Raw genomic sequence first — 41,044 nt, 5'->3', positions numbered from 1 at the left:
TTCAATTGGTAGAGCGTCGGTCTCCAAAACCGAATGTTGGGGGTTCGAGTCCCTCATCGCCTGCCACATTTTAGTTAGGTTAGCGTGTACGCTGTATTCTAATAATAAAATACGTTTTAATGATAGACAGGGCAGCCTTATGAAACAAATGCTAGAGAACAAACTAGCAGAGCTCAATGGCAAAAGGATGTCTGGTGAAAAAGTGGTTGTCCACGAACCTGCTGCTATTGAGATTGCCAAACGACACTCCCCTAAAGATTTTGCCCTGTGGATTTTTGCTTTTGTCGCATTAATCAGCGCAACTTTAGTCAATCAATATTTACCCGCATATTGGCAACCCGCTAGCAGTTTATGGACGCGCGTGGCTGTTATTGCTGGACTAATCATTGCTGCATTATTGGCACTGGCATTGACCAACCAAGGCAGTGCTTTTAAGACACTTTTGCAAGATTCCCGCGTTGAATTACGCCGTGTGACTTGGCCGACCAAACAAGAAACCCTTGAATATACTTGGCAAGTTGCGGTAGTGGCTGGGATATTAGCCTTTATCGTGTGGTTATTAGATACCGTATTTAGCCAGTTGATTCAATACGTCATTGGTCAATAGCAAAAATTTAGCCAAACCCTTTTATTTGACCCACATCTGTGGGTTTTTATCTATCTAGCAATATCAATATTTTACCTGCATTGCTCATATTTGGTATAGTAGGCGATGTGTTTAGCAATGAATTAGAGGAAGATTATCCATGCGTTGGTATATCGTACAAGCATTTTCAGGCTTTGAAAAACAAGTGCAGCGTTCATTGATTGAACGTATCAATCGCAGCGAATACAAAGAATCGTTTGGTCAAGTACTCGTCCCAACCGAAGAAGTTATCGAAATGCGGGATGGCAAAAAACGCAAATCTGAGCGTAAATTCTTCCCAGGTTACGTATTGATTGAAATGGATATGAACGACAACACATGGCACTTAGTTAAAGACTGTCCACGTGTGATGGGTTTTATTGGCGGTACGCCAGAAAATCCTGCGCCGATTACCCCAAAAGAAGCCGATACCATTTTGAATCGTTTAAATACCAACGAAAATAAACCGCGTCCAAAAACCTTATTTGAGCCAGGTGAAGAAGTATTGGTTATCGATGGTCCGTTTACCGAGTTTAGAGGCTTGGTGGAAAAAGTGGATTACGAAAAATCACGCTTACAGTTGACTGTCAATGTCTTTAACCGTCCAACACCGGTTGAGTTAGAATTTAAGCAAGTAGAAAAAATTAACTAATTTTTAATTTGAATCTACTAATAAAATTGTAACTAAGTGCCAAATTTAGCAATTTTTGCTTTACCTAAGTAAAAATTCGCTTATAATATGGCACTTTATTTTTTCTGTTGTCTGCAAGATTGACAATATCACCCGGGGAGCCAGATAGCCATTCGATGAGTGGGAGTCTAGCGCTATTACCCATAACAGGAGTCTATCATGGCTAAAAAGATTGATGGTTACATCAAACTACAAGTGCCAGCTGGTAAAGCTAATCCATCACCACCTATCGGTCCAGCATTGGGTCAAAAAGGTGTGAACATCATGGCATTCTGTAAAGAGTTCAACGCAGCTACTTCTAGCATGGAACCAGGTCTACCTGTTCCCGTTGAAATCACGGTTTACAACGACAAATCGTTCACCTTCATCATGAAGTCACCACCAGCGGCGTTCTTAATTCGCAAAGCTGCAGGTGCTGCTAAAGGTTCAGGCGTACCGAACAAAACTAAAGTAGGTAAAGTTGACCGTGCACAGTTAGAAGAAATTGCTAACACTAAAAATGCTGACTTAACTGCTGCTGACTTAGAAGCTGCGGTTCGCACATTGGCGGGTACTGCTCGCTCAATGGGTATTGACGTGGAGGGCGTGTAAATGGCTAAATTAACTAAACGTCAAAAAGCAATCGCTGAAAGCTATGATGCGAACAAACAATACACATTGACTGAAGCGGTGGAAATCCTAAATAAATTACCACCTGCAAAATTCAAAGAGTCAATCGATATTGCTATCAATCTAGGCGTTGACCCACGTAAATCTGACCAAGTGGTTCGTGGTGCTACTAACCTACCTGCAGGTACCGGTAAAACCAAACGTGTTGCCGTGTTTGCACAAGGTGCAGCAGCTGATGCAGCAAAAGAAGCGGGTGCTGATATCGTAGGTTTTGAAGACCTAGCAGAAAGCATCAAAGCAGGTAACATGGACTTTGATGTTGTGATTGCGTCGCCTGATGCAATGCGCGTTGTTGGTCAATTAGGTACAATTTTAGGTCCACGTGGTTTAATGCCAAACCCTAAAGTAGGTACAGTTACCCCTAACGTTGCTGAAGCGGTTAAAAACACCAAAGCGGGTCAGGCAACTTACCGTGTTGATAAAGCGGGTATTATCCATACTACAATTGGTCAAGTAGGCTTTAGCGCTGAACAAATCGAGCAAAATGCGTCTGCATTAATCGCTGATTTGAAAAAAGCAAAACCTGCGACCTCAAAAGGTATTTATATCAAAAAAATCACCCTATCAAGCACGATGGGTCCTGGCATCAACTTAGATGCAGTTCCTTATCGTAATGCCTAAGCTTTAAAGCTTAATGGTGAATTTTTAACATATTATAAATTTAGTTCAGCACAAACGGGTTGTGCTGTCTAAGACCGTAGGTTCTATTGGTTTAATCATAATTCTATTGGTTTAATCGTAAATAGTTTAATTGTGAAAGTTTTTCACAGCCTACGCAGACGGGATGGCAGTTTAATTTACCATTGACTGCCACCGTATCGGAGTGATAATAAGTTGTACTTTAACTTATTATATTAACTAGGTTTATTGGTGCCCTAAGTTAATCATAACTAGGAAACTGATAATATGGAGACAACCCATGGCATTAAATCTTCAAGACAAACAAGCGATTGTTGCTGAAGTAAGTGAATCTGCCAAAGGTGCCCTTTCTGCTGTTGTTGCCGATGCTCGTGGTGTAACAGTAGGTAAAATGACCCAACTGCGTAAAGAAGCTCGTGCAGCGGGTGTTGATATGCGTATCGTGCGTAATACTTTATTACGTCGTGCGTTAGAAGACACTAACTACTCTGTGTTAAATGACGTATTTGTAGGTCCAACACTTATCGCATTCTCAACTGAACATCCAGGTGCTGCGGCACGTTTGTTCAAAGAATTTGCTAAAACAAACGATAAGTTTGAAATTAAAGGCGCAGCTTTTGAAGGCGAGTTTATCGCTGCTAAAGATATCGATCGTTTAGCAAGCTTACCAACTTACGACGAAGCGATTGCGCGCTTAATGGGTACGATGAAAGAAGCCGCTGCAGGCAAATTTGTTCGTACTTTGGCAGCATTACGCGACAAAATGCAAGGCGAAGCCGCTTAATTTATTTAAGCAAACTTAGCTACGCTTAGGATTTTTTAAACCAAATTCACTTATTTAGGAATACACATCATGGCATTAACTAACCAAGAAATTCTTGATGCAATCGCTGAAAAATCAGTAATGGAAATTGTAGATCTTATCTCTGCAATGGAAGAAAAATTTGGCGTATCAGCCGCTGCACTAGCAGCAGCACCTGCAGCAGCCGGTGATGCACCTGCAGCAGAAGAAAAAGACGACTTCACCGTTGTATTAACTGGCGCTGGCGACAAGAAAGTAGCTGTTATTAAAGCAGTTCGCGAAATCACTGGCTTGGGCTTAAAAGAAGCTAAAGACCTAGTTGAAGGCGCACCACAAACTGTTAAAGAAGGCGTAGCGAAAGCTGAAGCTGAAGAATTGAAGAAAAAATTAGAAGAAGCAGGCGCATCAGTAGAATTGAAATAATTCTCGCACTTAAGTTCTCTAAACTTCAAAAAGCCATTATTGCACTTGCAATAATGGCTTTTTTTTATTATAATCATTCTCTTGACCTTTCGTGTCTGATTGAACATAAGATGGCACACGCACCAAGGACAGAATTGTTCCATGCAAGTTAGAAAGTCTGGTAATGCGTAAAAAAACTTGAGCTAAATACCCCAAAGGTGTTTGGCTTTTTGTCGTCTCTACAGTTTTTGTTTGTATCGATTTTATATTATATCGCCGATTAGGTTATCCATCCTGTGATGATTAACTTATCCGCTGATTGAGCAAGGTTTTAAGATTTCCGTTAGGAAATTGGATTTAAGTTGGTGACTTAAGACTGTAAGAATTGGGTCATCAAATCTTTTAAAAATAGATTCCATCGTTAATAAGTTCGCAAAAAACTTAATTTCCTAACCGGAAATGTGGTGATTTGTGGCTTTATCAGTGCACAGCAGTATCAGTGCACTGAAGTATTAATAGATGGGTAGGCATTAACGCTTTGAATGTTTAAGGACTTTTAATGGCATACTCGTATACTGAAAAAAAACGCATTCGTAAAAGTTTTGCAAAGTTGCCCACCGTCATGGACGTGCCATACTTATTGGCCATCCAAGTTGACTCGTATGAGCAATTTTTGCAAGAAAATAAAAAGCCAAAAGGTCGGGAAAACATTGGTTTACAAGCCGCTTTTAATTCTATTTTCCCTATTGAAAGCCATACTGGCAATGCGGAGCTACAATTTGTTGAATACTATCTAGGTACACCAGAGTTTGATGTGCGCGAATGTATTTTACGTGGTTCAACCTATGCAGCGCCATTACGTGTCAAAATCCGTTTGGTCATCAAAGACAAAGATGTTAAAGACAAAGATGCTAAAGCGGCAATTAAAGATATCCGTGAACAAAGCGTCTATATGGGTGAAATCCCATTGATGACTGAAAATGGTACTTTTGTGATTAATGGTACTGAGCGTGTCATCGTATCGCAATTACACCGTTCACCAGGCGTATTCTTTGACCATGACAAAGGCAAATCACATTCAAGTGGTAAAGTGCTATATAACGCCCGTATTATTCCTTACCGTGGTTCATGGTTAGACTTTGAATTTGATGCCAAAGACTTGGTGTTTGCTCGTATTGACCGTCGTCGTAAATTATTGGCAACAGTGATTTTGCATGCCATTGGGATGAATACACAGCAAATTTTAGATGCGTTTTATGAAAAAACCCACGTCTATAAAGGTGATGAGCAATTTGAAATCGATCTTGTCACTGACCGTTTACGCGGTGAAATGGCGCAGTTTGAAATCGTTTCACCTGATGGCGAAGTGATTGTCGAACAGGGCAAACGTATCAACGCGCGCGCGATTCGTAAAATCGAACAAGCCGGTATGACTAAATTGCCTGTGCCTGATGAATACCTGTATGAACGTATTTTGGCACAAGATATCGTTGTGGATGATGAAGTCATTGCACGCGCTAACCAATTGCTTGACCACGAGACTTTGGTCAAAATCAGCAATAACGGTATTAAAGAATTTGATATCTTATTCACTAACGATATCGATCATGGTTCATACATCGCCGATACACTGCGCGCGGATACTGCGATGAGCCGTGAAGAAGCGTTGATTGAAATATACAAAGTGATGCGTCCAGGTGAACCACCAACACTCGATACGGCTGAAAAACTGTTTGAATCGATGTTTTTTAACGCAGACCGCTATGATTTATCAAATGTCGGTCGCATGAAGTTCAACCGTCGTTTGGGCCGTGCCTATGAGCCAACCAATGACCCTGATGTGCAGCGTGAACGCAGTGTGTTGACCAACGAAGACATTATCGACGTATTAAAAATGTTGATTGAAATTCGTGATGGTCGTGGGGTAGTGGACGATATTGACCATTTAGGTAACCGCCGTGTCCGTTCAGTCGGTGAGATGACAGAAAATCAATTTCGCGTGGGTCTAGTCCGTGTTGAGCGTGCGGTTAAAGAGCGTTTAAGCTCAGCTGAAACAGATAACTTATCGCCACAAGATTTGATCAACTCAAAACCTGTGGCAGCCGCCATTAAAGAGTTCTTTGGTTCATCACAATTGTCACAGTTCATGGACCAAAACAACCCGTTGTCAGAAATCACCCATAAGCGTCGTGTTTCTGCATTAGGTCCAGGTGGTTTAACACGTGAACGTGCAGGCTTTGAAGTCCGTGACGTACACCAAACCCATTATGGTCGTGTATGTCCGATTGAAACCCCTGAGGGTCCAAACATCGGTCTGATCAACTCACTAGCCGTCTATGCTAAAACCAATGAATTTGGTTTCTTAGAAACCCCGTATCGTAAAGTAGTTGACGGTAAAGTAACGGATGAAATCGAATATCTATCAGCGATTGAAGAAGTGGGTACTGTAATCGCCCAAGCGGATTCGCCAATTGATGAAAGCGGTCAGTTGACAGAAGATTATGTCTCTGTGCGTAACTATGGTGAATTTGTCCGTATGGCACCAGAGAAAGTGACCCATATGGACGTATCACCACGTCAGGTTGTGTCTGTGGCAGCCAGCTTGATTCCATTCTTAGAACATGACGATGCCAACCGTGCCTTGATGGGTTCAAACATGCAGCGCCAAGCGGTACCAACGTTACGTTCTGACAAACCACTGGTTGGTACGGGTATGGAACGTCACGTTGCCCGTGACTCAGGTGTGTGTGTGACTGCCAAACGTGGCGGCGTCATTATGGACGTGGATGCGAGCCGTGTCGTTGTAAAAGTGAATGAAGATGAAATGCAGGCGGGTGAAGCGGGCATTGATATCTACAACTTAATCAAATACACCCGTTCAAACCAAAACACCTGTATCAACCAACGCATTATCGTCAACCAAGGTGATGTAATCGCGCGCGGGGATATCTTGGCAGATGGTCCATCAACCGATTTGGGTGAGTTGGCATTGGGTCAAAACATGCGTGTGGCGTTTATGCCTTGGAACGGTTACAACTTCGAAGACTCGATTTTGTTATCTGAGCGTGTGGTTAAAGAAGATCGTTTTACCACCATTCATATCCAAGAATTGACCTGTGTGGCGCGTGATACCAAATTGGGTACGGAAGAAATCACTGCCGATATTCCAAACGTGGGTGAGGCAGCCCTAGCTAATCTAGATGAAGCAGGTATTGTCTATATTGGTGCGGAAGTGCAAGGTGGCGATATCTTAGTGGGTAAAGTGACACCAAAAGGTGAAACCCAGCTCACCCCTGAAGAAAAACTACTTCGTGCAATTTTCGGCGAAAAAGCCGCAGATGTTAAAGATACGTCATTGAGGGTGCCTTCTTCTACCAAAGGTACGGTTATTGACGTCCAAGTCTTTACCCGTGATGGCGTAGAAAAAGACAGCCGTGCGCAAGCTATCGAAAAAGCCCAGCTTGATAGCTATCGTAAAGACTTAAAAGAAGAATTGCGTATCTTTGAAAACGCGGCACGCGGTCGCATTATCTCATTGCTTGACGGTCAAACTGTCAGCGGTGGCGCGGGCTTAAAATCAGGTACGGTGTTGAGTGAAGACTCAATGCAAGACATGTCACTTGAAACATTGCTGGATATTCAGCCAACCCAAGAAGATACCGCAGAGCGTTTATCACAAATTGGTGACTTTTTAACCGATAAACAAAAAGAAATCGATGAAAAATTCACTGAGAAAAAACGCAAATTAACGGCAGGTGATGATTTAACGCATGGCGTGCAAAAAATCGTCAAAGTGTACTTGGCAGTAAAACGTCGTATTCAACCCGGTGACAAAATGGCAGGTCGTCATGGTAACAAAGGGGTGGTATCACGTATCATGCCGATTGAAGACATGCCATATGATGAAAACGGCAACCCAGTGGATGTAGTACTAAACCCACTAGGTGTACCATCGCGTATGAACGTCGGTCAGATTCTAGAAACTCACTTAGGCGGTGCAGCACGTGGTTTGGGCATCAAGATTGATGAGATGATCAAACAACAAGCGGCAGTTGCTGAGTTACGTGATTTCTTAGACAAAATCTATAACCAAATTGGCGGCGAGCAAGTGGATTTAGGCAGCATCAGTGATGAAGAAATCATTGCGATGTCAAAAAATCTACGTGCAGGCGTACCAATGGGTACCGCAGTATTTGATGGCGCTAAAGAACAGCAAATCAAAGGCTTGCTAGAATTAGCGGGTATGCCAACCTCAGGTCAGCAAGTATTGTTTGATGGTCGTACCGGTCAACAGTTTGATCGTCCTGTGACCGTGGGTTATATGTACATGCTCAAACTCAACCACTTGGTTGACGACAAAATGCACGCACGTTCAACGGGTTCTTACTCACTGGTCACCCAACAGCCATTGGGTGGTAAAGCCCAGTTTGGTGGTCAGCGCTTCGGTGAGATGGAAGTGTGGGCACTTGAAGCTTACGGTGCTGCTTATACATTGCAAGAGATGTTGACGGTGAAATCCGATGACGTGGAAGGTCGTACCCGCATGTACAAAAACATCGTCGATGGTGAACAGAACATGTCAGCCGGTATGCCAGAATCGTTCAACGTATTGACCAAAGAGATTAAGTCATTGGGTATCAATATTGAGTTAAAAGATCATAGCAAAAGTAAAAACTAAGTCATGATTGTAAGTATGGCGGCTTTAAAAGTCGCCATACTCAAACTTAATAGTTTACCTTGTTAATGACAAACGAATAAAAATTAACCTTAAATTGAAAGTCAATCTGTAGCGACCTTCAATTTAATCGATGGAGAAGCAGTTTGAAAGACTTATTAGACATCATGAAAAGCCCTGCCGACTCTGGTAACCAAGAGTTCGACAGCATTCAAATTTCTCTTGCCTCACCTGACACCATCAAATCTTGGTCGCATGGGGAAGTTAAAAAGCCTGAAACCATCAACTATCGTACTTTCAAACCAGAACGTGATGGTCTTTTTTGTGCCAAAATTTTTGGACCTGTTAAAGACTACGAATGCTTGTGTGGTAAATACAAACGCCGTAAATTCCAAGGCGTGATCTGTGAAAAATGTGGTGTTGAAGTGACCGCCGCCAAAGTACGCCGCGAGCGTATGGGTCACATTGAGCTGGCAAGCCCAGTTGCGCATATTTGGTTCTTAAAATCATTACCAAGCCGTATCGGTCTATTACTTGATATGACTTTGCGTGATATCGAGCGCGTATTGTATTTTGAAAGCTATGTCGTCACTGACCCAGGTTTAACTAGCCTTGAAAAATATCAGTTGCTCGATGATGAAGATTACTTCAAAGCACTTGAAGAGTTTGGTGATGAATTCACTGCGAAAATGGGTGCTGAAGCGGTGCAAGACTTGCTGCGCGATATTGATGTAGATTTGGAAATCGACCAGTTACGTGAAGAAATTCCTAACACGGGTTCAGAAACCAAACTTAAAAAAATGTCAAAACGCCTAAAATTGCTTGAGTCATTCCGTGATTCAAACAACAAACCTGAGTGGATGGTAATGACGGTATTGCCTGTATTGCCACCTGATTTGCGTCCATTGGTACCGCTTGAAGGGGGTCGTTTTGCCACTTCAGACTTAAATGATTTATATCGCCGCGTCATTAACCGTAACAACCGTTTAAAACGCTTGTTAGAGCTCAATGCGCCTGACATCATCGTGCGTAATGAAAAACGTATGTTACAAGAGTCAGTGGATGCGCTGCTTGACAACGGTCGCCGCGGTCGTGCGATTACAGGTAGCAACAAACGTCCATTAAAATCTTTAGCCGATATGATTAAAGGTAAACAAGGCCGTTTCCGTCAAAACTTACTCGGTAAACGTGTTGACTATTCAGGTCGTTCGGTCATTACCGTGGGTCCATACCTGCGTCTACACCAATGTGGCTTGCCTAAAAAAATGGCACTTGAACTGTTCAAGCCCTTTACTTATGCCAAGCTTTTGCAAAATGGCATTGCGACCACTATCAAAGCTGCTAAGAAAATGGTTGAGCGTGAAGAACCGGCAGTGTGGGATATGCTTGCCAGCGTGATTCGTGAGCACCCAGTGCTACTAAACCGTGCACCGACCCTCCATCGTTTGGGTTTACAAGCATTTGAGCCTGTACTGATTGAAGGTAAAGCGATTCAGCTACATCCGCTAGTTTGTAGCGCGTTCAACGCCGACTTTGATGGTGACCAAATGGCGGTACATGTACCGTTAACCCTAGAAGCCCAGCTTGAAGCCCGTGCCTTGATGATGTCAACCAACAACATCTTGTCACCTGCCAATGGTGAGCCAATCATCACGCCATCACAAGACGTTGTATTGGGTTTGTATTACATCAGCCGTTCGCACATCAATGCCAAAGGCGAAAACATGACTTTCTCCAACGTGAAAGAAGTGTATCGTGCGCTAGGTACTGGTGATTTAAGCGTCAATGCCAAAATTAAAGTACGCATTGAAGAAATCACGTATGACGATGAAGGTAATGCCAATAGCGTTACTAAAATGGTTGACACCGTTGCCGGCCGCTGTTTGATTTGGAATATCACCCCAAAAGGTATGAGCTTTGACGAAGTCAACAAAGAGATGACCAAGAAAAACATCGCTCGCCTTATCAATTCTTGCTACCGCAAAATGGGCGTGAAAGACAGCGTCATGTTTGCTGACCAATTGATGTATTTGGGTTTTGCCCAAGCAACGTTGTCAGGTGTATCCATTGGTATGGAAGATATGCTCATTCCACCTACCAAAAACAAAATCATCGAAGCGGCGGATGCGGAAGTTCGTGAGATTGAAAGCCAGTTTGAACAAGGTTTCGTGACCGCGGGTGAACGTTATAACAAAGTCATTGATATTTGGTCACGTACCAATGACCAAATCGCCAAAGCGATGATGGATAACCTATCACAAGATACCGTTATCAATAGCCAAGGTGAAGCGGAAAAAGAAAAATCGTTTAACTCGATTTATATCATGTCGGATTCAGGTGCGCGTGGTAGTGCCGCACAGATTCGTCAGTTGGCAGGTATGCGTGGTCTGATGGCAAAACCAGACGGCTCGATTATTGAAACCCCCATTAAAGCTAACTTCCGTGAAGGCTTAAGCGTTTTACAGTACTTTATCTCGACGCACGGTGCCCGTAAAGGTCTAGCCGATACCGCACTCAAAACAGCAAACTCAGGTTACTTAACCCGTCGCTTGGTTGACGTTGCGCAAGATTTGGTTATCACCCAGCCTGATTGTGGTACCGATAAAGGTATCTTGATGAAGCCACACATTGAGGGTGGTGAAATCATTGAACAATTGGCTGACCGCGTGCTGGGCCGGGTCACCGCCAAAGATGTGATGTCAAATAAAACAGGCGAACTAGCCATCCCATCAGGTACCTTGCTGGATGAGCATTGGGTAAAAGTACTTGATGAACATGGTATTGACGAAGTTTGGGTACGTTCTGTGATTACTTGTGAAGTGCCACATGGTGTCTGTTCACAATGTTATGGTCGCGACTTAGCACGTGGTCACCGCGTCAATATTGGTGAGTCTGTGGGTGTCATGGCAGCGCAATCAATCGGTGAGCCGGGTACCCAGCTTACCATGCGTACCTTCCACGTGGGTGGTGCCGCGAGTGCCGCAGCTGTGGAAAACAGCATTCAGGTTAATAAAGGCGGTACTGTTCGCTTCCAAAACTTGAAATCTGTTAGCCATGCCGATGGTCATTTGGTGGTAGTTTCTCGCTCTGCAGAAATTAGTATTACCGATGAATTAGGCCGTGAGCGTGAGCGCTATAAAGCACCGTATGGTTCGTCAATTTTAGTGGCGGATGGCACTGAGGTTACCCCAGGTCAGACCATTGGTAAATGGGATCCGCATACCCATCCAATCATTACCGAGGTATCAGGTACCGCACGCTTTAGCGAAATCACCGATGGTTTAACAGCCACCATGAAAATCGATGAAGCAACGGGCATGAGCTCATACGAAATCTTGGCGACCAAAGACCGCCCAAGCTCGGGTAAAGATTTACGTCCTGCGATTATCCTTGATACCAAAGAGGGTAAAGAAGTGGTGTATTTCTTACCACAGCAAACGATCATTCGTGTGCGTGAAGGCGATGAGGTAACAACAGGTTCGATTTTAGGTCGTGTACCACAAGAATCATCAGGTACCAAAGATATTACCGGTGGTCTACCACGTGTTGCTGACTTATTTGAAGCGCGTCGTCCAAAAGATCATGCGATTATGGCAGAAATGAGTGGTACAGTAAGCTTTGGTAAAGACACCAAAGGTAAAAACCGCTTTATCATTACCAATGATGATGGCGAAGTGCATGAAGAGTTGATTCCAAAATGGCGTCAAATCAACGTGTTTGAGGGTGAACGTGTTGAGCGTGGCGAGGTGATTGCCGATGGTCCGCAAAACCCACACGATATTTTACGCTTAAAAGGTGAAACTGAGCTTGCCAACTACATCGTCAATGAAGTACAAGACGTTTACCGCTTACAAGGGGTAAAAATCAACGACAAGCATATTGAAGTGATTATTCGTCAGATGCTACGTAAAGTTGAAGTTACCGATGGCGGTGACTCAAGCTACTTCAAAGGTGACCAAGCTGAATACGCTGATATCGTCGCCATGAACAAAAAACTCGACGAAGAAAACAAATTCCCAGTCAAGTTTGACCGTTTATTGCTCGGTATCACCAAGGCGTCATTGGCAACTGAAAGCTTTATTTCTGCGGCGTCATTCCAAGAGACAACGCGCGTATTGACGGCGGCAGCAGTTACTGGCAAGATTGATGACTTACGTGGTCTAAAAGAAAACGTGGTTGTCGGTCGCTTGGTACCATCAGGTACTGGTTTAGCTTACCATGCCCAGCGTCTAGAGAGCGGTAAAACCACCGCCACAGAAGCTACTGAAAATCAGCAGCTAGAAGCACTAGACACCTTGTTTGCCGAAAACATGGAGCCTGCGTCAATGTCATTTGAAGACAAATTTGCTGAAGAGTTTAATAGCCAAGATGCAAAATAATCGTTAACCAGTCATAAAAAGGCCGGTGCTTGCAACTGGCCTTTTTTTTCATCAAAATATCCGTATCAAATGTCTAAGGAAACAATATGGCAGGTCGTGTTGCACGTTATCAAGCAGATAGAACCAATCAAAAAATGTATTTTTGCCGAATTTATTGTCAGCAAGCTGAACAGACGCCAAAAGGGCAATTACAGGAAGCACATATTGAAAGCGCACTCATGCATTTGTACGGCGGGTATTTGGCATTTTTACAAGAAGTAGCGCGCTATTATAATTTAACTATGCCAAACCCGAGTCTGCAATCAATTAGTGATGCCTTGGAAACCAAAACCCAAGTATCACCTGAAGTCATGCGGTTAAAGCAACTATTAGCTAATGATTATTTGGGCGACATCGAAAAAGCATGGCAGCAAATTATCTATAAACCTGTGCCACAGAATCTTGGAAATGAGAGTGATGAAAGCAATAAAAATGCCAAATTACCGGTGATTGATGTTATGGCAAGTCCATCAAGTACCAATATTTCAGTCGATATGATTCGCCAATGGCGTGGCGATTTGGTGGATACGATCGATAGTTTGCGAGAAGGGATGATTGAGTTTTAATCGTTTAATCAATTTTGGTATTTATCACCTTGTTACTTATCCCATTAATACTTATCAAAGACCATAAAAAAGCTCGATAATTAATCGAGCTTTTTTATTAACTACTCATTCATTCAGTGGTTTATTGCTATTTAACTGAGTGTAGTTGATATTGTTACCCGTCGTGGGCATCGGCACGGATGCTTGTTCCTCAGGGCGTTTTTGGGTAACCGCTTGCGGGGGTTTACTGTCATCACGGGTGATTTCATTGCCCTTGCTATCGACGCGTCTAGTCCCATTGTCAGTGAGCTCAATGGTTTCCTGCTCTTGTTTTTTGGATTTGGCGCGATTATTCACTGATACCCATTCCACAGGTTGACCTTTGAGCATTTTAGAGGTGAAATCCATCCAAATAGGTAGCGCCGCCACGCCACCAAATTCTTTTTTACCCATACCGATCGGTTGGTCAAAACCGACCCAAACTGTCGTCACCATTCTGGGGTTGATACCGGCAAACCACGCATCTTTGGCATCATTGGTAGTACCTGTCTTGCCACCCAAATCTGAGCGACCTAACGCCCGTGCCTTAACCGCGGTACCGCGCTGGATGACATCACGTAAGATATTGGCCATTTGGAATGCCACATTAGAAGAAAGAATACGGGGCGCTTGCTGCGCTGGAATATACTGAATAGGCATGGGTTTTAGCTTATCAGTGTCGGGGCCGGCATCATATAGTTGCGCTTCAAGGGACGCTTGGCGTGCTAGCATTTGCTGAGTGCTGGCTTCTAATGCCGCTTCTTCTTTGCTAAGTTTTTTCTTATCTTGTTTGTTTAAACTGTCTTTTTCGTTGGTTTTAGCCAGTGGGTTTGCGTTGAATAAATCAGATTTTTCAGTCGCTTTATCGCCTGCTTGCGTGTCTTTACTTTGGCCACTTAACAAAGCAGTTTGTTGTTCTTGGAAGGCGGTTAAGTTATCTTCATTGGTTTGCTGTAAATCATTGTTAAAACATACTGCACAGGCTTGTTTTGGATTGGCTTGGTATTGCAGCTTACCGTTGTAGTCAAAAATTTGCTGAATAAAATAAGGTTGAATACGGTGACCGCCGTTGGCAAAGGTCGCATAGCCCGTAGCCATCTGTAATGGGGTCGCTTCACCAGAACCGAGTGCCAATGACAACGTGTTTGGCATGCGTTCTTTTTCCAACCCAAATTCATTGAGTAGCTCACGCGTATCAGAGATACCCGCTGAACGTAGTACCCGAATTGATACTAGGTTACGTGATAGGTATAAACCTTTACGCAGTGGAATCATCCCCAAATTGCGCCCATCTGAGTTCTTGGGTTTCCAAGAACCGACGGTTAATGGATCATCAGATATCATGGTATCTGGGCTAAAGCCTTTTTCTAGGGCAGCGGTGTAGATTAATGGCTTGATGGTTGAGCCTGGTTGGCGATAGCCTTGAATGGCGCGGTTAAATTTACTTTTATTAAAATCAAAGCCACCAACGACCGCAAGTAACGCGCCAGTTTCTGGATTGACCGATACTAGGCTGCCTTCAACGGCTGGAATTTGCACCAAGCTCCAGCTGGTGTTGTCAGCATTTGATGTGACATACACAATATCATGCAGATTGACGATGTTGTTGGAGATAAATGCTGAGTTGGGATTGCGATAGTGCAGTGTCGCCCAGCGCATGTTTGACCAAGGCACTTTAATCTGAGTACCGTCTTTCATGACCGCATCAAAGCCATTGCCAGGATAGACTTTGGTGACTTCAACCGGATAAAAAGAATGGATAACTGGGAAGTTGGCAAGCTTGCCAGGTTTTTCTTTATCTTTTGTATTAGCAGGAGCGCCACGCCAACCGTGGCGGCGATCATACGCAAATAAACCGCGTTTAATGGCGTTTTCTGCAATTTCTTGTGCTTCACTATTAATGGTAAGCTTTACGCGCCAGCCCGAATTGATGACAGCTTCGCCATATTTTTCTACCAATGAGGCACGGGTCATTTCCGCCAAATACGGTAAGTTTTTATCAAGTTTTGCTTGGTATAGGCGCAGTCCAATGGGTGCGGCAACCGCTTCGTCGTGTTGCGCTTGGCTAATTGCGCCATTTTTAAGCATCTGACCCAAAATCCAGTTGCGCCGCTCTAACGCGCGCTCAGGGTTGGCAACAGGATTGTATTTGGATGGCGCTTTTGGCAGACCGGCAATCATTGCCATTTCAGCAATGGTTAGGTTATTTAATGATTTACTATAATATTGCTTAGCGGCGGCTTTAATCCCATACGCACCTTGACCCAAATAGATTTTATTCACATATAAGGTCATGATGTCTTGTTTGGACAGCTTTTCTTCAATTTTACGGGCTAAAAATAACTCCGTTAATTTACGATTAAGGGTACGTTCGGAGGATAAAAAATAATTTTTGGCAACTTGCTGGGTAATCGTTGACCCCCCTGTCTGGCTATCGTCGTCGCTCACCGCTTCGGTCAGTGCCCGCCCAATGCCCTTAATACTGATACCACTGTGCTGAAAAAATGACGAATCTTCGGCCGCTAAAAAAGCATTCACCATATTTTTGGGGATTTGCTCATAAGTCACTGGCAGAGACATATCATTACCGTATTGACCAATTAATTGGTTGTCCTCGGTATAGATTTGTAGTGGCATTGACAGCTTGGCTTTTTTAAGGTCATCTAAGCTTGGCAGGCTAGGTGATATATACATCGCCATACCATAAAAACCGATGGGAAAAGCTAATACCAAAATAAAAAGAAACGCTAAAATTGCAACCAAGAGATTGAGTAAAAATTTCATCCAAGTAAAGGTAGCAGCAGTCGACTGGGTCATAAAGTCATTAGCTCAAAGCAAAATAAAGCCCCATTATACCTAAAAAAATTTGAGTTCTGTGAAAAATCTATTTTGCTTTTATATTGTTTTTAAACTAGCTAATAAATTAGTCCTAACTAAAGCTAACTAAAGGTTGAATCTCTAAAGTTTCTAAAGTATTGTAGCGTAGTAAAAATCACGTTACCGAACTTAGTATACAAGGAACAAACTTGTGAGGTTATTTACAAAAAACAACAAGCAAGTCGTTGGGGTAGATATCACCACCACTGCGATAAAAATGGTTGAAATAACACGGCAGCAAGGTCTATTTCATTTAAGAAATTATGGCATTGAACCGTTACCCCGCGGTGCAGTTGTGGATAAAAATATTGTAGATATTGACGCGGTCAGTGACGCCCTCGCAAGATTATCCCGCGGTAGAGGTTTTTCTAGTAAACATATCGCGACAGCCGTATCTGGGTCTTCGGTCATTAGCAAAATTATTGAGATGGAAGCGGATCTCACAGAGCTTGAAAGAGAATCTCGTATCCGTCTGGATGCTGACCAATATATTCCCTATCCTTTATCAGAAGTTAATTTAGATTTTGAAGTGATAGGTCCTGCAGCCACGCCTGATATGTGTAAGGTATTGTTAGTTGCCTCTCGCACTGAAAACGTCGACCAGCGTGTCGATGCGGGTGCTTTGGCGGGACTGGAAACTAAAATTGTGGATGTAGAGGCTTACGCAGTTGAACGCGCCTTTCAATTAATGGTCGATAGCTTGCCAGGTCAACCTCAGCATGTAGCCCTCATTGATATCGGGCACAGCCAAACCACGCTTTATATTGCAAAAGACGGGGAGTTTGTGTACAGCCGTGAACAGCTTTTTGGTGGCGCCCAGTTAACTGAAAGTATTCAAAGCCGTTATGGTTTGACGTTCGAGGAGGCGATGATTAATAAGCGCACCCTGTCATTGCCAGATGATTACTATACGGATGTATTAATGCCATTTTTAGATGCCATTGTGCAGCAAATCACCCGCTCGCTGCAGTTTTATTTTTCATCCAGCCAAAATAGCCAAGTAGATTATATTTTGTTGGGTGGGGGCAGTGCCAGCATTGCGGGTCTAGCAAGCATGGTTGAACAAAAACTTGGTACCCGCACAGGTATTGCCAATGCATTTTCAAATATGACGATTAATAACCATATCAACACTGAATTACTGATTATGGACGCGCCAAGCTTAATAGCGGCTTGTGGCTTGGCGTTACGGAGTTTTGATTAATGGCAAAGATTAATTTACTTCCTTGGCGTCAAGAACTTCGAGAACGTAGAAACCGTGAGTTTATGACTTTAGTGGTTGCGGTATTGTTTTTATCGCTACTCGGTGCCTTTGCAGCATGGAGTTACTATAAAAATACCCTAGAAAACCAGCAGCTTGCTAATGAACGTATCAAACAAGAAAACGCTAATTTAGACAAGGCATTAAAAGAAATCGAAACCCTTGAGCAGCAGCGTGATGATATCATTGCGCGTATGAAAGTGATTCAAGACTTGCAAGGTCGTCGCCCTGTACCTGTTCGTATTTGGGACGATATTGCCAGAATTATCCCGGCACAAATGTATTTGACCAGTATGAAGCGTGAAGCTGATACCATCACCTTTACCGGTCAAGCCGACAATCCAAATGTGATTTCAACATTTATGCGCAGTCTTGATGGGACGCAGTGGTTAGAAAAATCGGCTGTGGTCAGTATACAGCAGCCCAATGCAGTGGCTTATCAAGCCGCCACACCCGCACCTGCTGCCGGTAACATCAGCGCTAGCAGTACCAGCGCAACATTACCAGAAGCCAATTACGTGACTTTTGTGGTAACAACCATGGTTAAGCAAACCGACGTTGCCAGTGCCACCGCTGCCAGTGGCGTTGCGGCAAGTGCGAGTAAGGAGAAATAACGGTGAAATTAACCAATCCGCTAAAAAGACCGAAGCTCGTCAAAAAACCCGTTCACATTACCGCAAGAAAATCGTTTGATGTTAAAGCCTTCGCCGAGAGCTTTAAATCACTAGACCAAAATAATTATGGTAGCTGGCCTGTGCCTGTTAAGGTTACCGTCTTGCTATTTATGGTCGCTGTTATCGCCTTTTTAACTTGGTTTTTACCGATTAGTACCAAACGTGAGGAGATTGCCGCTGCCGAAGCCGAGCAGCAAACCTTGCTCGATCAATATCGCCAAAAAGAATCCAAAGCACGTCATTTAAAAGAATATCAAGCGCAAGTATTAAAAATGCAGTCTGATTTTAAAGAACTGCTCAATCAATTACCCAAAGACACCCGTATTTCTGACCTAGTGGATGGGATAAATATGGTTGGTGTGGGCAGTAATGTCAAATTTCAGGATATCAAAGTTGAACCTGAAGTGTCTCAAGAGTTCTTTATTGAGCAGCCAATTCGTATTGCCGCTTTAGGAGATTATCACCAATTTGGCTCATTCATTAGTGGGCTTGCTAAATTACCTCGCATTATTACACTGCATGACTTTGAAGTTGCCAACCCTAGTCCTAGCCTAGACAAGCTACCAGAAACCAATCTTGTTTTGAACGTTAAAACTTATCGTTCAAAAGAGCTAAATGAAGAAGAATTGAAAAAGGCACAAAAAGATAATCAAAAAAATCCAGCTGGGTCTGACAATAAGGAAGCAAATAATGGCGATAAATAAAAAACAGCTTACTATTTGCTTAGCCCTATTAGCCCTCTTATCTGGCTGTACCGACCGTGTCGGTTTGGCAGAGCAACAAATGCAGGACATCCGTAACCAGCCTGCGCAACCGGTAAAGCCACCACCGACACCTGAAGTGGTACAAGAGTTTAATTACAGCGCTTCACAGCTGCGTAGCCCATTTATGCCGCCCAGTTTAATGCTGCAAGCCAATCAAGTACAGCAAATGCAAGGGGTCAGACCCGATGTGACCCGACTCAAAGAGCCGCTTGAACAATTTGAGTTGAATGAGCTTACCTATAAAGGTACGATGGTGTCATCATCTGGCGAGGTATATGGTCTTGTTCAACGCCCAGATGGGGGCATTGCCAGTGTCAAAGTGGGTAATTATATGGGTAAAAATGATGGGCGTATTGCAGAGATTACGCCAACCCAAATTAACTTAATTGAAATCATACCAGACAGTCGTGTCGGCTATGTCGAAAAACCAAACTCAATTGTTGCCGCAGTTAGTCAATAAAACAAAGGGATAACTCAATGAATTTTAATGCCTATCCATTTCGAACTTCAACATCTAAGCTAGCGGTAGCGATGAGTGCGATGTTAGTATCTAGCAGCGTGTTTGCAGCTGATACGATTAGAAATATCTCGGTTACCACGCCGAGCGCTATGTTAACAGAACTCAATGTCGACTTTGCTAATATTGCTGTGACGCCGACAGCTTATGAGCTTGCTTCACCCACACGACTGGTGTTGGATTTTCCCAATGTGAATAATCAAATTTCATCACGGATGCAAACTTATAACAAAGGCTATGTCAACAATGTCACAACGCTGACCAATGACAGTATGACACGTATGATTATTGAGTTGTCAAATCAAGCGACCTTTAGTACACGTGTGATTAATAATCGCCTTGTTGTCTCCATGCAGCCGAAGGGAAGCACCCCTGCAGTAACCACTGTAGCTACCAATCCCGCAATCGTTACACCTGTGGTGACTACCCCCGTCGTTGTGAGTCAGCCCGCAGTAGTAGCGCCTGCTGTCGTCGTGACTGAACCTGTTCCTGCCCCTGTGATTGTCACGCCGCCACCTGTGGTCGTGCAAACGCCGCCACCTGTTGCCGTCGTGACCCAAACACCAAAAGTCGCGCCACCCGCCAATACCATGGTAGTCAAAGTCAATCCTTTATTAAATCCTGCTGCCGCGGTTGTTCAACAATATAACTATGATGGTCTAGCGGCGATTAATTTTAATGGCACCTCGAACGGCGGCGGTAATATTAGCATCAATTTGGTAAATGACAGTATCCCTGTGGATGTGCAGCGCATGGGTGATGAGTTGGTCATTCGTCTGACAGGCGCCACCATTCCAAGTCGCCTACAAAAACAAATGACCGTAGGTAATGGCTTGGTGCGTGATGTTATCGCAACCAACCAAGGACGCAATGGCGTGATTCGTGTTGCCATGACAGGCGATTATGACTATAAAGCCTTTCAAACAGGTAATCAGCTAAATATCAATATCGATCCCCCCAAACGTCTGCGCGAGCCGACCCTTGAAGAACGTACCTATAGTGGGGCGCCTTTATCACTAGAGTTTCAAGATGTCAGCGTGCGGACGATTTTAGAAGTTTTGGCACAACATACCAATACCAATATTGTTGCCAGTGACAGCGTCAGTGGTAATATTACCTTGCGTCTGATTAACGTGCCTTGGGATCAAGCTTTAGATATTATCCTAAAAAGTAAAAATTTGGATAAACGGGTTAATGGTAATGTAATTTGGGTGGCACCCGCGGCAGAACTTGCCAAACAAGAAGCCGATGAGTTAAAAGCGCAACAAGAGAAAAAAGTATTAGACCCCCTGCGTACCGAATATATTCGACTTAACTATGCCAAAGCAGAAAATGTACGAACATTGATTGAAGCAGGTAGAGCAACATCCGATCGTTCGAGCGGCAGCAGCTCACTGTTAACAGACAGAGGTACAGTCACAATCGATACCCGCACCAATACCTTGATTGTTAAAGACACCGCTGAAACCATCAGCAACATCCGTGATTTGATTAGTAAAATCGATATCGCTGTCAAACAAGTGATGATTGAAGCTCGCATTGTGAGTGCGACAGACACCTTTAGTAAAGAACTTGGGGTGAAATGGGGTATTTTATCGCAAGGCGCGGCAAGTAATCGTAACCTGCTAGTGGGTGGTAATTTAAGTACCATTGATAGCCTTAAGACTTATACCACGGCTACGAATGCCGATGGTACTACCTATCCTGTCTATAGCGGTCTCACTGCCGCTAATAACCTCAGTGTCAATTTGGGAGCGACCAACGCCGCAGGCTCGATTGCCTTTGGCTTGTTGAGCATTTCAGATTTACTATTAGATTTAGAATTGTCAGCCATGCAAGCGGATAACAAAGGTGAAGTCATCTCTAGTCCAAAAGTGCTAACTGCCGACAAACAAACTGCCAAAATCATGTCAGGGACGCAAATTCCTTATCAAGAAGCCTCTGCCAGTGGGGCAACTTCAACGAGCTTTATCGAAGCGGCATTGAGTCTTGAAGTGACCCCTAATATTACCCCTGAAGGTCGTATTGGCATGGATTTGAGTATTGAAAATGGTTCACCAACCATCATCAATGGTGCGACAGCGGTTTCTAAAGATTCGATTAAAACCAACGTAGTCGTCGATGATGGTCAAACGGTTGTGCTCGGTGGCGTGTTCAAAAATACCTTAGGTAACGATGTGACTAAAATCCCTTTCTTAGGGGATTTACCTTATGTTGATCGCTTCTTTAAACGCACCTCAAAAAGCAATAATAAGCAAGAATTATTGATTTTTGTGACCCCAAAATTGGTGAATGACACGGGTCGTATCAATTAATTGACCACCCAACAGACGTTTTGTATAACAAAATAGTCTTATAGCGCATTGCCACAAATCACAGTATAATGTTTTCAATATATTATAGAGTGATTTGTGGTTTTTTTATGGAGTGTAATCAACCTAAGCCGTTAATTATTTTGATTGGTCCAATGGGTGCGGGTAAAACGACAATTGGTAAACTGTTGGCGCAGCAACTTGGGTTTACGTTTTATGACAGTGATCAGGAAATAGAACGCGTCTCAGGTGCCAGTATTAGCTGGATTTTTGAAAAAGAGGGTGAAGTTGGGTTTCGCCAACGTGAAACACGTGTGCTTGATAAACTAACCCAGCTCGATCATGTCGTACTAGCCACAGGCGGTGGGGCAGTCACTATCGCTGAAAATCACCATTTTTTAAAACGTGGTATAATTATCTATTTGCGGGCAGAAGTTGATATTCAATATGAACGCACTTGTCGAGACCGCAACCGTCCGTTATTACAAATAGACAATCCTAAGCAAAAGCTAACTGAACTGTTTTGTAAACGTGACCCAATTTATCAGCAGCTTGCTGACATCACCATTGTTACGGGTCACAGTTCCCCAAAAAAAATGGTGCATGAGATTTTGCTGCAATTGCAAGACGCCAATATAACCGTCTAAATGTAGCACTCTCGATATGACAAGCTAATTGATGACAACCTGCTAGATGCTAAAAAGATAACATTGATATGAATACTGCCATGCGCCGTGAGTTAATTGTCCATACACGTTCACACGACTATCCCATTTTTATTGGGGAAAATCTCATCGAAACCTTTGATTTTGCTGACTATATTGGTGGCAAACAAATATTGGTTGTCACCAATGAGACAGTTGCACCCTTATATCTTGACAAGCTCGTCGCACGTCTGCCTGCCGATAAACTCATTAAAACTTGTATTTTACCTGATGGTGAGCAATATAAAACCCAGCAAAGCATTGATAGTATTTATGATCAGTTAATGGAAAATCACTTTAACCGTGACTGTACGCTGATAGCCCTTGGCGGTGGTGTCATTGGTGATATGGTGGGTTTTGCGGCAGCAAGTTTTATGCGCGGTGTCGATTTTATCCAAATTCCCACAACGTTGTTATCGCAAGTGGATTCTAGCGTCGGCGGCAAAACAGGCATCAATCATCGCTTGGGCAAAAATATGATTGGCGCGTTTTGGCAGCCGCGTCTTGTTTTGGCAGATATGACCACGTTAAAAACCTTGCCACCGCGTGAGTTGTCAGCAGGGTTAGCGGAAGTTATCAAATACGCGTTAATCGGCGATGTGGCTTTTTTGGCTTGGCTTGAAACCCATATGACGTCGTTACGCACGCTCGATTTGAATTTGTTAGCCCAAGCTGTACTGATTTCTTGCCAGCATAAAGCGGATATTGTGGCGCAAGATGAGTTTGAAGCCAATAAGCGTGCGCTGCTTAATTTTGGTCATACCTTTGGTCATGTGATTGAAACACATGAAGGTTATGGCAATTGGCTACACGGTGAAGCAGTCGCGGTAGGCATGATTCAAGCGATGCAATTGTCACAAAAACAAGGGTGGCTTAGCGCGGATGATGTTGACAGAGCTAGCTCTTTAATCGCCCGTGCTGATTTACCCACCCATCCGCCAGCCATCGAGGTCAATACGGCGCTGGATTTGATGGGTCATGATAAAAAAGTCAAATCCGGCAAAATTCGTCTAGTATTACTAGAACAATTGGGACAAGCGGTATTGACGTCAGCGTATGATCCAGCGTTATTGACAGACGTGCTGGCTTTAACTGACAAAGCTAATTGATATAAATTTTATAGATGGGTTAAAGCGTCCTATCGGGCGTTAACCTTACCTCAGACAGAAGGTTGTTTTATGGTGCATTCTTTATCTACGCTGTATCGTTCATGGGCATTTAAAGTGACCACTTGGCTGATTTTAGCGGCGATTGCAGGGGGCTTGACGGTCGTGGTGTGGATTGCCTCTGCGGTAAAGCCTGCCAAAAGTGCGGTGAAAGCGGCGAGTAATGCCAATCAAAATCAAGATCCCACCGCGCTACTATTGGCAAAACCACCTGAAGAGCTTAATACCGAAGTTAGACCCATCAAATTTGATGCCGTGATTCGTGATATGCGCAACTATCCCAAAGAATTTAAGGACAGTCGCTTTATCAAGGCCAATAACGGGAAATGGACAGTTCAAGTCATGAACGTGGTGGAGCACGAAGTGGTCACCGATTACCTAAATAGCCGTGACGATCGTGATAAATTTAATTATTTTCGTATCGTCGATGCCCATAACCAAAAACGCTTTGTGGTCACTTATGGCGTATTTGGCTCAGTACAAGAAGCGGTTGGCGCAGCTAAAGTAGTGAATTTTAATTTACCAAAAGAAGTTAAGGCATTTCCTGAAGAATTTAAAATGTATGCCCCACAAATGGATGAGTATGAAGTCGCGCCGCCACTTCGTGATGTCGGTAAGACAGCCGCGCGGGAAGTCAAGCTAAACGCCACACCAAAATTATTGCCCGCACCAAAAGCTAAAGTTGAACGGCAACCACAAGCTGCGACCCCCACAGCAGCAGAACCAAAACGCGTAGCACCAAAAACCAGCATTGAAAAGTCAGTCAATCCGCAAGAGACCCTTTCTATTCAAGAAGGTAAAGTGATTGCTGAAAGCAACAGTAACGACTCAAATACCACCCGTTCAGAACCAAAAGTTATCAATAGCAAGAATGATAATGCGGACGTTAAACCCAAACAAACCCACAGCAAGCCGTCTGAAGAAAAGCAAAAATCCAAAGATGCCTCAAAGGATAGCATGGGCGAGTTAATCAAGCAGAAGTCCCAAGCTAACTAGTGACTTTAGATGAATTGGTTAGTTTTGGGGTTCAAATAACAGTGGATTTTTTTACCCTTTTTCGTTAATATAACGAAGGGTATCATTTTTATTTCTTATGGTACATATAGATAACAAACATGACGGTTATCTATTCCAATCTTTTATGATTCAATAGCAAACATTGCACATATTTATAGTATGCCCATTTCTTTGCTACCAGCTTGTTAAGGGAACACGCTTATGTCTTTAAATCAGTATTCAGATCAGCATAATCTTTACCAACCCGATGTGTTCAAAGACAACTGTGGGTTTGGTTTGATTGCGCATACCCATGGTGAAGCTAGTCATGACTTAGTGCAAACAGCGATTCATAGTTTAAGCTGTATGACCCACCGCGGTGGCGTGGCAGCCGATGGTAAGACAGGCGATGGTTGTGGTCTATTGATTGCGACGCCCAAAGTGTTTTTTAAAAAAATCGCATCAGACAATGGCTTTACCCTAAACGAAATTTTTGCCGTCGGCACGGTATTTGTTAACCTTGATAAAGCGTTAGCACAGCATAGCCAAGATACCCTAAGCCAAGCGATTGAAGCACAAGGTTTGCTAGTCGCTGGCTGGCGTGATGTGCCGGTTGATTTAAGCATCGTCGGTGACATTGCCCGTGAATCACTCCCAGGCTTTAAACAAATTTTAGTCAATTGCCCCATCAATATGGACGAGGCAACCTTTAACCGTAAATTATTCGTTGCACGCCGCAAAGCAGAAATCGAACTGAAAGATGACCCGTTGTTTTATGTGACGTCATTGACCTCACAAGTGGTTATCTATAAAGGCTTAGTCATGCCTGCTGATTTGCCCGCGTTCTTCTTGGATTTGCAAGACGAACGTTTGGCGTCACACATTGTGGTATTCCACCAACGTTTCTCAACCAATACCCTACCAAGATGGCCACTCGCACAGCCTTTTCGCTATCTTGCCCACAATGGTGAATTAAACACGATTGACGGTAACCGTGACTGGGCGGTCGCTCGTACGCCAAAATTTGTCACCGATTTGATTCCAGAGCTGCAAGAATTACAGCCACTAGTCAACCGTGTGGGCTCTGACTCATCAAGCTTAGACAATATGCTTGAAGTACTGGTGTCAGGGGGCATGGATTTATTCCGTGCGCTTTCTATCCTTGTGCCGCCAGCATGGCAAAATGTTGACACGATGGACATGGATTTACGCGCGTTTTATGAGTTTTACTCACAGCACATGGAAGCGTGGGATGGTCCAGCCGGTCTAGTCATCCAAGATGGTCGCTATGCGGTTTGTATGCTTGACCGCAATGGTTTGCGTCCATCACGTTGGGTGACTACCAAAAATGGCTATATCACCGTGGCTTCAGAAATCGGCACTTGGGATTATCAACCTGAAGACGTGATTGCTAAAGGTCGCGTCGGACCGGGGCAAATGCTAGTAATTGACACTGAAACTGGTAACATCATGGACACCAAAGCAGTGGGTCGTCAGCTGAAAAAAGCCCACCCATATCGGCTATGGTTACGGGAAAATGCGGTACGTCTACGGGATGATGAACAGCTAGAAGAAAAAGCTTACGAGCAACGTGAAACAGGCGAGAACCTGTTAGCACTGCAAAAAATGTTTCATATCACCAATGAAGAACGCACAGAAATCATCCGTCCTTCAGCCGAAAACGGTCAAGAAGCCGTTGGTTCGATGGGCGATGACACCCCGATGGCGGTACTGTCAAAACAAGTTCGTCACGTCGCTGATTTCTTCCGTCAACAATTTGCTCAGGTTACCAACCCACCAATCGATCCTCTGCGCGAAGCGATTGTCATGTCATTGGAAACTTGTTTGGGTAGCGAAAAGAATATTTTTGAACCCACGCCAGACCATGCCAACCGTATCGTGTTGTCATCGCCTGTGTTGTCATCGAGCAAAATGATGCAACTGCGCAGCGTCACAAAACCAGGTTTTGAAATTGAAACCATTGATTTAAATTATGATGAATCAATGCCATTAGACGATGCCATCAAACACATCTGTGAGCAAGCTGCACAAGCGGTACGTGCAGGTAAAGTATTGATTGTATTATCTGACCGCAATATCGAGAAAGGTAAAGTACCTGCCAATGCCATTATGGTGACAGGTGCGGTGCATCATCACTTGATTAATGTGGGTTTACGCGCAGATGCCAACTTAATCATCGAAACAGGTTTGGTACGTGATTCGCACCAATTAGCGGTCTTGTTAGGGTTTGGTGCTACCGCGGTTTATCCATACTTGGCTTACAATGTGATTGCAGACTTGGTCGATAAAGGCGACTTGCTTGGTGACCCGTTGTACGCCAAAAACAACTTCCGCAAAAGCTTGGATAAAGGCTTGTTAAAAATCCTATCAAAAATGGGTATTTCGACCGTCTCTTCTTACCGCGGTGCGCAATTGTTCGAAGCGGTGGGTTTATCAGAAGAAGTGGTTGAGCTTTGTTTTACTGGGGTTGAAAGCCGTATCTCAGGTGCCACGTTTGACGATTTGGCGATTGACCAACAAATCTTGGCAAAAAACGCCTTTACCAAACGAGTACCGCTTGACCAAGGCGGCTTGTTAAAATTCGTCTTTAACAAAGAATACCACGCCTTCAACCCAGATGTGATTCAAGCGCTACATAAAGCGGTACGCACGGGCGACTACGAAAACTACAAAGAATATGCGTCGATTGTCAACAGCCGTCCTGTCGCGACGTTACGTGATTTGCTGCAGTTAGATACCAGCAAATCCATCAGTGTTGATGACGTTGAGCCCATTGAACAAATCCTAAAACGCTTTGACTCAGCAGGTATGTCATTAGGCGCCTTGTCGCCAGAAGCACACGAGGCGATTGCAACCGCGATGAACACGATTGGCGGACGTTCAAACTCGGGTGAGGGCGGTGAAGATCCCACACGTTATGGCACGATTCGTAACTCAAAAATCAAACAAGTCGCCTCAGGTCGTTTCGGGGTCACGCCGGCCTACTTGCGTTCTGCAGAAGTCATGCAGATTAAAATCGCGCAGGGGGCAAAACCCGGTGAAGGCGGTCAGTTGCCGGGTGGTAAAGTAAATAGCTTAATTGCGCGTTTGCGTTACTCAGTGCCAGGTGTGACCTTGATTTCACCACCGCCACATCATGATATTTATTCGATTGAAGACTTGGCGCAGCTAATTTTTGACTTAAAACAAGTCAATCCAAACGCGCTTGTGTCAGTCAAATTGGTGTCGCGCCCAGGCGTAGGTACCATTGCAACGGGTGTGGCAAAAGCGTATGCCGATTTGATTACCATTTCAGGGTATGATGGTGGTACCGCAGCGTCACCCTTGTCGTCAATTCACTATGCAGGCTCGCCTTGGGAATTGGGCTTATCTGAAGCGCACCAATCGCTTCGTGTCAACGGGTTACGTCATAAAGTACGCGTGCAAACAGATGGTGGTTTAAAAACGGGTTTAGACGTAGTAAAAGCAGCAATACTGGGAGCGGAAAGCTTCGGTTTTGGTACCACGCCGATGATTGCCGTGGGCTGTAAATACCTGCGTATCTGTCACCTAAATAACTGCCCAACGGGCGTGGCAACGCAAAAATCAGAACTGCGCGATGAGCATTTCATCGGTGAAGCAGAGATGCTGATTAATTTCTTTAGATTTGTGGCACAAGAAACCCGCGAGTGGTTAGCGGCATTGGGCGTGCGTTCAATGGAAGAGCTTGTGGGTCGCACCGACTTGCTATCAGCCATGTCAGGCACTACCAACAAGCAACAACACCTAAACTTAGCGCCGCTATTATTTACCCATAGCAAAGGCGATGGCAAACCACAAACTTGCCAAGTTGAGCGCAATGAGCCATTTGACAAAGGCTTGCTTGCTGAGCAAATGGTTATCGATATGATGGAGACCATCAAATCAGCCAAAGGTGGTGACTTTAGCTATCGTATTGGCAACTGTGACCGTTCCATCGGTGCGCGTATCTCAGGGGAGATTGCTGCGCTGCATGGCAACAATGGTATGGCAAGCGCGCCAATCAACTTGCACTTAACCGGCACCGCGGGTCAAAGTTTAGGTGTGTGGAATGCAGGCGGTTTAAACATTAAGCTTGAAGGGGATGCCAACGACTACGTAGGTAAAGGCATGGCAGGGGGTGAAATCGTGATTTACCCACCAAAAGGTTCGACTTTTGCTAGCCAGCAAACCGCTATCATCGGTAACACCTGTTTGTATGGTGCCACAAGCGGTCATCTATATGCAGCAGGTACTGCCGGTGAACGTTTTGCGGTGCGTAATTCAGGTTGTTTTGCGGTGGTTGAAGGTACCGGTGACCACTGCTGTGAATACATGACGGGCGGTGTGGTGACGGTGTTGGGTAAAACCGGTCTCAACTTCGGTGCTGGTATGACAGGGGGTTTTGCTTACGTACTTGATTTAGATGGCGATTTCTTTGACCGTTGTAACCATGAGCTTATCGATATGCATCGTATTTCAAGTGAGCAAACAGAAAATCACCGTATCAACTTGATGTCGATTATCAAAACTCACGTAGCAAAAACAGGTAGCCAATGGGGTCAAACCATCCTTGACGACTTTGAGCATTATGTTCGTAAGTTCTATTTGGTCAAACCAAAAGCCGCGAACATTACTTCGCTACTAAAAACGACCATGGCAGACCCACAATAAGCGATTGTGTAGCATAATTTGATGATATTGGATTGCTAAAGGTAGCGCGTGACCAGCGCTCTACCTTTAACTTAAATTTTAAAAGTTCGCTGTCAAGCAGGTCGGTATACAGTGAATCGCTGGATACCACTCACTTAGGAGCATTGCTTTAGGAGCATTGGGGCATGGCAAAACGATTACACAACGATTTTCAGTTTTTAGACGTCGCACGTGTCGACCCTTCAAAAAAAGACATTAATACCCGTACTCACGAGTTTGTTGAGATTTACTATCCATTTGAGCAAGACAACGTAACTGACCAAGCGCACCGTTGTCTTGAATGTGGTAACCCTTACTGTGAATGGAAATGTCCCGTTCACAACTACATTCCAAACTGGCTAAAACTGGCTACCGAAGGTCATATTTTCCAAGCGGCAGATTTATGTCACCAAACTAACACGTTGCCGGAAGTCTGTGGGCGAGTATGTCCTCAAGACCGTCTGTGTGAAGGGGCTTGTACCCTCAATGACGGCTTTGGGGCGGTCACCATTGGGAACGTGGAAAAATACATCACCGATACTGCGTTTGCGCTAGGCTGGCGTCCAGATATGAGCGGTGTGACTTGGACGGATAAAAAAGTTGCGGTGATTGGCGCAGGTCCTGCGGGTCTTGGCTGTGCTGACATATTGGTCCGTAATGGCGTCAAACCTGTGGTGTTTGACAAACGCCCTGAAATTGGCGGACTACTGACCTTTGGTATTCCAGAATTTAAAATGGAAAAAAATGTCATGCGTCGTCGTCGCGAAGTGTTCGAAAGCATGGGCATTGAATTTCGTTTAAATACCGAGATTGGTAAAGATGTCACCATTGATGAGTTACTCAGTGAGTATGACGCGGTGTTTATGGGTATGGGTACCTATACCTATATGCGTGGCGGTTATGCCGGTGAAGAGCTATCTGGCGTGTATGATGCGTTAGATTTTTTAATCGCAAACGTCAACCGCTGCCAAGGTTGGGAAACGAACCCACAAGAGTACATCGACCTACAAGGTAAAAAAGTGGTCGTCCTTGGCGGTGGTGATACCGCGATGGACTGTAACCGTACCAGTATCCGCCAAGGTGCAACTTCTGTGACTTGTGCCTACCGCCGTGATGAAGAGAATATGCCAGGCTCACGCCGTGAAGTGCGTAATGCGCGTGAAGAAGGCGTACAGTTTTTATTTAACCGTCAGCCGATTGAAATTATCGGTTTAAATGGTAAAGTAACCGGTGTTAAAGTAGTGACTACTAAACTTGGCGAACCCGACAACCGTGGTCGCCGTAGCCCAGAGCCTATTCCCAATTCAGAAGAAATCTTGCCAGCCGATGCGGTGATTATGGCATTTGGTTTCCGTACTAGCCCAGCTGAGTGGTTTACCACCCAAGGCATCGAGATGGATAATAGTGGACGGGTGATTGCACCTGAGTTACAAACTTATAAGTACCAAACTAAGAATCCAAAAATCTTCGCAGGTGGCGATATGGTGCGGGGTTCAGACTTGGTGGTAACCGCGATTTGGGAAGGTCGTGAGGCCGCTAAAGGTATCCTAGATTACTTGGATGTTTAAGCGTGAAACTTCTTTAGCTAACAATTGCTGTTAATTACGTCAAAAAACCCAATATCGATTGGGTTTTTTTACAGGTAAATTTCGGTGCGTTTTTGTCCACTTTAAGCTATTATGTCGCATAAATTCATCATACCACTAGGTCAATGACATGCCATTTACGCAGCATTTTCGTCCCGCTACTTGGGCAAAATTACGGTGTCAACATGCCAATCTTTATCAAATCGATGAGCAGCTGTTTCGTAGTGAGCAGCTAACGCCCGATGATATCGGTATTATCCAGCAATACGGCATCAATACGCTTATCAATTTACGATTTTTTGATCGCGATGATAACGAAGAAAATTTAGCCAACTTACCGCTGACCTTTATCAATCACCCATTGATGACTTGGGCGATTAAGCCGCAGCAACTTGCTGAAATTTTGTATGATATTTTGTGGCACCAAGCGCGTGGCGACAAGGTGCTCGTGCATTGTTATCACGGCTCAGATCGCACGGGTATTACCGTTGCTATGTATCGCATTTTGGTACAAAACTGGACGATTGAGCATGCCAAAATTGAAATGCAGGACGGCGGGTATGGCTTTCACTGGATTTGGATTAATATCAGCAATTTATTGACCGAGAAAAAAGTGCAAGAAGTGCAACACGCTTTGTTAGCGCTACAACGCCAAAAGCCTTATTATTAGCCAACCTTAAAACCCATCAAGCGACATTAACTTTGGATAGCCTGTGAATATCAAACGACTGTTAGGTGAAACCATTATCTATGGTATCGGTGCGATTTTACCCCGTGTCATTACCTTTTTACTCAATCCGTTGTATATCAATTACATTGATAAAGAAGCCTTTGCTATCTTTACCAGCCTATATGCTTGGATTGCTTTTATCAATATTGTGCTCACTTTTGGTTTTGAAACATCTTATTTTCGCTTTTCAGGAGAAGATAAAACAGGCGCCGCCGAAAAAAATGTGTTTAGCACGGCGTTTTGGTTTATTGCCATGTTGGCAGGCAGTTTTTTGGTCATGGTGTTGCTCTTTAGCAATCCGCTATCAATCCTGATGGATTATGGCAATCATCCTGAATTTTTGCGTTGGTTTGCTTGGATTGCGTTTTTTGATGCAATTTGTACCATTCCGTTTGCTTGGCTACGTTATCACAACCAGCCTGTGAAGTATTCGGTGGTGCGGGTAGTGTCGATTTTGATACAGACTGTGGTGGTTATTGCCCTATTTCGCTTTGTGCCTATTGATGCTGCCAAAAGTTTCGGCTTGACCGAGCAAGTGGCGTATCCGTTCTTTGCCAATTTAGTTGCCAGTCTCGCCACTTTTATGATGCTGTTCCCAATTATCAAAAAAGTACGCTTACATTTTGATAAAGCCTTGTTCAAACGTATGATTCGTTATTCTTATCCGGTCATGCTGGCAGGGTTGGCGTTTATGGTGAATGAAAACTTCGATAAAATCATCCAATATTATATGATTGATAAAGGCGATGCGGGGGCATACGGCGGCTGCTATAAATTGGCGGTGTTAATGACTTTGTTTGTGACCGCCTATCGGATGGGGATTGAGCCGTTTTTATTTAAACAAATGCACCACGCCAATGCCAAACATACGTATGCCATGATGACGGAGTATTTTGCTTTATTTGCATCGGTGGTGGCGCTTGGGATTATTGCCAATATTTCATGGCTTAAACGGTTATTTATCACCGACCCCAGTTATTGGACAGCGATTAATATCGTACCGATTATCGTCATTGCAAACCTATGTTTTGGGATTTATTACAACCTATCAACTTGGTATAAGGTAACTGACCGTACTGGGATTGGCTCAGCCATCTCGTGGCTTGGGGCAGGATTGACTATTTTGCTCCATATGCTGTTTTTAAAACAATACGGCTTTATGGTGTCGGCGTGGGTGACGCTTTTTGTTTATTTCCTCATGATGATAGTATCGTACGCGCTTGGACAGCATTTTTATCCAATACCTTACCAAACCAAAAAAATCGTTTTCTTTTTGGGTACGCTAATGCTGTTTAGTGTGATAATCGTCAGTGCTTTTCAAATGAATTTTTGGTTATCCAATACCTTATTACTGGTCTATATTGGCTTAATCGGCTATAGCGAGCGCGCGCTGTTAAAAGGTTTGGTAAAGGCAAAAGCGTCATGATTGAGGCTCAATAATATTTTAATGGGTCCCAGTATTTAATTTAGCCAAATTACCCTTATATCAGTTACTAGTCGCAATTGATTCACCTTGCGCAAAAAAGTTTGCTATAGTAACAGCAGGAGAATCAATGAATTGCTACTTACCTGTGATAGACATGGGTAAGTCATCTCATGAGAAGGAGTTTTTCATGCAACAATCAAGTACACCGCAAGCAACTACCCAGCCATCCAATCCTCTATTAGCGAATAATGAGCAACTGATAGCAGTGTCTGCCAAAGATATTGTTAAACAACATCTCGATAAGCTCGGTATACCCCAAGATATTGAGATTGATGATGCCGAATTTGCAGAAAAAAAACAGCGCATTGCCGATTTGTTAGAACAGCATAATGCCACGTTAATTGCTCACTATTACACCGACCCAAAAATCCAAGCAATTGCCGAAGCCACAGGCGGTATCGTATCGGATAGTTTAGAGATGGCGCGGTTTGGGCGTGATAGTGATGCCGATGTGCTGATTGTTGCAGGCGTCAAATTCATGGGTGAGACCGCTAAAATCCTAAGTCCTGCAAAAACGGTATTAATGCCAACGCTAGAAGCCACTTGCTCACTAGATTTGGGTTGTCCGATTGAAGATTTTAGCGCGTTTTGTGACCAGCATCCTGACCGTACTGTGGTCGTGTATGCCAACACCTCAGCGGCTGTTAAAGCGCGGGCAGATTGGGTGGTGACATCGAGTATCGCGGTTGAGCTCATTGACCATCTAGACAGCCAAGGTGAAAAAATCATTTGGGCACCTGACCAGCATTTGGGGCGTTATATCCAGCAAAAAGTGGGCGCAGATATGCTACTGTGGGATGGCGCTTGTATCGTGCATGAAGAGTTCCGTAGCCGCAGCCTAAAAACCATGAAAGAGATGTACCCCGATGCGGCGGTGCTAGTGCACCCAGAATCACCGATTGAGATGACCCAGATGGCAGATGCTGTGGGTAGCACCAGTCAGCTGATTAAAGCGGCGCAAACCCTACCGCACAAGATGTTCATCGTCGCCACGGATCGCGGTATTTTTTATAAAATGCAGCAAGCAGCGCCAGATAAGGTGTTTATCGAAGCGCCGACGCGTGGGGAAGGTGCAACCTGTCGTTCATGTGCGCACTGCCCGTGGATGGCGATGAGTGATTTAGACCAAATCATCCATGCACTGGAGAAAGTAGGCACGCCTGACGCCGTACCGCACGAGATTTTTGTTGATGCGCAGCTAATCGAACAAGCTAAAAAACCCCTAGATCGAATGTTGGCGTTTGGTGCCACGCTCAAAAGATAGGCATTAACAACCATCGTCTGTTTTTAAAATATTGAAAAAAGTCGTTGACAGCCTAACTAACTTGCTTTAATATACGCACCACTTAGCGATGATAGCCTTTAAGCTTACCATTGCTAAGGTTTTGAAGTAACAATTAAAGCCTAGTTAGGCAATCGGAGTGTAGCACAGCTTGGTAGTGCACCTGGTTTGGGACCAGGGGGTCGAAGGTTCGAATCCTTTCACTCCGACCATTCATTCTTTAAACTTACCCAAGTTGAAAAGATGAACCAAGAGCCGAGCAGGCTTTTTTTATGCGCCTGTAGCTCAGTTGGATAGAGCACCCGCCTTCTAAGTGGGTGGTCACAGGTTCGAATCCTGTCAGGCGCGCATTTTGCTAGTCTGTAAAACCTACCTTATGGCGGATGTAGCTCAGTTGGTAGAGCCCCGGGTTGTGATCTCGGTTGTCGTGGGTTCGAGTCCCATCATTCGCCCCATATTTTAAAAAAGCCCCTAATTCATTGAATTAGGGGCTTTTTTTATGCCTTGTCTTTTCCCTTATCTATTTATCACGTTTGCAAATTTGTTATAAAAAACAATGGTTGTGCTACACTTTTTTAGGATGAATTATTATCTATTTTATATACTAGGGTCATATAGTGTACTAGAAGATAAGCTCGTAAAGGTAAATTGCCAATAGCGTAACTTTACCTGATGGAAAACCTCAAATAAAATGGCGTGAGACCCTGAATATGATACGAAGTACAACGATGTTTTATCAACTTGCTATGACCAGTGTTGCGATAAGTGGCTGCATAGTTGTCAATACTGCCCAAGCGGCTACTAGGCTGCCAAAATCCCCTTGGCAATCGCATGCATCACTCAAAAGTAATCAAGTTAGCCCAATTTACCACCAGCAATGGCGACAATCTGATTATAAATATTGCCCAATTTTAGCCATTGCTAATCATTCATCAGTCAATATCAAAACTGCGCAATCACGCGCTGCCAATTTTTCAGGTGGCTTTGCGGTGGCATATGATTTGAAGAACTATAAGGGCAAGCCTTTGCGCAATGCTTACGGCGTAGCCAATGCCGGTATGACGTCTAAGCGTGACTTGTATGGGGGCTGGGCCTATCATAAAAACTATGCTGATGGCAGTTATGTGACGCTTGGGCGAGAGGGCAATAACCCACAGGGTAAAATGCTGGCTTACCTCGTGCTTGACAATGGCTGTTTTTATAACATTTGGAGTCAGTTAAGTAGTGAGCATCTGCAAAAAATGATTGGTCAACTACGCTATGTCAATTGATGAATCAAAAAGTAGCTAAAAAAATAGCTATGAAAAAGTAGCCACAAAAAAAGCAACGTTACTGCGTTGCTTTTTTTAAAGTTGCTTTTTTTCGAATTTTTTTTTAAAGTTGCTCGTTTTAAATTTTCTTGTTTCAAGAAAAGTCATGCAAAGAAATTTTCTAGCACCTTACGCTGACTGCTTTGCCAATGTGACCAGTCTTTGGCTGAGTCCGCTAGTGAGCCCCGCCAGCCTTTGATATTACCTTTCATGGTAGATAACCGATGTTGGCTGGTGGTATTGAGCAGTGTCGGCTGTTTTTGCAAACGCTCAAGCGCGACCAAGGCAGCAGGGCGGTCATTACACAATAATCCCATATCGCAACCTGCCGTTAAGGCAGCCGCAATACGGTCACCTGCATCACCTGCAACATGTGCCGCTTTCATCGATAGGTCATCGGAGAACAATACCCCATTAAACCCTAGTTTGCCACGAATAATCTGTTGTAGCCAAATCGATGAAAACCCTGCAGGTTTGTTATCAACTGTGCTAAATACCACATGAGCGGGCATGAGCGCATCCAGTAAAGGCTTGTTGCGAATAAATGGCTGCATATCGTATTGGCGAATCTCATCATAACTGCGCTCATCGGTGGCATCATCCACATGAGAATCAGGGGCAACTGAGCCGTGACCAGGAAAATGCTTGCCCGTGGTTGCCATTCCGGCAAGCTTCATGCCGCGCATGAATTCAGCAGATAAGGCGGTGATTGCAATCGGATGGGCGTGAAACGCGCGATCACCAATCACGCGGCTAACCCCATTGAGATCGAGTACAGGCGCAAAACTAAAATCAATCCCAACCGCTAGGACTTCGCTTGCCATCAAATAGCCCGCACAATAAGCAAGATCAAGCGCAGTGATCGGGTCATGCTCAAACCTTTCACCGAGTTTACCCATCGCAGGTAGCGGCGAAAAACCTGCGCGCAAGCGAGCGACACGTCCACCTTCTTGGTCAACCGCAATTAAAATATTGGGCTTGATGGCACGCATACTATCAGTCAATTCGCGTACTTGCTCAGGGCTATCTACATTGCGCCCAAACAAAATCACCCCGCCAACTTCTGGTTGGCGTAGCAGGGCTTCATCTGCTAGGCTAAGCGCTGTGCCTTCAATATCGAGCATGAGTTGACCGACTGCTTGCATGCGGTAATCCTTCTGGGTATTGCTTGCCGTCAACTTTTAGATATAGTTGGCGGCAGAAAAATTTTGAAAAAACATAGCATACGCTTTTTTTGATAAAAATGCGACTAGCTTACTGGCGATTATTATTAGCGATTATTACTGACGGTTAAGCCGTGACGGTGGCGGCAACAAACTGATATCACTCACCCGACAAGGATTGATATCAATCCCGCCACGGCGTGTGTACCATGCGCGTACCATGAGCGTTTTTGGCGCAAAGGCTTGGGTTAAATCACTAAAAATTTGCTCCACGCATTGTTCATGAAAGCCATTATGCTGACGAAAGCTCAAAATATACTCAAGCAGTCCTGCTCGGTCAATCGGTTGGCTATCTATCTGAATCTCCAGTGTTCCCCAATCTGGCTGATTGGTGACAGGGCAGTTTGAGCGCAGCAGATGCGAATGCAAGATTTGTAACTGGCTATCCGAGGCGCCTTGATGGGCAACGGTTAAGCTTGAAGGATCGACATCATTGACAATGGCGATTTTTTTATCGCTATTATCTAACGCGTTGTCAATGCAATCACCCTGTGGCGCGCTGATAGGTAAGCTATTTGCGATGTTTACCTCAAAAATCTCAAGCGTCACATCGGTTTTTAGACAAGCGGATAAATCTTTTTCCACCGTTGCTTTAACAGCTTGTTGATTGTCAAATTCAGTGAAATTTAGGCTATTAAAATAAAGTTTGAGTGATTTTGATTCGACAATGTAGTCTGATGTGGCAGGGATGGCAAGGCGCGCCATTGCCACCTGTGACATGCCGTGTGAATTCAGCCAAGACATTTCAAAAACCTGCCACCAGTCCATGCCGATACTTAAGGCGTCAGCAGGCAGCGCTAGGTTCGCTCGTCCTAATGCGCGGGGAATGGGGTAGAGCATATCGGGGGCATAGGTTTTTGGATAGTGGGTGGATTGACCCAAAATACCGTGAGTTTCAAGTGGTTTCATATTTTTTTAATTTAACTAAGTTATCTAAGTTATAAACGAACGCGTGAGCCATCTGCTAAAAGATAATACGCAATGCCATAAAATATCGCGGTAAAAATCCCAATCGCCACCAAAGATGACCATACATTGACATCTGAGTGACCCAAAATACCATAGCGAAAAGCATTGACCATATAAACAATGGGGTTTAGTAGCGATATGTTTTGCCAAAATCCCGATAAATCTTTAAGTGAATAAAACACACCGCCCAAATACGTCAAGGGTGTCAACACAAAACTGGGTACGATGGAAATATCATCAAACGAGCGCGCAAATACCGCATTAATCATACCGCCCAGCGAAAACAATGCCGAGGTCATCACCACGGTAAAAATCGTGACAAACGCATGCACCAGTGATAACTGAGTAAAAAACAACGCGAGTACCGTCACAATCGCGCCAATGGTCAACCCTCGGAACAAACCGCCCGCGATAAAACCCAGTAAAATGGTATGTTTAGAAATCGGACTGACCAGCATCTCTTCGATATTACCATGAAACTTGGTGGCAAAAAAACTCGATACCACATTGGAGTAGCTATTGGTAATCACCGACATCATAATCAAGCCAGGCACGATAAACTGCATGTAGGAGACACCGCCCATATCGCCAACCCGAGAACCAATCATTTTACCAAAGATGATAAAATACAAACTCATGGTGATGGCAGGGGGTAATAGCGTTTGCGGCCAAATGCGAAGAATTCGGCGGATTTCTTTGACTAACAAGGTGTTAAATGCAACCAACTGGTGCTGAAAATCCATGTTAATTCTCCAATTTTTCAGTCAAATTATTTTCAACAATCCCCAAAAACAGCTCTTCAAGGCGATTGGCTTTATTACGCATACTCGCTACCTGAATATTTTGAGCAGTTAACTGGGCAAAGACATCATTTAAACTGTCACCTTTTTTGAGCGTGACTTCAAGGGTCAACGGGTCTGGCTGCTTGGTTTTTACCACATTGGTTAACGCAATGCGTGCGGGATAAGGTTGCGCCAAATCAAACACAAAGCTTTCCACATCAAGGCTGGTAAGCAAACTTTTCATATCGGTATTGATACGAATTTCACCCTGGTCAAGGATAGCAATGTTTTTACACAGCTGCTCAGCTTCTTCTAGGTAATGGGTGGTTAAAATAATGGTCGTACCTTCTTCCGTGTTAATTTGCTGCATAAAATCCCACATCGAGCGGCGCAGTTCAATATCGACCCCTGCAGTCGGCTCATCCAAAATCAGCAGTTTGGGACGATGCATTAAAGCACGCGCAATCATCAAACGGCGTTTCATACCGCCAGAGAGCATACGCGCTTTGTCATCGCGTTTTTCCCAAAGCCCCAATGCTTTAAGCAGTTTTTCGGCACGCGGGCGAGATTCCTTGGTAGGTATACCAAAATAACCTGCTTGGGCAATCAAAATATCTTCGATTTTTTCAAACTGCATAAAGTTAAATTCTTGCGGCACCACGCCTAAGAACTGCTTGGCTTTGGCAGGATGTTTAAGCAAATCTACCCCAAAAATTTCTACCGAGCCTGAGCTGGGTTTAAATAGCGAGCTGATAATACCAATGGTGGTGGATTTACCCGCACCATTGGGACCAAGTAGGGCAAAAAATCCACCTTGGGGTACGGTCAAATCAATGCCTTTGAGTGCAGCAAAACCATTTGGGTAGGTTTTGGTAAGCTGGGAGATTTTTAGAGCAGGGATGGTAGTGTCAAAGTTTGCCATAGCAATGCAGGTTCTGTTTAAAGGTGAGACCTTAATGGGGATGGGTTAGACAGTTTAAAGATTTGAGTGAACTAAGTTTATAGTGGTTAAGCTAAATTATATCAATGATACAATTAAAAAAGCCTATCAGTTGATAGGCTTCATCTGGGCTAAAAATGACTATTTGGCTTGAGACACCATATAATCAACCGCATTGGTCACTTCCACATCTAGCAAATCAGCGTTACCGCCTTTAGCTGGCATGGCATTAAAGCCTTGTAGCGCGTGTTGGTGAAGGGTAGCGGTACCTTTAGCGATACGGGGACCCCAAGCGCCTTTATCACCAAATTTTGGTGCACCTAACAGACCTGCAGTATGACAAGTATGGCACACACCTTCATAAATTACTTTGCCTTCACGTGGTTTATCTGGATCAGCGGCACCCAATGCAGCGGCAATAGTGATATCACACTCTTTACCTTCAAAACAAACTTTACCTTGTGGGGCAATACGTGCGATTAGATTTGGGTATAATGCAACCAATTTTGCAACTTGAGGTGGGTCTTCAGGTGCTTTTTCTGCTTCCTTTTTTGCGGGAGCGGCAGAGGATGCAGGGGCTGAAGCAGTTGCAGTACTTGAGGCTGTCGCGGTACTTGAAGCGCTAGCGGTAGCTGATGCCGCTGCAGGGGCACTGGCTTTATCCTCAGCTTGGCTGACAGCGATACCCGCAAGACTTAGCATAGTAACCGCTGATAACATCACTACTTTTTTCATTCGTCACGTTCTCTCAAACAGGTGAATTAAATTATCGTAATACTTTTAAAACGGACAATATGAGCCATTAGATTGCTCGATTGTATCCGTTGATGCAATATTGATGCGATAAATGTTACACAGATTTATTTTCCATACTATTATAAGGGAAAATTATCTGAAAAAGCTATGCTTATTTGATGTGTGCTATCAACTTTGCCGAGCAGTTTTTAGCAGTAATTTTGATGATTTGCTTATTGTACGAAAAGTTTGCTAAAATAGCCCACTGCTTTTTTTCAATCCCAATCAAAGCGTTCGTAGCTCAACTGGATAGAGTACAGGTCTCCGAAGCCTGTGGCGTGGGTTCGAGTCCCGCCGAGCGCACCATTTTCACTATATAAGTATTTGATTTAATAGTATTTATATTCAATTGATTTTATTTAATGTACATATCAGTGTACAATATCTGCAATTTATTAAATTAACCCCACTCTCAACACTTTTAAGCGGGGTTGAAACAAAGAAGGCATGAACTT

The 41,044-nt window shown here is 44.0% G+C and carries 29 protein-coding genes and 4 tRNA genes; 27 read left to right on the top strand and 6 right to left on the bottom strand.

The window, feature by feature from the left end; translation table 11 throughout:
* Window positions 1–139: 139 nt before the first annotated feature.
* From secE to RTP55_RS09535, 9 genes are all read left to right on the top strand, one after another.
* The gene (gene secE, locus RTP55_RS09575; RefSeq protein WP_138018876.1) at window positions 140–607 is read left to right on the top strand and encodes a preprotein translocase subunit SecE; all 468 of its coding nucleotides are present in this window, start codon (window positions 140–142) and stop codon (window positions 605–607) included.
* Between the two features lie 139 nt (window positions 608–746).
* A complete protein-coding gene (gene nusG / locus RTP55_RS09570; protein WP_007116399.1) occupies window positions 747–1,277 on the top strand; it encodes a transcription termination/antitermination protein NusG in 531 nt (176 codons plus the stop codon).
* Between the two features lie 198 nt (window positions 1,278–1,475).
* Complete coding sequence (gene rplK / locus RTP55_RS09565) at window positions 1,476–1,907, top strand: 50S ribosomal protein L11 (protein ID WP_036597691.1); 432 nt, start codon at window positions 1,476–1,478, stop codon at window positions 1,905–1,907.
* A complete protein-coding gene (gene rplA / locus RTP55_RS09560; protein ID WP_060996316.1) occupies window positions 1,908–2,606 on the top strand; it encodes a 50S ribosomal protein L1 in 699 nt (232 codons plus the stop codon).
* A gap of 298 nt (window positions 2,607–2,904) precedes the next feature.
* On the top strand, window positions 2,905–3,408 hold the full coding sequence (rplJ, locus tag RTP55_RS09555) for a 50S ribosomal protein L10 (RefSeq protein ID WP_065253716.1): 504 nt from the start codon (window positions 2,905–2,907) through the stop codon (window positions 3,406–3,408).
* Between the two features lie 69 nt (window positions 3,409–3,477).
* Window positions 3,478–3,849 carry a 50S ribosomal protein L7/L12 gene (gene rplL, locus RTP55_RS09550; RefSeq protein WP_007116395.1) on the top strand — a complete coding sequence of 124 codons (372 nt, stop codon included), beginning with the start codon at window positions 3,478–3,480 and terminating at the stop codon, window positions 3,847–3,849.
* 538 nt (window positions 3,850–4,387) lie between these two features.
* The gene (gene rpoB / locus RTP55_RS09545) at window positions 4,388–8,506 is read left to right on the top strand and encodes a DNA-directed RNA polymerase subunit beta (protein WP_312385781.1); all 4,119 of its coding nucleotides are present in this window, start codon (window positions 4,388–4,390) and stop codon (window positions 8,504–8,506) included.
* Between the two features lie 143 nt (window positions 8,507–8,649).
* Window positions 8,650–12,882 carry a DNA-directed RNA polymerase subunit beta' gene (rpoC, locus tag RTP55_RS09540; protein ID WP_099833603.1) on the top strand — a complete coding sequence of 1,411 codons (4,233 nt, stop codon included), beginning with the start codon at window positions 8,650–8,652 and terminating at the stop codon, window positions 12,880–12,882.
* A gap of 86 nt (window positions 12,883–12,968) precedes the next feature.
* On the top strand, window positions 12,969–13,487 hold the full coding sequence (locus RTP55_RS09535) for a DUF6586 family protein (protein WP_135888360.1): 519 nt from the start codon (window positions 12,969–12,971) through the stop codon (window positions 13,485–13,487).
* A gap of 105 nt (window positions 13,488–13,592) precedes the next feature.
* On the opposite strand, the gene RTP55_RS09530 is transcribed toward RTP55_RS09535, so the two are convergent.
* Window positions 13,593–16,322, bottom strand: a complete 2,730-nt coding sequence (locus RTP55_RS09530) for a penicillin-binding protein 1A (protein ID WP_312385777.1) — start codon at window positions 16,320–16,322, stop codon at window positions 13,593–13,595.
* A 211-nt stretch (window positions 16,323–16,533) separates the two neighbouring features.
* Here RTP55_RS09530 and RTP55_RS09525 point away from each other — a divergent pair, with 211 nt between their 5' ends.
* From RTP55_RS09525 to RTP55_RS09445, 17 genes are all read left to right on the top strand, one after another.
* Window positions 16,534–17,586, top strand: coding sequence for a pilus assembly protein PilM (locus RTP55_RS09525; protein WP_312385776.1), 1,053 nt, complete (start codon window positions 16,534–16,536; stop codon window positions 17,584–17,586).
* The gene (locus tag RTP55_RS09520; RefSeq protein ID WP_204156438.1) at window positions 17,586–18,257 is read left to right on the top strand and encodes a PilN domain-containing protein; all 672 of its coding nucleotides are present in this window, start codon (window positions 17,586–17,588) and stop codon (window positions 18,255–18,257) included. Before RTP55_RS09525 ends, RTP55_RS09520 begins: the two co-directional genes overlap by 1 nt.
* Window positions 18,258–18,259: 2 nt before the next feature.
* Window positions 18,260–19,021, top strand: a complete 762-nt coding sequence (locus tag RTP55_RS09515) for a type IV pilus inner membrane component PilO (RefSeq protein WP_409418436.1) — start codon at window positions 18,260–18,262, stop codon at window positions 19,019–19,021.
* Window positions 19,008–19,541, top strand: a complete 534-nt coding sequence (locus RTP55_RS09510) for a pilus assembly protein PilP (RefSeq protein WP_312385772.1) — start codon at window positions 19,008–19,010, stop codon at window positions 19,539–19,541. The genes RTP55_RS09515 and RTP55_RS09510 overlap by 14 nt, the downstream gene beginning before the upstream one ends.
* Window positions 19,542–19,558: 17 nt before the next feature.
* Window positions 19,559–21,913: a type IV pilus secretin PilQ gene (gene pilQ / locus RTP55_RS09505; RefSeq protein WP_312385770.1), complete on the top strand. Its 2,355-nt coding sequence runs from the start codon at window positions 19,559–19,561 to the stop codon at window positions 21,911–21,913.
* 107 nt (window positions 21,914–22,020) lie between these two features.
* A complete protein-coding gene (locus tag RTP55_RS09500; protein ID WP_312385769.1) occupies window positions 22,021–22,557 on the top strand; it encodes a shikimate kinase in 537 nt (178 codons plus the stop codon).
* Between the two features lie 68 nt (window positions 22,558–22,625).
* A complete protein-coding gene (aroB, locus tag RTP55_RS09495; protein ID WP_312385767.1) occupies window positions 22,626–23,723 on the top strand; it encodes a 3-dehydroquinate synthase in 1,098 nt (365 codons plus the stop codon).
* Between the two features lie 69 nt (window positions 23,724–23,792).
* Window positions 23,793–24,776, top strand: a complete 984-nt coding sequence (locus RTP55_RS09490) for a hypothetical protein (protein WP_312385765.1) — start codon at window positions 23,793–23,795, stop codon at window positions 24,774–24,776.
* A gap of 222 nt (window positions 24,777–24,998) precedes the next feature.
* Complete coding sequence (gene gltB, locus RTP55_RS09485) at window positions 24,999–29,468, top strand: glutamate synthase large subunit (RefSeq protein WP_312385764.1); 4,470 nt, start codon at window positions 24,999–25,001, stop codon at window positions 29,466–29,468.
* Between the two features lie 164 nt (window positions 29,469–29,632).
* On the top strand, window positions 29,633–31,054 hold the full coding sequence (locus RTP55_RS09480; protein WP_036597723.1) for an FAD-dependent oxidoreductase: 1,422 nt from the start codon (window positions 29,633–29,635) through the stop codon (window positions 31,052–31,054).
* 148 nt (window positions 31,055–31,202) lie between these two features.
* Complete coding sequence (locus RTP55_RS09475) at window positions 31,203–31,742, top strand: tyrosine-protein phosphatase (protein ID WP_065253758.1); 540 nt, start codon at window positions 31,203–31,205, stop codon at window positions 31,740–31,742.
* 43 nt (window positions 31,743–31,785) lie between these two features.
* On the top strand, window positions 31,786–33,228 hold the full coding sequence (locus RTP55_RS09470) for a lipopolysaccharide biosynthesis protein (RefSeq protein ID WP_312385763.1): 1,443 nt from the start codon (window positions 31,786–31,788) through the stop codon (window positions 33,226–33,228).
* A 187-nt stretch (window positions 33,229–33,415) separates the two neighbouring features.
* A complete protein-coding gene (gene nadA / locus RTP55_RS09465) occupies window positions 33,416–34,552 on the top strand; it encodes a quinolinate synthase NadA (protein ID WP_312385761.1) in 1,137 nt (378 codons plus the stop codon).
* A gap of 153 nt (window positions 34,553–34,705) precedes the next feature.
* Window positions 34,706–34,782 (top strand) — tRNA-Pro (locus tag RTP55_RS09460).
* Window positions 34,783–34,844: 62 nt separating this feature from the next.
* Window positions 34,845–34,918 (top strand) — tRNA-Arg (locus tag RTP55_RS09455).
* A 31-nt stretch (window positions 34,919–34,949) separates the two neighbouring features.
* Window positions 34,950–35,025, top strand: a tRNA-His gene (locus tag RTP55_RS09450).
* A gap of 273 nt (window positions 35,026–35,298) precedes the next feature.
* Entirely contained in the window at window positions 35,299–35,841 is a 543-nt protein-coding gene (locus RTP55_RS09445) for a hypothetical protein (RefSeq protein ID WP_312385760.1), read from the top strand.
* Window positions 35,842–35,984: 143 nt separating this feature from the next.
* Here the strand turns inward: RTP55_RS09445 and nagZ are convergent, their stop codons facing one another.
* The 5 genes from nagZ to RTP55_RS09420 all read right to left on the bottom strand — a co-directional run bounded on the left by nagZ (window position 35,985) and on the right by RTP55_RS09420 (window position 40,529).
* Window positions 35,985–37,025: a beta-N-acetylhexosaminidase gene (nagZ, locus tag RTP55_RS09440; RefSeq protein WP_312385759.1), complete on the bottom strand. Its 1,041-nt coding sequence runs from the start codon at window positions 37,023–37,025 to the stop codon at window positions 35,985–35,987.
* Between the two features lie 135 nt (window positions 37,026–37,160).
* Window positions 37,161–38,012: an NADPH-dependent 7-cyano-7-deazaguanine reductase QueF gene (gene queF, locus RTP55_RS09435; RefSeq protein ID WP_312385758.1), complete on the bottom strand. Its 852-nt coding sequence runs from the start codon at window positions 38,010–38,012 to the stop codon at window positions 37,161–37,163.
* A 29-nt stretch (window positions 38,013–38,041) separates the two neighbouring features.
* Window positions 38,042–38,815, bottom strand: a complete 774-nt coding sequence (locus RTP55_RS09430; protein WP_007116373.1) for an ABC transporter permease — start codon at window positions 38,813–38,815, stop codon at window positions 38,042–38,044.
* 1 nt (window position 38,816) lies between these two features.
* Window positions 38,817–39,776 carry an ABC transporter ATP-binding protein gene (locus tag RTP55_RS09425; RefSeq protein WP_312385756.1) on the bottom strand — a complete coding sequence of 320 codons (960 nt, stop codon included), beginning with the start codon at window positions 39,774–39,776 and terminating at the stop codon, window positions 38,817–38,819.
* A gap of 159 nt (window positions 39,777–39,935) precedes the next feature.
* Window positions 39,936–40,529 carry a c-type cytochrome gene (locus tag RTP55_RS09420; protein WP_076774537.1) on the bottom strand — a complete coding sequence of 198 codons (594 nt, stop codon included), beginning with the start codon at window positions 40,527–40,529 and terminating at the stop codon, window positions 39,936–39,938.
* A 290-nt stretch (window positions 40,530–40,819) separates the two neighbouring features.
* Here RTP55_RS09420 and RTP55_RS09415 point away from each other — a divergent pair.
* Window positions 40,820–40,895: transfer RNA gene (locus tag RTP55_RS09415), tRNA-Arg, on the top strand.
* The last annotated feature ends 149 nt before the right edge of the window (window positions 40,896–41,044 follow it).

Origin of the sequence: Moraxella sp. CTOTU47579 (assembly GCF_032004885.1) — a bacterium.
GTDB lineage: Bacteria > Pseudomonadota > Gammaproteobacteria > Pseudomonadales > Moraxellaceae > Faucicola > Faucicola tetraodonis.
This window is presented reverse-complemented; position numbering and strand designations above follow the sequence as displayed.

Bases quoted from the DNA above. Each gene is read 5' to 3' on its own strand.
- RTP55_RS09420 (WP_076774537.1), bottom strand. From the start codon at position 40,529: ATGAAAAAAGTAGTGATGTTATCAGCGGTTACTATGCTAAGTCTTGCG.
- RTP55_RS09480 (WP_036597723.1), top strand. From the start codon at position 29,633: ATGGCAAAACGATTACACAACGATTTTCAGTTTTTAGACGTCGCACGT.
- rpoB (WP_312385781.1), top strand. From the start codon at position 4,388: ATGGCATACTCGTATACTGAAAAAAAACGCATTCGTAAAAGTTTTGCA.
- rplK (WP_036597691.1), top strand. From the start codon at position 1,476: ATGGCTAAAAAGATTGATGGTTACATCAAACTACAAGTGCCAGCTGGT.
- queF (WP_312385758.1), bottom strand. From the start codon at position 38,012: ATGAAACCACTTGAAACTCACGGTATTTTGGGTCAATCCACCCACTAT.
- nadA (WP_312385761.1), top strand. From the start codon at position 33,416: ATGCAACAATCAAGTACACCGCAAGCAACTACCCAGCCATCCAATCCT.
- RTP55_RS09425 (WP_312385756.1), bottom strand. From the start codon at position 39,776: ATGGCAAACTTTGACACTACCATCCCTGCTCTAAAAATCTCCCAGCTT.
- RTP55_RS09475 (WP_065253758.1), top strand. From the start codon at position 31,203: ATGCCATTTACGCAGCATTTTCGTCCCGCTACTTGGGCAAAATTACGG.
- RTP55_RS09500 (WP_312385769.1), top strand. From the start codon at position 22,021: ATGGAGTGTAATCAACCTAAGCCGTTAATTATTTTGATTGGTCCAATG.
- gltB (WP_312385764.1), top strand. From the start codon at position 24,999: ATGTCTTTAAATCAGTATTCAGATCAGCATAATCTTTACCAACCCGAT.
- RTP55_RS09530 (WP_312385777.1), bottom strand. From the start codon at position 16,322: ATGACCCAGTCGACTGCTGCTACCTTTACTTGGATGAAATTTTTACTC.
- RTP55_RS09510 (WP_312385772.1), top strand. From the start codon at position 19,008: ATGGCGATAAATAAAAAACAGCTTACTATTTGCTTAGCCCTATTAGCC.
- secE (WP_138018876.1), top strand. From the start codon at position 140: ATGAAACAAATGCTAGAGAACAAACTAGCAGAGCTCAATGGCAAAAGG.
- RTP55_RS09445 (WP_312385760.1), top strand. From the start codon at position 35,299: ATGTTTTATCAACTTGCTATGACCAGTGTTGCGATAAGTGGCTGCATA.
- nusG (WP_007116399.1), top strand. From the start codon at position 747: ATGCGTTGGTATATCGTACAAGCATTTTCAGGCTTTGAAAAACAAGTG.
- aroB (WP_312385767.1), top strand. From the start codon at position 22,626: ATGAATACTGCCATGCGCCGTGAGTTAATTGTCCATACACGTTCACAC.
- RTP55_RS09490 (WP_312385765.1), top strand. From the start codon at position 23,793: ATGGTGCATTCTTTATCTACGCTGTATCGTTCATGGGCATTTAAAGTG.
- RTP55_RS09430 (WP_007116373.1), bottom strand. From the start codon at position 38,815: ATGGATTTTCAGCACCAGTTGGTTGCATTTAACACCTTGTTAGTCAAA.
- rplL (WP_007116395.1), top strand. From the start codon at position 3,478: ATGGCATTAACTAACCAAGAAATTCTTGATGCAATCGCTGAAAAATCA.
- pilQ (WP_312385770.1), top strand. From the start codon at position 19,559: ATGAATTTTAATGCCTATCCATTTCGAACTTCAACATCTAAGCTAGCG.
- RTP55_RS09520 (WP_204156438.1), top strand. From the start codon at position 17,586: ATGGCAAAGATTAATTTACTTCCTTGGCGTCAAGAACTTCGAGAACGT.
- nagZ (WP_312385759.1), bottom strand. From the start codon at position 37,025: ATGCAAGCAGTCGGTCAACTCATGCTCGATATTGAAGGCACAGCGCTT.
- rplJ (WP_065253716.1), top strand. From the start codon at position 2,905: ATGGCATTAAATCTTCAAGACAAACAAGCGATTGTTGCTGAAGTAAGT.
- rplA (WP_060996316.1), top strand. From the start codon at position 1,908: ATGGCTAAATTAACTAAACGTCAAAAAGCAATCGCTGAAAGCTATGAT.
- RTP55_RS09535 (WP_135888360.1), top strand. From the start codon at position 12,969: ATGGCAGGTCGTGTTGCACGTTATCAAGCAGATAGAACCAATCAAAAA.